Source organism: Pedobacter sp. ASV28, from assembly GCF_016428855.1.
GTDB lineage: Bacteria > Bacteroidota > Bacteroidia > Sphingobacteriales > Sphingobacteriaceae > Pedobacter.
The window spans coordinates 1-57671 of record NZ_JAELTN010000030.1 but is presented as its reverse complement, the minus strand read 5'-3'; the positions used below and the strand labels follow the sequence as shown (position 1 = coordinate 57671).

Genomic DNA, 57671 nt, shown 5'->3' with positions numbered 1-57671 from the left:
TTTCTGTTGCTGTTACCACTGGCCCACTTGGATACAGGCTTAATTGTTGCATCGCGGCCTCAACCCCTCTGTAATAATGATCTTGAGCAGTTCCGCCCAAATTAAGACCAAAGCGTTGTGTAGCATCTGCTAATAACAATTCTACCTCTGCATAAGTGATATGAAAAAATGGTGCATCATTTCTTAATAAATTATGGTTAAGCTGTGGTTTTAAATCTATACTCCTCGGTGTATAAGATGAGCCATCTGCCAGTATTATTGCAGTTGTGCTTAATGTGTTTTCATAATTGTAACGACCTGGTAATCCTCCTACCAATCCTATTTTAGCTTTTACTTGTGCAGTAATATCTTCTCTTTCTAAAAATCTTGTAGGTGCTACTGGATTAAATTCTTTATAGCATTTAATCAGATAATTTACTCGTGGATCGTTTGTAGAAGTTAATGCATTTAAAAAAGTAGTCACCACACGACCCATCTCATTTTTACTGTTCCAAGCTGCAGATATTCCGTTAGGCCTAACATCTCCATAGGCGTTAACCACATTTTCGTGCTTGGTCATACAGATATCTGCGTTATTAGCAAATAATCCCGCTGCGTAAGCCGCTTGAATTTCTGCTTTTGCTTTATCTGGATCTCTTTTTGCCAAGCGAAGCGCCAAACGTAAACGCAAAGAATTAGCAAATTTCTTCCAAGATGCAATATTGCCTTTATAAAAATATTCATTCGGCACTTTGTCTTTTGAAGCATCTAATTGTGCAGAGGCTTCGGCGAGTTCCTTAAAAAAATCATTATAAATGTCTTTTTGGGCATCATACTTTGGTTTGAAAACACCAGAATAATAACCTTTGGCCGCTTCAAAATATGGAATATCGCCATACAAATCGGTTAAGCGGGCAAAGACATATACTTTCATGATACGAGCCATTGCATTTACATTGGTTTTACCAGCAACGCCTTTGGTACGTTCAACAGCGTCAACAATGTTTAAAACATCAAACGGATAGCTATTATCGAACATTCTCCACATGTAACTAGGCGTTTTTATATACAGGGCTCCATAACTCATGTTAAAAGCGCCTGCAAATTGCTGCATCATAGGGATAAGCATGAAATAATTTGTACGTTCTTGTATCCCTAAATCTCCTGAAAAATACGCCTGAACATACATCAGCTGACTTGCAGGATCCATGTTAGCTGATTTGGTAGGATCTATATTCATATCCCCAAACTTCTTGCATGCAAGTGAACTTAAGCCTAACAAAAGCAATAAGAAATATTTTATCTTTTTCATCTTTTTATAATTATTAATGTGCAACACATTATTTATATGATATTTTTCACTTTTTGTTTATTCTCCTAATATTTAGAACTTCACATTAAGATTAAATCCAAAACCTCTACGAGTTGGTAATGAACCATACTCCAATCCCTGACCATTGCTATTGTTGTAATTAGAGTCTGGGTCTACGTTTGGCACATCTTTATAGATGATAAATGGATTTCTAGCAACAACGCTAAACGACGATCCTTTTAAGCCAATTTTTTTATTCAGCGCTTGTGGTAAGGTATAGGTAAGCGTAAGTTCTCTTACTTTTACATAAGTAGCTTTGTAAATAAATGGAGTAGCTATGTTAGAACCATCTGTAGCAAAAAGTGTCCAATATAATGTAGGATCAATTGCTGTTGTATTAGCAGTATAAACTGGATTAGCAGTTGTTCCTGTATTAACTACACCTTTTGGTACAAACCCTCTTCTATTACCGTCAGCTAACCATTCGGCAGGCGTCCTTTTTGCAGCCAAACGGTTTTCTTCAGATAAAATCCATTCTGCCCTACCTTCTAATGTTTCAATTGCTGATCCTCTTGCATACATAAAGAGGTTCGTCATAGAGAAAATATCTGCTCCATATTTTACATCAAATGCAGCATTAAAACTAAAATTACGGTAAGAAACACGGTTAGTAAAACCACCTGTCCAATCAAACACTCCTTTTCCTAACACCTTCATTTCAGGATTTATGGTAGGTAGAAAATTGGAATTTAATATCACGTTGCCATTTGGATCTCTTAAGAAATCGTATCCCATAATACTACCATATTGCTCCCCTGGCTTAGCTACCACAAATAGACCAGCCCAACGTGCTTGCGATAGTGTAAGGAATCCATTAACCCTATCAGATAATGATTCTACCTTGCTCACATTTCTGGCGAAATTGACACTCATATCCCATTTAACTTTGCTATTACTTGATAATGGGCTTCCAGAAAGCAACAACTCAACTCCTCGGTTCGAAATCTCTCCAGCATTAATTAACTGTTGGCTAAATCCTGATGTGTTTGCAGCTGGTACAATGTTAATCTGATCTCTTGATTTAGACTGATAGTAAGCTGCATCAAAATTGATTTTGTTCTTGAAGAATTTCAAATTTGTACCAAATTCGAAAGATCTGGTTCTTGTAGGCTTTAAATCGGTTGGAGGTATAATAGTAGAAGAAATTTTTCCATTCATTGAGCCGTTGAAAGGAAGTTGATTTAATGTATAATTAAGATTTAACAAATATGGATCTGTATCACTTCCAACTTCAGCTACAGAAGCTCTCAACTTACCGAATGTTAAAACATCACTATTAATTTTAAAAGCATCAGTAAATACAAAACTGCTCGATAAAGAAGGATAAGCATACGTATTGTTTTGCTCTGGCAATGTAGATGATTGATCACGCCTAACTGTAGCATCTAAAAACAAATACTTTTTAAAGCCAATAGTAACTAAACCATATAAAGAATACATCTTACGTTGTATATCAGTTTCTGTTACTACCTTATCAACATAACTAGCTGGCGTAATAGCATCTAATACAAGCATATTGGTAAATGCAGAATTAGTTCCCTTACGAAGACGGGTATTGATACTACCACCTAGTCTCGCCGACACGTTAAAGTCTTTATTTATTTGTTTAGTGTAAGTAGCTAAAGCTTCAACCTGATTAGTTGTATAACGCATATTTACTAGATCAAGCTGACCAGCTAATGCCGCAGGTGTAGTTCTAGGGCGGAAATTTTCATATTCTAAAAATGTAATGTCGGTAGCCGCCTTTGCATTGATACTAAAGTCTTTTGAAAATTGATACGTTGCACCAATTGTACCAGTAAGCCTATCCTTATCCGTTTGATTATACATTTCGTTAATTATCCAATATGGATTTATACGGTATTGACCACCACCCCAATCTATATAATCCCCAAGGGCACTCTTATAAGTAGTTTGAAATAATGATTGGTCAATGTTGTTAGCTAAACCAGCGAAATTCATCCCAATATTAGAAGGAGAATCTCCTAATCCAGCTCTGTTGTTCACATGCTCATCCATGTACGTTACCCTAACGTCAAGAGTCAGTTTATTGCCAAACTTAGAACGTCCAGAGAAAGAATAACTATTTCTTCTAATATCACTTTTAGGAACAATATCATTATACCTTAGATCTGAAGCAGAAAATCTGAAACTGGATTTGTCTGTTGAGCTAGATAAAGCAATTGTATTATTAAATGATGAACCTGTGCGAAAAAAGTCTTGGATATTATTTTCTGCGAGGGCATAAGGCCTAGACACACCATCAAAACCAATGTAACTCACGCCAGGATCTAATCTTGCCCCGAAATTGATAAATAAGCTGTTAAAGGCTGAAGCCTGATCGGTTGGCATTAGCTGATTTCTGCCCTGTCCGTACAAATACTGTACATTATCGTATTTAGTTAGCTGTGTTTCTATAGTATTTGTACTGTTGAAATCAATACCTAATTCTCTATTATTTGTCCCTTTTTTGGTTGTAATGAGGATTACACCATTACCAGCAAAGCTCCCATATAAAGCAGTTGCAGCTGGGCCTTTCAATACCGAAATCGATTCGATATCATCAGGATTGATTGCAGAAATGGCATCTCCCATATCTACCCCACCGCCATATTGATCACTACCTACTCTACCATAGTTAGCATTATCCATCGGAATACCATCAATTACATATAAAGGCTGGTTATCGCCTGTAATACTAGTTGATCCCCTTAATACTACCCTTGCCGAACCAGCTGGACCACCTGCACCACTATTAATTACCAATCCAGCTACCTTTCCAGCGAGAGAATTAATTACGTTAGTTTCTTTCGCTTTATTGATATCATCGCCATCAACTTGAGTTATTGCGTAACCTAATTCTTTCTCGTTCCTTTTGATACCTAATGCCGTTGTAATTTCTACAGCTTTCAATAATTGTACATCCAGTTTTAAAGCTATATTAACTAGCTTCCTTGAATCGTTAGCCACAAAAGTATGCGTCATGTAACCAGTCATTTTAACCTGTATGGTATCGCCATTGCTAGCCCTAATGGTATAACCTCCGTCTACATTAGTTATAGTACCTTGTTTAGTTTTCTTGTTCAGCACACTAACCCCTGGAGATTTGAAATTATTTTCATCGGTAATTATGCCTGCTACCGAAAATTGCTGTTGAAAACCACTAGGTATCTTTTTACCTGATGCTTTTCCAATAAAAAAAGCACTCAAAAAGACATTTAATAGCACCAACAGCATTAGGTTGAATAGTTTGTTTTCTTTCATTTTTTGCTTGGTTTAGGTTATTTGATTTTCGTGTACGTACACGAAAATTGTAGAAAAAATATAAGTTGATTAGTGTTGTTTTCAAAATTTATTTTAGTTGCAATTCCAATATCATTCATTAACTGGGAAGTTTCTAAGCAATTAGTTAATCTTTCATTAAACCGATTAAAATAGTAAATCCCCTGCTTTTTGCACAACATTAATTTACTTTTCACAAGATTTAAGAGTATGCCTTTGTTTTCGTTTAAAATTCTTGTACCTACTAAGCTATGTGTTTCATCAACTTTAGCAAAAGAAGAAAGTATGCCACTTAATGTAACATCATTACAATCAAGAAACCCATAATATTTCAACATCATACAATGATTAATATTCATATATTTTATATAATTAGGTTTACGCCTTTTGTACGTACAAAATAAAGAGAACAGTTACATTTGGTTAACGGTAACGTACACGAAATTAGTAATTATTATTTTACTTACAAATTTTCCGTATAAAATTTTTAAGTTTTAACATTTTAGAGGACAAAATCCTGCTAATTGCTATAATATTGATAATTCTCTTTGGTAATGATATCGATCGGCATGAATTGCTCTTTTTCGATATTTGCATGAAGCACTAAATGATAATAAAGACTCATTAAACCTCTGTAACCTTGCTCTTGGGGTTTTTGACAGATCAGAAAATCGATGGTCTTATTTTTAAGGTAATGGATATTATCTTCAAGAAAATCATAACCGATCAGTTTTATACCCTCAATTTTATGCTCTTCAAAATATTTAGCAACTGTAGCCACTCTTGAATTGGTTACGAAAACCACATTATACTGGTCTTTTGCCAACTGTTGAGAAAGTTTTTGCTCGATGTGCGGATAGTCGGTCTGCTGAATATCTATCTTCGTTAATTGGTTTTTGCTTCCATTTTGTTCAAAGTAATTCCTAAAACCTTCTTCTTTACGTAGGAGGTGATGGTGCAGATCAATTTCTTTAGAAATATTAACGATCAATATTTTTTTAGAGGCCGGTGTGAGGTAGTTGGCAATATGTGCAGATAAAAAACCACTTTGATAAAGATTGGGTCCAATATAGCATAAATTGTTATAGCCTGGAATATCTGAATTGATGAATACCAAAGGAATTTTCCTATCGTTACATTGCTGGATAAAAACAATGCTTTCCTCTTCGAACATGGGTGCCATGAGTATTCCATCAAAATCTTGCGGGATGATCTTGGCAGTGCTTTCCAGAAAAGAAGCTCTATTATTCTGGTCAAAAAAGAAAGGAATTACTTCTATTCCAAAATCCTTAATTTCGGAAGCAGCCTGTTGTATACCATTTAGTGGAGCCGCCCAGTATTTAGTTTCGTCCGATACCTGGGGAATTAGGGTGGCAAATCTCAATTTCTTTTTGGATGCCAGCCTTCTAGCAAAGATATTAGGCTGATAATCAAGCTCTTCAATTATCTTTAGAATTTTTGCTTTAGTTTTTTCAGAAACCCCTACCCTGTTATTTAATACCCTATCTACCGTACCAATAGAAACATTGGCCAATCGGGCAATTTCTTTAACGCCTACTGTTCCTGAGTTCTTCTTTTCCATTGTAACAAAACTAATAAAATTTTGTTGCTGTATGTTTTATAAAATACAAGGCAAAAATTAGTGGGCCATACAGGTAGATAGCCCTATTAGTTTATCTGTGCTTTGATTTTTTAAAACCATGCTTCTATGTGGTTATAAAGAAATTTCCATCAAATTTTATCGCTATATTATCCATAATGGCGGATATGCACATATCACTAGAAAAAGGTTCAAGACTTACGAAGTTTTAAAAACTTTGTAAGTCTCATAACAGAGTAGTTTCCTATAAAAAACCTTGTAGATTTTTAAATCTACAAGGTTGAATTTAGATGATTTAACCGATAACTTTATGAATGGCCAAAAGCGAGATAACGTTGATATAGTTTTTCATATACCAATACCTTATCTGCTTGTGGCAGGTATGCTACATCGTAACCAGAACTCATGGCTTGCTGTGCTGCACCTATATCATCATATACCCCACCTACTACAGCAGCAAACATTGCCGAGCCTAAAGCACAGGCCTGTTCGCTTGAAGCTACCTTGATGGGCACATTAAGTATGTTAGCCAAGGTTTGCATCACATAAGCAGATTTCTTAGAAATTCCTCCCAAGGCAATCACCTGCTTAATATTCACCCCCTGTTCTATGAACCTGTCCATAATCGCTTTTGAACCAAAAGCGGTAGCTTCTACCAAAGTCTTGAAAATATGAGGTGCACTTGTCCCCAAAGTTAAGCCCATAATTGCTCCTTTTTTGGTCAAGTCTACATCAGGGGTTCTTCTTCCATTGATCCAATCTAGGGCGATCAAATCATTTTCGGTCACGGGCAGTTGTGCAGCTTTTTCTGCCAGTTTTGGCAATAGGCCATCACTTGCCTTTTTTAGTTCTTCCTTACTCAGGGTTTCGGCCAAAAGTTCTTTCAGAGGAAATTCCAAAATCTGTTTGTACCAACTGTACACATCGCCAAAGGCAGATTGACCCGCTTCCATCCCCAACATTTTTGGTAAGATAGAACCATCTACCTGGCCACAAATGCCATTTACCAAGCCATTGAATTCTTCAGTAGGCACCACCACCATATCACAGGTGGAAGTACCCATTACTTTTACCAAACTATAGGCTTCAATACCTGTACCAACAGCTCCCAAATGGGCATCAATAGCTCCAATACCCACCTTTACATCTTCTGATAAGCCCAGCTTTTTTGCCCAAGCTGCTGATAGCTTGCCCATCACCACATCCGTGGTATAGGTTTCCTCATATAAATGCTCTCTCAGTTCACCTAGTGAAGGATGTAGCGCTGCTAAAAATGCTTTACTGGGCAAGCCTCCAAATTCTTTATGCCACATGGCTTTATGCCCGGCGGCACAACGACTTCGCTTCATGGTCATTATATCCGTATTACCTGTTAAAAAAGCAGGCATCCAATCACAATGCTCCATCCATGAATAAGCTTTTTTGGCCACTTCACCATTCTTTTTAGCAATGTGCAGAATTTTAGACCAAAACCATTCGGAAGAGTACAATCCACCAGAGTATTTGGTATAATCTACCACCCATTTCTTGGCCAAGGCATTAATGTCATCCGCTTCCTGTAAAGCAGTATGGTCCTTCCATAATACAAACATGGCATCCGGATCTTCCTCGAAACCTGGCAATAGTGCCAAAGGGGTTCCCGTGTGATCTACTGCACCAGGTGTGGAACCTGTAGTATCAATGGTAATGGCCACAATATTGGCCTTAATTTCATCATTTACCCTGCTTAAGATCTCTTTGATGGTTTCTTCCATTCCCTCGATATAATCTAAGGGATGTTGCCTAAATTGCGACAGCTCTGGCTGGCAATATTTACCTTCAGCCCACCTTTTGTATAAACTTACAGCACAAGCTACCTCAGCACCGTTACGGGTGTTTACCAATAAGGCTCTCACCGAATCGGTACCATAGTCTAGACCAATGACATATTTTTGCGTACCCATTAATTAAATTTTGAACCGTCTGTATCTACATTACCGCAGAAATGTGTCTTAATTCCTAATTCTTCTAAGGCCGCCGCTTTAATCCTACAAGCTTTATGTGCAGAAGTCTGATCATTGACATAGACTACCTGAATATGGTTAGCCTTATGGCGAGCCATCATCTGGTCTCTGCTTACGCCATCTAAAGTGGCATGCATCATTGGCCATTGATAGTTGGTTTCCTTCCATCTTCTATCTGTTTCTTCTTTAGGCAACTCAACAGCCTTACCCACACCTAAATCGCAATGAAGCTCATTATTAAGAATATAAATACGGCTCCATACGATATTTCCTGGCTTGGCCACTCCTCTTAGCGAGCCTCCACCAAATTTAAAGAACATGGCCGGTTGGCGAATGCTATCTGAACCTGCATAGCCACCCACATGGTGTGCCGGAGGGGCAGCCCCCGAAATTTCAAATACCCAAACAAAATCATCTATTCGATCGCTTTTGAAGTTTTCTCCCCAACGCAAATCGTGTAAGGTATTTTCTCCCGGCATGCCCAATTTCTGCCACAATCTATAAGTTAATAGCCCATCTATTCCCGCGCATTCATCTACTTCGTTAAAATGTGGTAGTGCTTCGCCAGCATAGAGCTCTTTTCCGCTTTCATTATATACTGGCGGACGGTCTTGGTTATTCAACAAGCCTTCTACCAAGTCGCTGGCAGGCACTAAATCTTTTAAACCTTGCTGATATTGAATACCAATGGTATCACAACCAAACTCATCTGCCAAATGTAAGGCAGCGATGTACATTTTACATTGGATTAAGGTTTGATTTTTGGTCAATTCTGTAGCATCATCAGTTCCCCAATCAAACTTCATTCCTTTGTCCAATAGCCAATTCAATACCTTTTCGGCATCGGCATCACTTACCGTAAGCATTTTGGCATATAGGGTAGATTGGCTCAATCTTTCTTTGAAGATCCCTGTGGCATGCAATAAATCATCGGGTACAATGGCGTTGAACATGCCCATACAGCCTTCGTCAAAAACGCCCATAATGGCCTTATCATTTTTAAGCTTGGCAGCAAACTCTCGTCCCAATTGCTCCTCTGCAGCTGGAATTTTAACCGAGGCAAAAGATTTTACATGAGTTTCAGAATGTTTAACTGTACCAGTTTCTAACCAATCTTTAATGCCGTTTAAAAAGAATTCGTCATTAAAATCAACACTCCACAAGCTACTATAATTTACATTCGCTTTGGTTAAAGAGCCGTTAAGGTTAAGCATGCCCACCAAACCTGGCCACTGCCCGCTAAAATTGGCCACGGTTAAAATTGGTCCACGGTGGGTAGTTAAACCAGCCAGAACGTGATGGCTATATTGCCAAACACTTTCAGCTACAATTAGGGGAGCATCTTTATCTATATTCTTAAACACCTCAATACCCATGCGCTGCGAATCGATAAAACCATGTTTTTTTTCTGGATCATAGGCATGGGCCCTTTTGATACTATAACCAAATTTTGCGAAAGAGATAGCTAATGTCTGCTCCATTTGATCCTGCGTTTCCCAGCAATTTTGATTCGCTGCAATTCTCAAATCGCCACTGGCTACAAGAAAGATTTCTTTTTTCATTATGATATATTTATACCTTGATCATTTAATGATACACAAACCGAATACTTATGCCAGTGAATTGCCAGAAGATAGAGATTGATCTCTAATAACCGTAAAACCCATACTCATTTATATTTGGTTGTGATAATGTTTACATACAAATATGCTTTTTGCCCATAGATTTTTCTTACGGCTTATTGTCTATTTATTATATGATATTATCATAATTTCATTACAAACAACCATTATTTGAAATTATTTAGTTATAATTAAGGAATCATTCTAACCAAATTGTAACTTAAACCATGAAACCACACTTTCACAAGGTGCCTGTGAGCATGCAAAATTCTTTTAGCATTAGGCACGACATCCAAGAAAATTTCGGTAAAGTATGGCATTATCATCCTGAACTAGAACTACACTATGTAATTAGAGGTGAGGGAGTTCGCTTTATTGGCAACAATATCAGCAATTTTAGTTCAGGAGAAATTATCCTTTTGGGCGAAAACCTTCCCCATACTTGGCGTTGCAGTGAAGAATATTTTCAAAATAATCCTACTCATGAGGTGGAAGCCATTGTCATTCATTTTCTACCCGATTGTTTAGGTAAAGACATTTTAAATTTGCCAGAGGCCTACCTTTTGCCCAAGCTTTTTGAAAAAGCAAAAAAAGGCATGCTATTAAAGGGGGAAAACAGGGAAAAGTTAGCAAAATTGATGCTACAGGCGAAAGATACAGAGAACTTGGATCGCTTAATCGTCTTGCTTTCCATCTTAAAAAATCTTGCCGAAGCAGATGATTATTTGGTATTAAATCCTGGCCATGTACAATATCAATCAGATGAATCGGATGTAATTAGGCTGAATAAGGTATACAACTATACATTAACCAATTTTAAGAAGGAAATCAATCTACAAGAAGTAGCCTCTATCAGCAATTTGAGTGTGACCTCTTTTTGTCGTTATTTTAAGCAAATGACCAAAAAAACCTATTATGATTTTTTAATCGAAATTAGGGTAAGCCATGCATGCCGTTTACTGATTGAGGACAAGCAACCTACCAACATCATTTGTTATCAATGTGGTTTTAACAATGTGTCTAATTTTTACCGTCATTTTAAAAAAGTGACCAGCATTACCCCTTTAGAATATAAACGCAAATATTTGGCAGAATAGACGTGATATTGATTTACTTGCTTAAATGCAACCAAAATCCACTTCAGACCAATTCATTAAAACAAAAAAGCGGAAATAGTCAATCCAACTATTCCCGCTCATCTAAATTAACGCTCTCATATACATAGACGTTTATTTTTAGCGATTATTATATTGATAATTATTTTTTTTTAAAAAATCTATATGCTGCACCTAATGGCGGTTAATGACTATTTTTCATATTTGGGTAATGTGCTTATTTTAAGCAATTAAACCAGCATTACAAAAGAAAGCGGAAATAGTCAATCCGACCATTCCCGCTTATTTAAATTAACGCTCTCATATACATAGACGTTTATTTTTAGCGATTATTGCGTAGTCTGTTATTTTTATACTTTTTATATTCCGCCTGAAATAATTTTCGCTTAAAAATTTATTATTTACCTTTTCTGAGCTGAGCAAAATTATTTATTGGGACCTTTTATTTCATCTCTTTTTTCTTTTCTAAAAATTATAAAAAGAACAAATAAACCTGCCAAACAAAAAACAATTCCCAGTATCAATGCTGTTCTATCATCCATATTTAAAAACATAAAAAAAGGTAGCCAAAGCTATTGACTACCTTTTCGTTTTTTTTGATCGTAATTAGAAACTGTTTAAAGTTTATCAATTTTACTTAACTCTTTTGATCCTAAAAATTGGAAGGACCTACTTTAACATCTGTTGATGTTCTTGGCCATTAAGTAGTTTGATCATTAAAACAGTTTATAAATTAGATAACATGATTAAGTTGATTTTGTTTGATCTAGATCAAATCATGGTCTTTTTAATAAAAAAATTTGCAAAAATGTACCTTTTGTAGTTTTTACATACCTATTATAGGCCAATTTTTTACCATCATTAGACCATACCACAGCTCCATTTAAATTTTCGGGAGCATCATATTGTGGCGTTAGTCGCTCGGACAAACCTGTTGCTATTTCAGTGATAAATACACTTTGGTTGCCAATGTACGATAGATATAAACCATCTGGACTCAGATTAATGGGACTTGTGATCGAAAACTCGTGATGTGTAACCTGCATGATATTTCCACCATTTGGCGAAACAGCATAAATCTGCACAATGTCCTGATCATCTTCTGAAAGAAAAAATATCTTGGTACCATCGCTGTTACTGCGTAGCCAATGACGCGGGCCTTTTATTCCTTTTTTAGTAAAAGTAATGCGACGTTGCTCAATGCCACTTGGCACCTCGGGCCTCGTATTTTCACTTCCTTCTATCCTTACATTAAAGTTGCTGCTTGGCAAATTAGCTGGAATATCGGCCACAAAAATTTCAGTAACGGTACGTCCTGCTTCAGCTCTTACATTACCCTGAAAAGCAATTGCCCTGTGCTGCCTTGTTCCATCTGCCTTGATATAGCCATTTTTCCCTACCCAACATTCGTCAAATGCCTTATCTATTTCATTACTTCCAGACTTAGGGTTTTCGGTAACCGTTGCGGCCAATACCGAAAACATTTCTCCCGAGTTGTTCTCTAAATCTTGAGTATGGGCTACTTTTACCTGGCCAGGGTACATTAAACCAATGGTACGCAGATCTTTGATTTTCTTATCTTTTAATGCCAACTGTTCCAACACATAATCATTATAGGTAAATGAAATCCATTGCCCATCTCCACTCCATGAATGGGCATGTGTCCCTCCCCTTAAAGCGCCAGGTGTAAAAGGTTGCTGAATATCTCGGGCATCCATGAAAATAGGCCGATGTGGTTTAGCAATTTCTATAGCTACACCTGTGCGGCGTGTAAAATCATAAGGCCTCTGTTCATCGGCATTTCTAATACCATGTATAAAAATTACCTTATCTTCCAGAGGCGAAAAACTTGCAGCGCCAACGCCCGGTCCATAAACCGTTTGGTTGGGTACATTATAGAGTTCTTTTTCCTCTCCAGTATTTACGTTGATCATTCCGATACTTGCCGTAATCTTAATATCTCCATCATTATTCCTGTTATCGAATACAATCCATTCATCATTAGGTGAGAACACCTGACCTATATTTAGCGTATGTCCGACCTCCCTTTTGGATAATTGAATTTCTTTTTTATCGAACATACAAACTACTTTTTTGGGGTTCTAGGGTTTTTCATATAATAAAAATGTCCATCTTCGGCACCAATAAGCAAATCGGGTATGCCATCCTTGTTCCAGTCTACGGTAGTAGGACTGGTATCATGTCCTGCCAGTGCCAGTTCATCTAAAATACCTTTGTCATTAATTTGCACTTGCCCTTTCTTTAACCCCGTATTTTTAAGGAAGCTGGCATTTTTACTATTCACTATAAAATCTAATTGTCCATCTCCATCCCAATCTACAATGGTAAACTTTCTTCTCCCACTTTGTCCAAATTTACCATCATTCAGTTTCAGTAGTCCAGGTACACTATCTTTTGCGCTATGCTTTTGATCATAAGCGGAATAATTTACCCCATCAAAAATACGTTTCCCCGGTTTAAGCCAAAGTTCATTCCCTTCCTTGTACCTTTCAAAAAGAGTAAGGTAGCCTCCCGTATCCAACATAACGATATCATTAAGTTTATCTTTATTCCAATCTACCACAAATGGAGTTGTACGCCATTGGGTTACCAAGGTCTGAGGTTTTGGTTCCCACCAGTTCCAACTGGGCTTATGCAATTTGGCCTGGTTTTCCCATTTTACTTTTACATTCTGGGCCTTCCCCAGCTTAGGAAGCTTAGCAGTTCCTACATTTTTATACCATAACACCTCCCCAAAAATGGAGTTAACTACAATATCTTTAAGGCCATCTCCATCCCAATCGGCAACGGCAACGGTAGTATAGCCCCATTTTGCTTCTGCAGGCCCCTGGATAGAACCATTGGCGCCTGCCTGTATACGGATTACCTTCCCTTCGCTCTCCAAGAATTTTGGAGCAGCCCATTTTGGGGTTTCGCCATTCATGCCCAAATTTTCTATAAATGCAATATATCCTGCCGAGTTGCCTGCAATAATATCATCATCGCCATCGTTATCCCAATCTACCCCTACCGGTGTGGCTAAGGCACCAAATTTCACATTATCTGCTTTTTGTTTAAAATAATAAGGCGATTTAAATACAGGCATACCATCTTTTACTTTACCCGTATTTTCAATCAGCGCCACCCTTCCGTCTTCATCACCAACTACCAAATCGATATGTCCATCCTTATTCCAATCTACCGCCGTTGGCAAGATCATTTCCAGGTCCATCTTAATCACTCCCATTTCGTTGGCTAAATATCTGCCCTTGGCATATTTGGGTTTATCCTTAGTGCCAACATTCTCGAAATAGGTCATCTTATCTAAAAACTCACCACAAATAATATCCAAATCGCCATCTCCATCAAAATCGGCAAAATTTGGAGAGGGTGCACCATAAACATCAATATCCTTGCCATCTGCCTTCAAACGACCTTTGTTTTCATACTTTCCGTTCTTGTTCTCAATCAAATATAAAAATCCCCTTAAAGGACCATTGGTCCACACGCCCTGTTTATTATAGGCATTATCCCATCCGTAGTCTCCCCAATCATCAATACCCACAATGATATCATCGTCTCCATCGCCATCATAATCTACAAATTTCCATTGATTAAAACGGTTTCTGCCCTTTAAGTCCTTCAATATAGAATCGGCAGGAAAAAGCTTTGTTTTCTTTTTCCCCAAATCGTTGGCAAAGTTAACCAGTTCTATACCTGGTGTAGTATAACGAGCCTTACCATTACTATACGAAATTTGTATATTCTTAACCGCCGGGCCTATTTTTATCGGTTTTTCAAATACGGGTATTTTATCGCCCGATTTATTTTCAAATAACCATAAACCATTAAATGGCTTATCAGGGCACGAAACCAAAAGATCCATATCGCCATCGCCATCCCAATCAACCGGAACGGGCCATGCCCATAAACCTACTCCCAAATCGACGATCAAATTTGGATTATTATATTTTAAAATCTTGAGCTGTGGTTCTTCTGCTCGTTTCGGCTTTATGTTCTCTTTAAGGGTAAAGGCCAACAAACTCGCCGAAGCTAGTAAAGCCACTCCTTTTATCCATTTTTGTTTCATTTGTATTGGTTGTTTAGTTTATGGGTTATTTGGTTAATTGCTGAATTGCCTACTACTGGTAACTGCCACCTAATAACCATCGGTAATTACCGATTATATGCCCAATGATTTTAAAAACTTAATAATTTCTGTATTGACTTCTGCATTTTTTTCAGTGGTAAATTTACCATGTTTACCCTCAGGTACCGTAATGAACTGATTTTTCACGCCGTTTTTATCCAATAAATCTTTTAACTGCACCGACTGTTGATAGTTTACAGAAGGATCTGCCGTTCCATGAACTATAAATGTCGGTGGGCTGGTCTTTTTTACATAACTCAGTGGAGAAAGCAATTTAGCAAAACCTTGATCTTTTGATTTATCACCCAACCAAATGGCATTATTTTTACCACTCGTATTGATGTATTCCCACACATCGGTAATGCCAAATTTATCTATCACTGCAACAATTTTTATAGGCTTTTTATAAACACAGTCTACATCAAATCTTTTGTCATTTTCTACATAAGCTGCAAGCAATGCCAGATGCCCACCAGCAGAACCGCCCATGAGCACCACTTTTTCGGGATCGATATGATATTTTGTTTGGTTTAATAGAAAGCATAGGGCACTTCTTACATCCTCTACCGCAGCAGGTGCTGGTGCTTCCTTGGCTAAGCGGTAATCAATAGTCGCCACGGCATAGCCCTGTTTAAAGAAAATTTTAAATTGGTTGGCTGTGCCTCTGGTACCTTGCGTCCACCCACCACCGTGTACAAATAGAATAAGTGCTGTGGGCTTAGTGGCATTTTGGGGGATGAACAAGTCCATTACTCCCTCCCAATTGCCCACCTTCTTGTAAGGAAGTGCTAAATAGTGGTCATATTCTTCCGGCAAATAACGTTTGGCAGTTGTGTCTTCTTGGGCAAAACCTATCATCGGTAAAAGAAGTAATACCAATAATAATCTCATATTTTTATTCATTTTATTCTTATTCAATTGGAATTTTCCCCTCATTGCAAACTACAAGACAAGCCTAAAACGAACGGTTGTCTTGCTAAACGTTGTAAGCTCACTTCATACCTCGAAATGACGGCCACGGCGATCACTTGGGTATTACCCAACTATCCGTTCGAAAAGAGGAGGCTGGCAATCCATTTCCGTTGACCAAATCACCAAGCACCCAAGCTTTAAATGCATACCGGACCGATACTGGTTCTCCTACTTCTTTCGCGGTTACCAGCACACCATCATTAGTAATGATTGCTTTAGCAGGATAGAATACCTGATTTTTTCCTGCTACTTCAAAATTTGCAGATTCATCACCACCAGTGAATTTCAGGTCCACTGCATGATCAAACTTCAAAAGAACTTTATTGCCTTCTATGACCAAGCGCTTATATACAGGCCCTTGGTAAGCTATATTTTTCATGCCATAGGTTTTGTTTAAAGCAAGGTAAGATAAACGATTACTTACTGTTTGTTTGTCTGGCGGATGGATGGTATTTTGTGCACCTACATCCATGATCACTGCCATTCCGCTATTTGGGATCAGGCTTTCCGCTTTTAATTGGGCTTCCCTTAGGAAAGGTACTTTGGGCTGCAATTCCAAAGATATTTTTGATAATTTTTCGGTTTTAGAGATATAAGGGGCAATCTGTACATAATAGAAGGCAAAATCTCCAATTCCCCAACGGCTTCTCCAATCTTTTACCATGGCCGGAAACATTTTAAGGTAATTTTCGGGTTCGTGCCTATTCTGTTCTCCCTGATACCATATTACCCCTTTTATTCCGTAACCTACAATAGGATTGATCATGCCGTTAAATAGTCCCGTTGGCACATTTTTGTCTTCGAAAGCCACATTATTATCTTCTGGAATTTTAACATTCGGATAAGTATTTAAGCTTTTGGCACTCATCCAGGCTTGCACCAGGGTCCCCCCCCAAGCTACTTCTATAATGCCTACAGGCACTTTTAGTTTTTCTTGTAAGATTTTTGCGAAACCATACGCCACTGCGCTAAATTCGATAACGCTTGTTGGCGAAACATACTGCCATCGACCTTTTACCTCCTCTAATGGCCGGGACCAGGTTACTTTCTCGCCTAGAAACAATCTAATCTTGTCATTTTTAGCATTTTTAATGATTTCTTCTGAGTTGGCAACAGGTTGATCTTTAAAACCTCTCAATGGCATTTCCATATTGGATTGTCCTGATGCCACCCATACTTCTCCAATAAGTACATCCTGTAGTTTGGTCTCATCTCCATCATTAATAACCAAAGTATAAGGACCGCCCGCAGCGGGTGTAGCTACCTTCACCCTCCAGTTACCCGATGAAGGTTTAACCTTATAGCTTTTACCGTTCCAAGAGGTAGTTATTATTACCTCTCCCTTAGTCTCTGATTTTCCCCAAACGGAAACCTCTGTACGTTGTTGCAAAACCATACCATCCGAGAATAAGGTGGGCAAAACTACCTTTGCCTGTGCAGTTATGGCCATAAAAAGCAATGGGACGGCACCTAAAAACAACTTTGATTTCATAATAGAATATATCTGGTTTCAAATGAGCAAATACAGAGGAGTGGTTAGCACACCTTTATTCTCCTCATCGTAGGCTGCTAATTTAGTGGTAAACAATAATATTGCTATTACTTTTATTTCCCAATTTCTATAGGATGTTATCATAGTTTTTTGGTTTGTTGGTTGTTTGGGTTTTTGGTTGATCGATCAGATTTTCATGCTTAATTTTTCCCAACTTTATTTGCTTGTTTATGGTCATAAACAGAAAAAGGGATGAACATGATCTTATGATCTCATCCATCCCCTTTAGGCAACATTAGTTAAATCTTAGCTTCCTGCTTTTGCTTCTTCTTTAAGCTTGGCATTAATCTCTTCTACTTTTTTACGTTGTTCTTCTGTCAAAACTGCATTCATTGCATCATTTCTATCTTTAACAACAACTTTAATGGCCGCTTTTTTTGCTTTTTCATCTAAAGCTGTGTCTTCTTCGATCTTCTGTCTTTTTTCGGTAGCTTCTTTTTTAATGGCCGATACCTTTTTGATCTGATCTGCATCACAGCCTATTTCTGTAAGGGCGGCTTTGTTCCATGCAAATGAAGTTGCTTTTTTAGGTGCATCTTGCGCATTGGCAAATAACACTGCTGAACACGCTATAAATAGCGTTAATAATAACTTTTTCATTGAGTTTATATTTGTTGTTTAATGGTTATGAAACTATCATGAGCAAGTCTTTATGATGATCTCAACCGCGACCCATGCTCGTTTCATTTCTGTTTATGTTTAGAATCTTAAATATATTGATTTTTTAAGATTTCCCATTTTTTTTAAGTTTTTTTTAACAATTACTTTTTCCCATACGGAGCGGTAAACCAATCATCAGTTCTAAACGAGGTGGCAGGAAGGCCTTCTGTATTATATAAATCGCCCATTACCCACATTTTAAAACCATAACGGGCAGCTACTGGATTTTTTACCTTTTCTGATTGTAGCACCACATTGTTTCCTCTTATTTGGGCAGTAGCCGGATAAAACACTTTATTGACACCTGCTAATTCAAAATTAACACTAGGTACTGTAAAAGGCTTTAATCCTTTGGCCACATTGTTGAAATGAATGATCAGCTGATCTCCGTTGACCATATAGCTTTTATAGCTAGGTCCCGCATATGCTATTTCTTTAAACCCGTAGGTTTTATTCAGCGCAATAGCAGCCAATCTTTTGGCGACTATAGGCTTATTGGCAGGATGTATTACCTTTTGTTCTCCGGCATCCAAAGTAACCGACATGCCTGCATTAGGTATAGAAAATTGAGAATTGTACTGCATTTCCCTAAACAATGCCGATACTGAAATTTGCTCGCCATCTTTTATCGATTCGATAGGTGCCAATTCTGCAAAATAAAATGGCCAATCTCCAATGTTCCAACGTGTTCTCCAATCCTTGACCATTATGGGCAACATTTGAGCATATAGCTCTGGTTCTCGATGATTACGTTCTCCCTGATACCATAATACACCCTTTATGCCATAACCTACCAAAGGATTAATCATCCCATTGAATAATGCCGATGGGGCATTTCTATCTGTTCTTTGTACCGAAGCTGCTTCTCTTACAGGATATTTATCAAATCCCTTTAAGGTTTCTGCACTCATCCATGATTCTATTCCAGTTCCTCCCCAAGCCGACTGAATGATACCTATTGGTACATTTAATTTTTGCTGCAACTCTACCGCAAATAGATAGCCTATTGCACTGAATAAACGAATTGCAGCAGAATCGGCCACTTGCCAAGTTCCCTTCATATGATCTGTTGGTGCTCCCTTGGCTTCTTTAATGGTCCTGAATAGTCTTATTTTTTTATTTCTTGCACTTTTAAAAACCTCCTCAGAATTCAATACTGGCTGATCTTTAAAGCCCTGAATAGGCATTTCCATATTCGATTGGCCAGAAACTAGCCAAACTTCACCAATCCAAACATCATTAAGCCTAATTTCATCTCCATCATTAATATTGATTGTAAATGGACCACCTGCTTTGGGTGTATTTATTTTGGTCTTCCAGTTTCCACTGGCATCAATTTCTACCGAATAAGTGCTGCTATCCCACGAAGTGGTTATGCTCAACTGTTTGACGGTTTTGGTGCTTTTACCCCAAATATTGATCCGGCTTTGCTGTTGCAACACCATGCCATTAGCAAAAAAATTAGGAAGTATCACTTTTGCATTGCCCAGCTGTGCGGTAAAAAGCAGGACAAATAATAATACTATTGTCTGTTTCATCTATTGATTTCTATTTTATGCTGAGTGGTTATTTTGATATTTCCCAGTTATCGGTTCTAAGCTGCCTTTCAGGTTACTAAATATAGATCGTCATCGGCAACTGCATTAGTCAATGGTAATACATATTTATTTCAAGAACTTCGTCCTTAGCAATTTACCCCCTTGGCGTTTAACTTGTAAAATATAAACGCCAAGGCTCAAACTAACAGGTAAAGACAACTCATTTACACCTTCATTTAATACTATTGGTGACTGGTAGAGGCTGGAACCCGACATGTTGTAAATACTGACCGTACCATTCTCTTTTTTAAGCGTATTTACGATCGCTCTAACCGTATTATATCCTGTATTTTGCAATACTTGTACCGAACCATTCGACAACGAAAATTGTACGTATTGAACTTCTCCTATTTCATTTGTTTTACCGTTGACATCGGTTTGGGTAAGTTTATAGTAATTGGCACCTGCCAGAGGTTTATAATCCGTTAATAAATAATTATTATCAAGGGTACTGGATCTATTACCATTGATCTTACCTATAGGCAAAAAGTTTTTATCCTCGCTGGCCCTCAATACCGTAAAGTAACCGTTGTCTTGTTCTGACGAAGTTGCCCAATTTAAGCGCACTGCGCTATTTTGTTTTACTGCTTTGAAGGAAGTTAGCACCACAGGCAATACAGGTATAGCCTCTACCACCCCATCTACCAGCAATGAATTGCCCGCTACCCCATTTGTTATTCTGCCTATTGCAAAACCTCCTCCACTTGATGCATCCCATCCCAACAACCTAAAGGTTATGGTAGTTGTAAAAGGTACGTTCTGCAAGGCAGCAATTCCAGAAAGATCAATAGGGGCTTGTACCTCACCATCTGATGTAGTTCCCAAGTCGACTTCTGTGCCCAGGTCTGTATAATTGGTCCCATCAACACTATATTGCCAAAGTATTTTTTTAGGGCCAGTCGTATTACGTCTTACCTTTGCATTCAATGCTGCCAAAGAAACTTTATAGTCATTTTTTGCCTTGACCGAAAAAGAATAAAAAGCACCATTACTTATCGCAGCTGCTTTATCTGCTATGGCTGCATTATAGGTAGAAAAATAAGAGTGGTTGAAACTTCCTGCAGTTAATCCAGCTCCCCTGTTCAAAGCAGCAGCTTCCAAATTGGCATGATTAATAATTGGACTTGCAGCCCCTGTTATGGTCGTTGTTTCACCACTAAAATCCCAAGCCATAAAATCATATAAATTGTCAATCTCAATATCGTCAAACTGTACTTTTACCGTATTAATGGTGGCTGTGGCAGAGAGCATACTAAACCTCAGGTTTTTAATATCAGCATTTCCATAGGCGTTTATATCATTATAAACTTTGGTGTTGCCAACCCATAAATCCCAAGTATCATTGGCTACACTTTCCGAACTTCCATCTGGTGCTAAATATACCTGTGAAATCCCGGTATTATTTACCAAGAAAGTAATGGTCTGCTGTCCCGAAAAAAGCTGAGATGACTGTGTTATCGAAGTATTTGCCACATTACTGATCACGTTTAGTTTAAAGTTGCCCCCATCCATGGTAATTCCAAATTTACTATGGGTATCAGCCAAGGTTGGTAAATTAGCATCATTGGTAAAATTAGAGCCAAATATAAATGCAGCATGGTTCAAGGTATTATCTCCTATAGCGTCTATACATTGGAACTTGAAGCTGGCCTTTACCAATTTTGGCACTGGCGCAAAATCAAGGTTTCTTACAAAATGACTGGTAGAAGCCCCCTTTTTTTCGAACTGTAACTTACCGTCTACAATGGTAGATGGCGAATTGCCATAATTACTAATGAAATTTAATTGTTTCTTTGAAGAGTTTGTAGAAGTTGCATAGTCCGTTACAACAACCGAACTGTTAAAATTTTGAGCATAAATTTGTGCATTTGCATGATAACTCATGGTTAGGCACAAAATAAAAGTAGAAAATAGAGTAGAGTTTTTTTTCATACGGTTTAAATTATTTGGTTATATAGATTATTGAACTTATGTTTAGTCGCCATATTTTCTATGCTGTCTCTAGAATACCATTTGTTAAGGCATTGGAAAAGAGTATAACCACCTTTGGTTTATTCTTATAATGTTCATACCAAACCAAACAATCTCTATCTGATAAGGCCAATAAACTTGACGAGAAAAAAATAACGGAACAGAATTTGGCATTTCGCCAACAATCTCATCTGTTATAATGGATCTAGAAAATGCGGCTAGTAGTGTAAATACCAATGAAATATTTGATAAATAAGAAATTCTTATTTTGCCAACAGAAAGTCTTTTCATACAATACGTGTTCTAATTTGGTATCTTAAAGGTAGCTAGTGATGGTATCGTAATTTTGCCCATTATTGGCCAATATTTATACGATATTATCATTTGATCATACCACCGCACTATTTTACTTGAAATTAAGGTTAAAATTTGTCAATTAATATGAGCCAGATAAGCTCAAATTAGCGTAATGTCATGCTCTCGGTATTCTGTGAAGATTTACTCAGCGGTTCTTAGTGTAGTCCTACAATTGTAATTATTTTAAACCCAATGGGGCAGATATTGTGATATTAGCCTTTGCTTCTACCAACTTTCCCGGTCTTGCATTTTTTATCCAATCAAAACCTATAACCTGTTGCGCAAAATCAGGTGAAACCATGATGGTAAAAAGCACTATCAATACAATGCTAATTCTTCTCATTTTATCTTCTGTTCTATCACAATAAATTCATTACAGTCGCAAAAACGATCATTTACCAAGTCAGGTCTTTTCTATCATAGAACATAAACACTCCTGTTTCTATGCCCACTATTAAATTCATAGGGTCTTTCCCGGGTCCGATGCCTGCCACACATCCGCCTATTTCATGTCCGCCCAAGGAAATATTTTTCCCTTTAAACTTCAATACTTTCGGAAATTCGTAATTGGGCTTAACATCGGTACCCACGTTTTTCAAGAAAAGTATTGTCGATCCTCTTTTGGGTTTCATGTGAATGGGAAGCCCTGTCAAAGTATCGGGAATAGATTGTTTGCCATAGGTACCCACCAAAAGATCCTTCACCCCATCACCATCCCAATCTACAATTTCAAACTTGGCCCGGCCAACCGTACCGCCGCCTAATTTATTCCCTCTGATATTTTTGTCGCCCATTTTTAACTTTCCTCCATCTTCGAGGTTATACTTATCTAATTGCCAATACAAATGAAACTCATCATCCCTATCCAAAGTGACATACGCTATCCGATCTCCCAATTTTGCTACCCCAGGCCTGGTTCTCCATGTTCCGTACATGTCCATTCCATCTACATACAGGGTATGTTCCCTGTCTAATTTCGGATTGGTTTTGGTTCCTATATTAAGATAGACCATAAACTTGCCCCTACTGTCTCCTGTTAAGATATCGAGTAAACCATCTCCATCCCAATCAACCACGTTTGGCGAAGTGTAGCCCCACCTGGCTTCTCCAGGCCCCTGAATATCTTCTTTATAGCCCGGCTGTACATGTATAGTCTTTCCATCGGCTTTCAATGGTTCTGGATCACCATAAATGGGTTGCTGATTAGTGCCCATATTTTTATAAAAAAACAAAAAACCCATCGAATTACCTGCAATGATATCTAATTTACCATCTCCATCCCAATCGGCCATAGATGGGATAACCAATGAACCACCATATAATTGTGGTTTCTGCTGGAGTACATGCTTTGGCTCTTCCATAATAAGATTTCCATTTTTGTCTATTTTGCTACTATTTTTATAATAATATAGGCCTCCTTCTCCTACAGTGATCAACCCCTGATTTTGCTCACTATCATAAAAATAGGCTGGTGAAGAATGGACACCAGGATTACGCAACATAATACCTTCCGCATTTACCGCATATTTACGTTTTGACAAAGTACCTTTACCCTCATCCAGCTTATAGCATAGGATATTACCCAACCGTGTTCCTGAAAGGATATAACTATTGTTACCTTCTGTAAATTTCACAAAGCCATCAATGGTAAATAAGGCCTGGTCTAGCTCGGTAAGCGCCTTAACATTTACAGTGGCTGTTTCCAAACCGTCTGCTATACCTCCATAAATGCCCATTTTTCTTAATTCATATGGCCAAAAACCTTCTGCCGTATAAGTTATCATCTTTGGAAAATCTTGACCATTGCTGAAAACCCCCTCCTGTCCTACCGAAAACAAAAACTGTAGTCTGCCATCTTTTAGCGGAACGATACCAAAATTTGAAAATCCCCTTGGTTGGCCTTTAATATTTAGGCGTTTTAGCTCAGAAAAATTAAAGGTGGTTTTGTTCAATTCGGCATAGCGTAAAGTTTGGCCAAAAGCCCATACGCCATAAATCTTACCATTTTGATCTTGTACAATTAAACCACGGTTATCACCCTTGTCTTCAAAAGGTAAGCTAATCTTGATGGGTTCTGCAAAAATTGGAATGCCCTCTGGCGATAATCCTTTATACAGGTACAGGTAAGTACCTCGACCATGCCCATCTGTGCCCTGCAGAAACAAATCTTTCTGTTCTTTACCCGCTATCGAAGCAAACCCCATATTATGGCCATTGTAAAATGGTACTGAAAGTCTACCGTAGCCAGAAGGATTTCCATTCTTAATGGGTTCCCCACTAATAAGCAGTGGGGGTTTAATTTGGGCTTGTGCAAATCCTAAGGTAAACAAACAAGCAATCAGCATGAGCTTCGTTTTCATAATTTGTCATTTGTTTTTTAAAAAACCCCGAAACGAGTTCGGGGTCAAACCAAAAATAATCATCCGTTACAGATCATTAAATCTTTAAGCTAGTACATTTTCAAGATTAATTCTCTCCCTGAGCTTAGCATATTCTTCAAAAAGTCGATCAATTTTAGCCTTCGTTTCCTTATTAAATTCACCAATATCAGTTCTTCTGGTAAAAGTTGAAATTTCCAGTCCCCTTTTTTGCAGGTAATATTTGGCAACAGTTGGATACACCTCGTGCATGATTTCCATTTGTTCAACAAAAAATTGTTGTACAATGGCAATTTCCTTACTTAAAGCAGCCTGATCATAGTGATTGCACAACCAAACGATAAGTTCGGGAAAGAAATTACCCTGAATACAAGATAGTCCGGCTGAACCTGCTTTTAATGATTCTACAGCGTGCACCATATACGCATCGTATAACCCGAAGTTTGCCGCATTACTTGTCAGGGCAAGTTTCTCCCTAATTTGTTCAATATCCAAACAAGTATCTTTATGATAAATTACCCTTCCTGTTTGAACCATATTTCCCAACTGTTTAGGACTAATAATTCTTTTATAGGGTACAGGACATTCATAAAATCCCATGGGTACATTTTCGGTGAGCGCTAAAAGTTGGGCTATATTGGCCTCGAATACCTCATCACTATCATTTTCTTTAGCCAGCAATCCGGTGATCCCAATTACAGCTTCTACATTCGTATCATAAATACGTTTTATGAAATCGGCCTGTTTGGCGATTTCGCCGCCAAAGGTACCTGTGGCCACTACCGGAACCCTTCCAGCCACCACCTTCACCACGTGTTTTACCAATTCCAATCTTTCCGTTTCTGAAAGTTCGAACATTTCGCTAGATAAACAATTGGCAAAAAGTCCTGCTGCACCAGTTTCTAAATACAATTCCGTCAACTTGGTCAATCCATCATAATCAATAGCTCCATTATCTTTAAATGGGGTAAGCATAACAGGTATAAACCCTTTTTTAGTATTACTCATAAATTCTCTTATATATCTTAATCTTGTAATTTTTAAAAGTTATGCTACCAGTTCTTTTTTCCCTTTTACTTTGGTAATGATCACACCGGCCAAGAAAATGGTAAGTGTACCTACTACGATGATCATATTTTTATGGAATGGGCTTCTTAAGAATTCATATTTTTCTGGTATCATTCCCGAGAAGGTCATCCACAGAATAACAGCAATGCCAATCAGGGTCGCGGTCAATGCCTCTGTATTTTTAGTTGTTCTGCTAATCATGCCCAACAAGAACAAACCCAACATGCCGCCCGCAAAAATTCCCGAAAGCTCCCACCAGATGTCCAATAAGCTTTTTACGCCTATCATGGCCAGGCCAGTAGTCATGCCCATTAAACCAAATATCACTGTAGCTATATGTAATGTTTTTAGGTTTTGCTTGTCCGTTAAACCAGGTTTAAAATATCTTTTAAAAATATCTACCGTAAATACGGTTGCCGAAGCATTCATACCCGAACTAATGGTGCTCATGGCAGCAGATAAAATTGCCGATACGATCAAACCGACAAGGCCTACAGGAATTTTATTGACCATAAAGTGTGGCATGACCTTATCACCATAATCAGCTGCCTTTAAGGTTCCTGCCAATTCTCCAATCTGTGCCTGCGTGGCGGTAGAAGGTAGGCGCTCGGCTGCTACCTGTGATTTTAACACCTCCGTAAACTCGGGGTGCACTTGATAATAGGCATATAAACAAACACCTATAATGAAGAACAACAACGAAGCGGGCACATAGAGCCAAACACATAACCATACCGATTTAGTAGCTTCTTTTTCATTGCTAGCGGTATGGTAACGTTGCACATAATTCTGGTCCATCCCAAAATTATTCAGGTTGATAAAGAAACCATAAAACAGCACGACCCAAAAAGTAGATTCGGTAAGGTTTGGAGAGAAGCTGCCCAAGCTAAACTTATGGTCGGCTTTGCCAATATCAATGATCTTACTTACTCCTCCGGGCATATCGGCTATGATCAAATAGATAATCAACAATGCGCCCAAGGTTTTGATCACTCCCTGCACTACTTCTGTCCATATTACCGCTTCCATGCCTCCCATCACTGTATAAACAATAATACAAATGCCCATTACCACCATTACGGTAGACATGCTATAACCAGTCAATGCCTGTAAACTAAGGGCTATACCGAAGAAAATAGAACCCATTCTGGCCAACTGCGTCAGCAAAAAGCAGATTACCGCATAAGTTCTTGCCCATGGGCCAAATCTGTGTTCTAAATGCGAATAGGCTGAAATCCCTCCCACACTACGATAAAAGGGCACAAAATATTTAGAAGCTACCCAAGCCGCCAATGGCATCGATATGCTAAATACAAAAGCATTCCAGTTACCTCCAAAGGCTTTTCCGGGAACCCCCAAGAAGGTATTACTGCTTAAAAATGTGGCATAAATGGATAAACCGATCGCCCATCCAGGAATTTTTCCAGAGGCTTTTGTAAACTGCTCAGCGCTTTTATTCTTTCGTGCAAAATATACACCTACCAATACCATTGCCAATAAATACAGTAATATGATAGATATATCCAAGATGGGAAGGTTTTTCATTAATATTATATTTGGTTTAGTTGATTAATGCTCAATATCAATCAAGCGAAAGCAAACTTAAATGATTTCATTGTTGCTTATTTATAAAATCTTCACAAGCTTATATACGATATTGTCATGACATTACTATAAATGCTTATTTTTTGTGGAAACTCATGTTATAATCATAAAATATAGTATTAATTTGAGGTAATAAATATGGGCATTAAATAAAAAAGCCCGAACAGCATTGCGTTCAGGCCAGTTTAGTTTAGTTAGTAATTAACGTGAGCAGGGATAAGAAATGTTCTATTTTTCGGTGAGCATTAACCCTAGCTCAAGTTAATTACTTATTTAGTCTTTGTGGTGTTTTTATTCAATAGTTCAGCTAATTTAGCAGACAAAGCCTCTCCCCTTAGCCCTTTGGCAATGATCTTGCCTGAAGGATCGATAAGATAATTAGCAGGTATGGACCTTATTCCATACAATTTGGCCACTTCATTGTCCCAGTATTTGAGATCAGATACCTGTGTCCAAGTAAGCTGGTCATCGGCTATTGCCTTTAACCAATCGTTTTGTTTTCCGGGCTGATCAAGCGAAACCCCAATGATGGTAAAGCCCTTATCTTTAAATTGCTGATAGGCTGCAACCACAGTTGGGTTTTCTTTTCTGCAGGGTCCACACCAAGAAGCCCAAAAATCTATCAGTACGTATTTACCACGAAAATCTGCTAAATTCACGGGCTTACCATTTACGTCGTTTTGGGTAAAGGGTATGGCCGGCAAACCTATTTTTGTTTTTTTGGCTGCTTCGAAAATTCCATCAACGGTTTTACCCAACCTGGTATTTCTAAGTTCTGGTGTTAAGCCTAAATAGGCCTGCTCCCCCGTTGTCAAGAATTTATCGTCAGATGCCAATGCACTTAATACCGTAAGGCTGATATAGGATTGGCGATGATTTTGTGCAAAAGCCAGGTATAATGGATTAAGCTTCTCTGTAGCTGCAGTATACTGCTTATAAAAATCAGCCACCAATGTCTTATCTTTCCGTTGTTCTTCAGTATATTTCGAATAGGCCTCACTCAACTTTGTAATTTCCTCTTGCTGTGGTTTTATCAATTCCTTTAAAATATCATCTTCTGCATTTACTTTAGATCCTGATATTTTTGCATATTTTAAAGAATCTCCTACCGAAACCTCAATCTTGGCCGGCTCTAAATAAAAGGTTAACAGATCTCTCTTCCCTCCTTTTATTAAAGGTTTAATATAAAGTATACTCTTAGTAGGCTCTGTTATTTGCCCGCTGAAATGAAAGATTCCATGCTCTACCTTACTCGAATCTACGATGCTTTTTTTGTCCACTGCATAAACCAAATAAACCACCTCACCAGATTTTATCCCTTTTGTTTCTCCTTTTAATGTGAATGTTTGTTGGGCAAAAGCCCATACAGGTCCTAAGCCAAGTGCAATTAATAGTGTTTTTTTCATGCCGAAAAGTTTAAATATAAATCATAAAAACAAATATAAAATAAATACTACTAATTTAGTAGTCTTTTTATATATTTGTCTCAATGTTCATACACATTTATATTTGGTTGATAAAAGTGGCTGCCTGGATGGGCAGCCCTTTTTCTTTTAAAATCATTTTCAATCCCTTATTTTAGCATTACTAAGGAAAATTTATTTACCAGCTTATTGATGAACGTGAAATGTGTGAAGGTTAGATTTAACTTCATTGATTTTCAATTCTATTCGTCAGCCTTCCCCATCGCATTGATCATGTTGCCTTTTAATGCAAAAGCCACCCCTAAAGATGGCTTAAGTTATTAACAAAACAAAAGATGAGCATAATTGACTGCTAATTGGTCAACTAATCAACCGCGGCCTAGTGATGGATTCGAACCAACCTAAAAAGTTTATGAAACTCCTACCTCCCATTCGGTCAACTGGCCAATTAAACTTAAACTGTTTTTAGAGTTAAATAATCCTGTAGTGTATTCCTATCTTCTACTGCTTCATAAAATTGATCCTCTTCTGGATAAAACAGTTGTCCATCATTTTTAAAGGGGTCTGTGTATAACGGATATTCCGAAATTGACGGAAACTCTAAATAGATAGACATCGATCAAAAATTTTATGTAGTCAATGTTTTAGCAAACACTACAGGTTAATAATAAGTAAGTTAATTGCCTCAAATTTAAACAAAAAAATAAAGACTACCAAATAAGTAGTCTTTATTTTTGTTATTTTTTTTTACCACCCTTTTATGGCCCCTCCCTTAAATTCTTTGATCGCGGCCTGTTCTACTTCTACAGATTGATAGGCTTTTACAAATTTTTTGATCTTTTCATCATCTTTATTATCCGCTCTGGCCACCACCACATTTACATAAGGCGATTGCTTATCTTCTATAAACAAACCATCGCGGGTAGAGATTAAACCTACAGGGGTGGCAAAAGTATTATTGATAATGGCAATGGTTACATTGGCATCGTCAAGCGCCCTTGGTAATTGTGGTGCTTCCAATTCCAATATTTTAATTTTCCTTGGATTCTCTACAATATCCTGCACGGTAGGCAACAATCCCACCTGGTCTTTCAACTTGAGCAATCCGGCCTTTTGAAGGAGCAATAAGGCTCTTCCACTGTTAGTAGGATCATTAGGTATGATAACCGTACTTTCCTCTTTTAGTTCCTTTAATGATTTGATCTTCTTAGAATAGCCTGCTATGGGATATACAAACGTGTTGCCCACAATAGCAAACTTATAACCTCTCTGTTTGGACTGAACATCCAAATAAGGCTTATTCTGAAAAGCATTGGCATCAATGTCTTTTTGAAAAAGTGCCTCATTTGGCATTACATAATCATTGAACTGTACCAATTCTACTTCCAAGCCATATTTTTCCTTGGCCACCTTTTGGGCAACTTCCGCTATCCTAAATTCGGGACCTGTTTGTACGCCCACCTTAATATGATTCGAATCATTAGATTTGTTAGATCCCCCACAACCCGTTAACAGTATAGCATATGTAGCTACCGCAACCATTCCGGCTAAAAAATTTTTCTTTATTTTCATTGATATTTATTATTGTATTTATAGAGATTAAATGTATTCTGAACCAAATGTTATGACTTCCGGTGATCCACTTTTCGTGACAAATGATCTCCAAAAAATTGAATCAGAAATACCAAGGCTACCAACAGCACCAACACGGTATTCATGACAAACACATCATAACCCACATAGCCATATTGATAGCCGATTTGCCCTAAACCACCAGCTCCAACAGCACCGCCCATAGCCGAATAGCCTACCAAGGTAATCAAGGTGATGGTAGCACTATTTATGATTCCCGGCAATGCCTCCGGCAACAAGACCTTTATTACAATTTGATAAGGCTTTGCCCCCAATGCCCTTGCCGCTTCTATAATCCCATAAGGAATTTCCAGCAGGCTATTTTCTATCATTCTAGCTATAAATGGTGCTGCACCTATGCTTAGTGGCACAATAGCAGCCTTAACACCTATAGAAGTCCCTACCAAGGCTCTGGTAAAAGGAATCATCCATACAATAAGAATAATAAACGGAATGGACCTGAATATATTCACCACTATGGCCAATATGCTATGAAACAGTTTGTGTTCCAAAATTTGCCCCTTTCTGGTTATAAACAAGAGTACACCTGTAGGCAAACCCATAACAAAACCAAAAAAACCAGCTGCAAAAGTCATCAAAATAGTTTCTAAGCTTCCGTAGACCAACATCCAAATCATTGAACTAGACATAACCCAATACCTCCGTCTTTATGTTTTTAGCTTGAAGATACAAGATAGCTTCCTCCAGTTGGGAAGAAGAACCAAGTAGTACGACCAACATTGTTCCAAACTTAGCACCACCTACATCTTCTATCTGCGCAGTTACAAGATCTGCTTCTACTTTAAAAGCATGGCTTATATCAGAAAATATAGCATGGGTCGAAGATTCTCCGTTCAACACTAATTTCAACAATGGCCTTTTTCCTTCATAAGGGAATAAGACTAGCTTATCCTTTAATGCTTTCGGAATTTCTATCTTTAATGTAGAAGATAAAAATTCTCTAGCCAGATCAGATTTAGGATTAGAGAACACTTCTTTCACTGTTCCCTGTTCCACCACAGTACCTCCCGACATGATGGCCACTTCATCACATATATGCTTTACCACCTCCATCTCATGCGTAATCAATAAGATCGTAATATTTAAACGTTCGTTTATATCCTTAAGTAATTTCAGGATAGAGCTGGTTGTTGCCGGATCCAAGGCGCTTGTCGCCTCATCACAGAGTAGCACATGGGGATGGTTGGCCAAAGTTCTGGCAATGGCCACCCTTTGTTTCTGTCCACCGGATAAACTGGAAGGATAATCATGCTGTTTTTCCTCTAATCCAACAAGTTTAAGCAAATCCAATACCCGTTCCTTTATTTCAGACTTGGGCAAATGGTCCAACTCTAAAGGGAAAGCTATATTTTCAAACACTGTACGTGAAGAGAGTAGATTAAAATGTTGGAAAATCATTCCTATGCTCTTCCTTTTGGCCGCAAGCTCTTTCCTGGGCAAAAGACTGAGATTCTCTCCATCTACAATAACATGCCCCGAAGAGGGCTGTTCCAATAAATTCACACACCTGATCAAGGTACTTTTTCCTGCACCCGATGCACCAACTACACCAAATATCTTTCCTTTTTCTACATGGATAGAGACCTCAGACAAGGCTTGTATGCTTCTACCCTTTTGATGAAAGGTTTTGGTAATATTCTTTAATTCAATCAAAATATAATCTAATAATTATGCAAAGAACTTTTTATTCTTTTAGACGCCACGGACGGACTCGAACCGTCGTAAAGGGTTTTGCAGACCCGTACCTCACCACTCGGCCACATGGCTATTTTTTTTCGATAAACAAATCGATACAAATATATACTAATTCTATAGATTTAATATAAATTATTTGAACATCGATGGAATACCAACATAAGAGGCTATCATTTTTCTAAAAAATTTGGATGCTGATCATACTAAACTGGCCATGGCACGCCATAGAAATTCTGCCTGTTTTTCATTGATCATTTGTTGGGCAGTAGCTAGATCGAACCAAGCGGCCTTATCTATTTCTGGAAAGGACATCATTTTTCCAGATTTTGGAGGCCATTGCAACTCAAAGGTATTGCTTACAATTGTTACGGGGTCCAGGTCAAACTCCACAGCCCAACCATGTATTATTTTTCCTCCTTTTTGTTTAATGGTACCAAGCGGAAGAAATGTTCCGGTAATTGTAGCACCAGTCTCTTCTTCAAACTCGCGAACAGCTGCCTTTAAAGGTTCTTCGTTATCCAAGAGCTCTCCTTTTGGTATGCTCCACCAACCCCTATCCTTATGTACGAAAAAAGGTCCTCCTGGATGCACCAAAAAGAATTCAAATACCCCACCTCTATTTCTAAAAGCTAAAATACCAGCACTTTCCTTCATTTCTGCAAAATATTCTTAGCCCTTATCATATTCTGTTTTAAGTTCATTTTCGATTAGCCCAACTTTCTCTAAGCTACCATTTTTAGTTCAGAAGTGAACCCTCAACTTCTTTTGGCATTGGTAAGAACAGACTCATTGTTTTACGGCACAAATCAATTATTTTTATGCCAGATGAACTTTTCATATTTTTCTTATCCCCTAAAATACCAAACACTTGATATCCAAAATTTGTTATGAATTTGTAATCAAAGAATCTTTACCCCTAAAACTTCCACAACATGGAACCATTTGAAATTAATTTGGCAGGCCAATCGTTATTAATACAACCCAGATTAGATAGTGCATATGAGGTATTCGAAGGTGAAAACAGATTAGCTACCCTTACCCCTATTCTTATTGGAGAAGTCACAAAATGGACCTCTAAAGAAATTCCAGACGATTATGCCAGACAAATTGGCGAAATTATAGATGAGTATCTTTTATAATGCTTCCACATAATGTATTGACCCTTTAAAAACTTACCTTCCTATGAAATAGGCCATCATATCTGTTCTGATGGCAAAGCCTAATTTTTGGTATAGTTTAATAGCGCCTTCATTATCATTACGTACATGTAAAAAAGGAATTTCTGATCGATTTACTATTCTGGAAATCTGTTCCTGGAGCAATTGAAAGGCATAGCCTTTGCCCAAATAGGCAGGATGGGTACAAACCGCACTAACTTCTGTGTAGGGTGTAGGGTGAAAACGATGACCAGCCATAGCAACCAATTTTCCATCCTTAAATAGCCCAGTATAATTACCCAATTCTATGGTCTTTGAACGAAATGGGCCTGGTTTGGTCAGCTCTACCAGTGCTTTCATTTCGGGTACATGAGCATTTGTTAAATCTATAATATCAACCCTATTTTCCATCACTACATCCAGTGGTTTATCATTGCAAACCATTTGGAACATCTCAATATGGTTAAGCACTTTCCATGGTGCAGGTATAGGTATGGCCTTTGGCGAAAAGATAACAAACGTATTTTGTGGATCACTGAGTTTATCCAATTGCGCAAAAGCTGTTGTGGTATAACTTTCAAATCCAGCAAATGGCGATACGTCTTCAGTATAATATTTTACATCATCGCTTCCCTTGGCAAAAATGTTATGGGCTGAATTTAAAGCATGGTAAATTGGGTTATCTAATAAGTGCGCCATGGTTCAACTTTTATTTGTTACGGTAAAGATAAGGAAATACAGAACTGGCATAGGAAATTTTTGCCATAAAACATGGCTTTATGTCTCCATTTGAAAAATTTTATTGCTATTGAATGATACAGTTATTGTATGATTAATAGTATTTGATCAATTATTTATTCCCCAACTTTTGGTTCAATTGCTTCTGCAGCTTTTCAATCCTCTGGTCATATCCATTTCTGTCCATAAAAGCAGTGGGGTTATAGGCATCTTCTATCCTGTGTTTAGCATGAAGATCGAATTGGCTGGCATGTGAAGAAAGCCAAATATCAAACGACAAGCTTTTCGTGGATGCTAAGATGTATAGAAATCTCTAGCTATTATTAATGGCTCAGACCATCTTACAAATTGCCCATAGGGTTAACGCAGACATGGTTAACCAAAGGATCATACCTTGTAGCAATGGTCCAATACCTACTTTTTTTAAGCTATGGTAAGAGAGGCCCGAGCCTATTATAAAAAGGCAAAGGGTTAAACTGGCCTTGGCCAGCCAAACTAGATAAGCACTTATGGGCGTTATAAATGGCACATAGGTATTGATCATAATGGCCAATACAAACAAGCCAATAAACCAAGGTAGTTTAACCTGACCGATGTTTTTTCTCGATAGCATGGCCGTAGCTAATGAAATGGGAATAATCCATAATGCCCTGGTAAGCTTTACAGTAGTGGTCACTTCTAGGGCTTCAGCACCATATTTACTTGCCGCACCTATTACTGAGCTGGTATCATGAATGGCAATAGCTGCCCATAGCCCAAATTGATGTTGCGAAAGCGCTAGGGAATGCCCCACCACAGGAAATAAGAATAGCGCCAACGCATTAAGCATAAATACCACACCCAAAGCAACAGAGATCTGTTTTTCATTGGCATTTACCACTGGCGCTATGGCTGCAATAGCACTTCCGCCACAAATGGCCGTTCCACAAGAAATGAGGTACGAAATCTTAAACTCAATTTTCAACAATTTGGCAAGTAGGCCGCCCAATACCAGTGTACAAAAAATGGCAACAAGCCCAAACATTATACCTTGCCGCCCTGTTTGCAAAGCCTGATGGACGTTCATACCAAATCCAAGTCCAACCACAGCCACTTGTAATAGAAACTGGCTCATCCTACCACTCAAGTGTGCGATCGGGTTGCCCAAAGTATTGGCAAAGATCACCCCTAAGAGCAATGCCAAAGGTGCTGATATGATAGGCATTAGACAGAATAAACCGATCAGGATAAATATAAATTTATGCGTAGAGGGGCTAATAATTTTACTTTCTCTAACCTTAGAATGATGATTTGTAGTCTGCATTTTGCCTTGATTTGCATGACAAAGTTCCACTAATCATCATAACCCAACAAATCACAAATTGTTCTTATAGATTACTTTTGGTTATAACGAGACACAAACTTAAGAAATAGACTAGCCAACGGGGAGGCTTCTCCTTGTAAATGTATCGCATTTAATGGCCTATTGATCTGCAGATCTTTTACTTTAATAATTTTAAACAGACCATCTGCACCTATAGTTTGTACTGCTTGAGAAGAGATAAAAGCTAAACAATTGGAATGTAATAAATAAGACTTAATGGCTTCTGTACTATCCAAATGCTGTTCTATAGCTAATTGCTTCCATTTCAGACCTGCTTTTTTCAATGCCAAACGAATGATTTCTAAGGTTCCCGAACCTTGTTCACGCATTACGAAAGAAGCTTTATACAGATCTGCCAACTCCAATTCTCGGTACTTCGCCAGTTCATGTGCAGCATGGGCTACCAGTACAATTTCATCATTAAGAAAGGGCAGATACTTAATTTGCCTATTTTTGGTGTGACCTTCTATAAAACCAAGATCTATAGCAGATGAAAGCATGAACTGCTCAATCTGTTCCGTATTACCCGTTATCAATTCCAACGTAATGTCAGGATATGCCTTTCTAAATGCGGCCAATATACCCGGGAGTACATATTGTGCAATGGTAGTACTGGCCCCAATGTGAAGCTGGCCTTTATTCATGCCTGCCAATGCGGCTATATCTTGTGCTGCAAGATCATATAACACCTTAATCTTTTTGCTGTATTGCCATAATATTTGACCACTTTCGGTCAATGCAATACTATTTCCCCTTCGTTCAAACAGTCTTGTATTTAACTGCTGTTCGAGCAAACGGATGTGTTTGGTAATGGCTGGTTGCGTAATAAACAGTTCTTCCGCTGCTTTGGTAAAACTCAAACGACAGGCAACGGTATAAAAAACATGTAATCTAAAATCAAATACCATGAACTGCAAATGCCTAAAATTCGTTAAAGATGAAAAAAACCTTTTAAACAAAAGACCTTATGAAAGACTTTCTTTGAAACGTTTCTTTCAGTTAAGCCAAAAAATAGTCCAAAATACAATGCAACATTAGCCAGGTGAACCACATTTTGGAAGATCCACCTTAACTAAAGTTAAAGATGTTTAGCTGCAAACGCTTTGGCAAATGTCTTGATCATATCCCTCACTAAAATAAACTGTTGCTCAATTTCTGCTTCAGTACCTTTTGCCTTGGCAGGATCGGGAAAATTCTGATGGATCTTCAGGGCTTTGGTAGGAAAATAAGGACAATTTTCCTTAGCATGGTCACATACCGTGATCAGGTAATCAAAATCAATATGCCTATACTCGTCTATGTGGTTCGAAGTATTAGAAGAGATGACTATTGCGTCTTTCTTCATCACTTCGATTGCCTTTGGATTAAGACCATGAGTTTCTATTCCTGCGCTATAAACTTTAGCCCCGCCTTTTGCAAAATGGTTCAAATAACCTTCGGCCATTTGGCTACGGCAACTATTTCCGGTACATAATACCAATATGTTTTTCATTTTCATTCGTTGCCTTGGGTTAACAACAACTGCCACCAGGCGTACAAACCACATTTGAGACAGCTAGGTTCTTCAATTGTAGCTTTTCCTGAGGTACCCCACATTTATCCATAGCTAAACAAGCCGTTTTTTTCGATAGCAACATAAAGTTTTTTCCATCATGGCCCAAATCATATCTTCCTATAGTACCTGCCTGATACTCCACTTCAATTTCCAAATCTTCCATGCCCAATACTTTTTCAGAAAGCCCAATAATATTCATCAATTTCCCTGGTTTTAACCGATGTTCTGTATCATCGGCATTCCACAATTGAAAATTTACTGCCTTTTCATGACGTACGGTTCCGCCACAATCAATAAAATCTTTAGTGACCACACCTACTTCTGTCACATGAAAATGATCGGGTACCATCTCTCCATTTTCGAGTTGAAAATTTACCTCCTCTGCTTTGTCCAAGATTTTTTTTATTTCTGATAGTTTCATATTTATTTTAATATTGCAATTTAACGATTAATAAATTCAAAAAAAGGTCAGCAACAATCTGCTGCCCCTTTATATGATCCGAGAAAAGTACCAATTTGATTTTCCAATAATTCCCATGTATTCGGATTAATACAATAACACACACTCACGCCTTCTATGGTACCCTGAATAATGCCAGCATTTTTTAATTCCTTTAAATGCTGCGAAATAGTAGCCTGTGCTAAGCCTAGCTCTTCTACCAAATCTCCACAGATACAGGTATTCGAAATCAATATTCTTTGAAGAATAGCTATTCTGGCTGGATGGGCCATTGCTTTAAGCAAGGTTGCCAATTGATTTTGCTCGGCCGTAAATATTTCTGTCTTGGTAAGTCCCATAATTAATTAATCGCAATATTACGATAAAATCTAATCATATGCATTTTTTTTTAAAAAATTAATTGCAGCGCATAAAAATTCAACAAAAAAGGCCATCTATTCAGATCGCCTTAAAAGTTTTGAGGGTGAAGCCAGCCTATCAACTGTTCACTCTCAAGAATTTTATAGTGCTTAATTAAGCCACCATAGGTTTGTACTTGTTCCAATTATCTGCAATGATCCAGAGGTTGATAAGGAACATTACACCTGCAATACCCAATCCAGAAGGCATAAATGTAGCGTTATGCAAGATAATTCCTACCATTACCGGTAAGATGACTAATGCACCCAGTGCCCTGGTTTTAGGAAAAATGAAAAGCAGTCCGCCAGAAATTTCGATAAATGCGACCAAGGGCATCAACCATTTGATGGTTCCAAAAGCCTCAACTACCTTCATCATGTTGGCTGGCAGCTCGGGCATAGGCATGTAGTGAAAATATTTGTCTAATCCTGCATTGAGGAACATGAGCCCAAAAAGGGCACAAAGAATGTTTTTTACTATTTTCATGATCTAGAGTTTGTTAACAATAAATTTACTAAAAAAAATCATCAAGTTCACTCTTGCTCTCCACCATAGCGTTTAGGCTAATAAGAATGGGCACCAAGCCTATAAGTTTGCCTCGATCAACAACTTCATTTGTAATAATCTATCCATTATTGGTTCGCTGACTCTGGCATTAGCGTTCATCTTCAAGGGATAGATATGCGATTGAACAAAGAGTTCATAGTCTATTACTTTAGTTGCCCCGTTTAAATAAACTGGCATTTCCGGTTTTGCGGCAGTTTGAAACCAATCTTCTAACTCTTCTATAGTCATAAGTACAAAACTATGCTTTCGTCAGCATATTCCTGATCAATCTTTAAAAATTATCTCGTATTAATTCTATGCTATGACTATTAGCAGAAAGTAACTGATAAATTACCAGCACAATTGTTTATTTTAGAAATTATAGGATATACCACAGTTAAAATAGGAATTGCCATTTGGTTTAATAATGTCCAGGCCTGTTGCAAAATCAAATTGCAATTTTTTATTGAATTGATAAGTCATTCCGATATCTGAAACATAATTAAGACGAATTTCTGGAACTTTATATAAATAAAATTCGGCGAAGATATGCAATACCTCATTAACTTGGTAAGAGAACCCCATCAAGGTGTTTAATGTAGGTTTACTTTCAATGTCCAACCAATTGGCTCCAATATTATAATACAGACTATTTCCATTTTTAAAGTTATGACTAAAGCAGAATTCGGTACCCAAGCCCGAAGATTGTTGGGCAGCCGAAAATGGCGGAGGATAGTATTCAATAATAAATGCGGTTTTAGGAATAAATTGATGTTGTGGGGTCAGCAGGGTTTTTAGCCCCAAAGAAGGGCCAGAACTTCCATATATTTTTTTTTCGGGATCATATTGCAGACCGAAATCCAAGCGGGCCTCAAACCGTTTACTTATACCATACTTCAAGGTATTCTGTGATAACTGGTAAACCCCATAATGGTTATATTTAGAAATATCAAATCCAGAAGCGATTTGCCAAGTTTTTTTATCAATCAGGTCTGGGGCATCGGATAGCCCTGGTCTGTCTGATGCAAAATTCTCATTCTGTGCGTACAGATCTGTCTTAAAAATAAGACTGAAGAGAAAGAGCGAAATCATAAACCTCATCATTGTTTCACCTATAAGCTAATTTGAATTAATCGTTAAATACATATTTCCAAAGTGCTGCCCTATCATTAAATTTCCTTTAGAACGCTTTCCACAATGGCTCCATAATCCTCATTGTAATGATGTCCTCCAGGAATAGATAGTATTTTGGCTCCGGTGCCCTTAAAACGCTGAACAATATTTTGGTCTTCTTCACTGCCGAATAGACAGAGTCGGGTAACTTTATCCAATTTTCCCATCTCGGCAATGACATTATAAGGATCGGTACCTCCACCAAAATTTAACATATCGGCCACGTGAATTTCAAAATCTGCTGTCTGATCTGGTGAAAACGATACCAGCGCACGAAAGCCCTGACGAAGATTTTCGGGCAGACGACTGGCAATGAAAGGTACCACACAGGCACCAAAAGAGTAACCTGCCAGTATAAATTTGTCTATAGTCAATTTCTGCATATAAGCCGCAATAACCAAGGAAAGTTCCTTTGTTGTTCCATCTGGTGTCTTGGCATTCCAAAAATACTTTTGCGCATCCAGCCCTAACACTACATAACCCTTAGTGGCAAAAGCATCTGCCAACCCTTGGTCAAAGCTGGTCCAGCCACCATCACCAGAAATCATGAATACCAATTGATGATTTGTTTTTCCTTTCGGAAAAGTTTCACTGATGGGCAAATCATGCGGTATAGCAAGCTTTACTTCTTCCTTACCCACAACGGTGCCCGCAGACTGGATCTTCAAAAAAGCGGCCTTGAACTGTGGCAACCAGTTATCGCCAATAGAAAAGCCATGTCCCACTTTCGTCAATGTCACCAATTCTGCATTATCTATTCCTTTCAAAAAAGTCGCTGTTGCATCAAAAGGGCATGTCTGATCCTTTAATCCATTCAACACGATAAAAGGAGCGTTTAGTTTTTCTATCCGATCCAGATAATAAGATTTGCCTGGTTTAAGCACATGAGATTTCAGTCCACTACCTGTACAAAGTGGCCTATTAAGATCAATATCTGGACAAAAGCCCAATGCTATGGCCCCTTTAAAGGTTCCCGCAGGCGATTGGGCCAACAGCCCATAGGCCAAAGTAGCCCCATAAGAATAACCAACTATAATGGGCTTCAGGTAACTTTGAAACTTAAATTTTTTCTGCAACATCATGCTCAGTTGTTCAAAATCTGCTGCAGGATACAAACAACCAGTAGTTTGTTTCATGGCCTTGGCAAAGTGCTTGGCATCAATACCCGCTACCAATGCGCCCTGCTGTGCCAAAAAACGGCCCATATTAATTACACCATGTTGCCAGCCTCCGTCTCCAGAAATAAAGAGCACCAAGGCTGTTGGTTTTTGAACCGACTGGTACAATATTACCTTGCCAAAACGACCAAAACTTACACTATCTTGCCGCTGTGCAATTGCATATGAGTTGTTCAACAGCCATAAACAGGCAAAAACATAAATAAAAACATGACTTTTTTTAAGGTCTAATAACATGGTTCAACGTATTTGGGATTTGCAAAAGATCATAGTCTTGTTCATAAATTAGGTATTGATTGGTCCAAATCGGATCAAACTTTTCCTTAAAGTCCCTTAATCCACGATAATGGGAAAAAGCTTTTATTTTATCGTAGGCAAACCTAATTGATTTTTCGGCCAAGTTTGTGGGGGCTTCCAATCCAGACATGGGTGCCAAGCCTAAATTAACCGATGTACAACCTTGTTTCCCTAGGTAATTGAACAGTTCGACCATTAGAAAATCAATAACACCCGAAGGCGCATCGGCTGTTTTGCGGATAAGGTCATAGGTCCCTTCTCCTGTTGCATAACTAGGAATGACATTTAAAAAGGCAACGATTTTTTCCTCTGCATCTTCAACAGAGATAATCACTTGGTTTTTCAGTTCTTCGACCATAAACATGCCTTGTGAAAATACCATTTCCTTACGGCCAGTATCCAGCAACCAATCATCAGACACCTGCTTAAGTTGTTGCATAAAACCATTTTTCTGCGGAGAAACATGAACCTTAGCTACATACCCCTTCTCCTGAATTTTCTTGATGCTATTGCGCAAAGATTTACGCTTGCCCCCTTCCAATGAAAAAGAAGCCAACTCTACCACGCCTTCCTGCCCCAAAAAAAGTTTTTGTTTTCCGCAAGAAAGATAGGTAGCTAATGAAGTTTCTGGCACCCTATAATAAATACTTTTTAGGCCATTGGCATAACAGAACTCATCAAACTCCTTAATGCAGTATGGCATATCTTCTGGTTTGGCCACTACTGGGTTTTCAAGTACAACGGCAAAAGATCCTGAAATACGATAAGCTATAAAATTTTTCGATTCGGATACCCAATAGATAAATTTATCGGGATAATATTTAAAATAATCCAGTGCACTGTGTCCATGCTGTGCCACCACCAATTTTGCTTCCTGTAGTTCGCTTTCCACTCCTTGCCATTTAAACACATAGGGTCTGAGCAGGCAGTAGATAAAGAAACCTATAGAGATGATGCCGCACAAGCTTATAGAATATAAAAAATGTAGCGAAAAATCATCCCTAGGCTGTAGTTCACTTCCCAGAAGAAAGTAATGTTGTAAGGTATAGACCACCGACTTAGCAAGGGTAAAATCAATACCGAAATGTTTTTTATCAAGAAAGTAAAAACCCAGAACACCATAGGCCATAGTAACAGCTATAGTAAAAAATGCCACTTTTAGTCCAGTTTTTATCCATCCAGGATGTGTTTTAACATAGTACTGTTTACGTGTAGACCACAAGATCAAGCCTACCAAAAAAGCTAATGATGCCTCTTCGTAATCAAAGGCCTTACCTATATTTCCGAACAAGGAAACCAAAGTAAGGATCATGGCAAAGTTCCAAGCATTCCTAAGGCCTTTCAGCATAAATATTGAGGTAACCAATAGCAGCAGACCAGAAGCAAATACCAGATAATTGGATGCGTTGATCAATCCTATTGGCAAAAAATCTTGCAATAGTTCTAATCGTTTAGAAATAGCAGGTGTTAATACCGATATGATATTGACCAGTCCTAATAAAATGAGGACGATGGCAGGCAACACCCGAAAAAGCAATTTTCGTATATCTGATAAAAAAGCGAATATCCCTGCGATCAGGGGAAACCAAAATTCAAAAAATCGATATAAAAAAGTAACAGATAGTGCTTCTACATTGCTTAGACCAAACCTGGTGAGTAAAAAAGTAATAGATAGCTCTACAGCCCCCAGCCCACGAAGAAATGGAGAAATGACCATAAAAACTACGGCAATTACATACCCTATAAAAGCAATAAACACACTGGCTTGTACGCCCAATGCACTCATTGCAATATAGAGATGCAAAACGCCAAAAAACTCAATTAGCATGCTATAGCTTATGGCCTTAAATACGGCTTTTTTATTGATCTTGTTATTGGCCATTTCTTCAAATATTACCTCTAGGGCAGGAATATTCTTAGCCAATATCCTGTAAATAAAACCCTTATTCACAAAAGAGGTAAAACCTATATACAGTCCAATAACAAGGAAGAGAAGTGCGCAAAGCCCAAGCCAGTCGGTAGTACCTAATGGGTTAACGAACAAGGCCCAAATGAATACCGGAATGGCCAATAGAATTACAGTCAAAATACCTATAAAACCGTACAATATGGAAGCATAGGTTATCTGTGAGCGACTAATACCTCCTTTTTCAATAGGTGCACTGAAGAAGGCCAGTGACGATACGCCTCCAGCTGGCAGAAAAACACTGATCAGGTTTCTTTTTAGAAAAAGCACGAATGTTTTCTTAACTCTAACTTTAGCTCCAACAGCCTGAAAGGAAGCCTGATACATTAGGGCATTACAAAAAATATAAAGGAGCGTAACCAGGGTACCCAACCACAACAAAACCGGTTTAGCTAGACTAATGACATTCCCCACCTGCTTCAGTTCTGTAGATTCGTGCAATACAAACCAAGCCCCCATACCGATAAAGAAAACGGCCAACAAAAATTGCAGCATAATCTTACCATGTTCTTTCAAATATGTAAACAGGTGGAATGTCTTGAACCGGTTGGCAAGTATCATCATATGAGCAGATTAATTCGATAGGTCCTCAATCTTACTATTGAAATCTATTAAATGAAAATAGCTGTTTTTTTATATCAAAACAAATTTCTTCTTAAGTATATCAATAAACAGCATAACATTGTGTATTACTGAAAAACAGTGCCTTTCAACTTATTCAATAACACGGCAGCTGTATTTAGGCTAAAGATACATTTTATACTAGCAAGCTATACTCATTTTTTAATTTCGGTATATTTACCAATAAAAATGGGCACGCCTCAATATCGGTACATACGCTACAAGAAGCAACCAAGATCAGCTAAAGTGTTAGCTAAGCAAAATCAATTTCGATTTGGGAGATTGCCACCATATATTAAGAATAGAGGGCCATTCCTGTTGTGCTACAAAAATTATTGATGCCATGGAAAGATTAGGTTATAGCTGTATTAATTATGGATTAAACTGCTAAATGCAATTTCCATTTATGCATGATGACCTTCTCCATAGCGTCATGATTTGTTCATTATAAAAAACAAGCAAAAAGCCATAAGAAATGGATCAAATGGGGAATTTTACTGTGCTCTATCCGTCTTTTATCCGAGTTTCATCTCATTTTTATAAAAACCCCCTATCCATATACTTACAAAAAAACAATGCCAACTTTAATTGATATTTTATAATTGGAAGAATCTACTTTCTTGACCATTAATTATATCATCTTAAGTCGCTCTTCTTCCAAGTCAATCTGGTATAATTGCTGGCGGATAATCTCCTCATCAACTTTGGGATCTTTATTGAGTTCGGTAAGGTATCGCCGTTGGCTATCGAGCAATTCTACAAAAATCCCTTTCATCTTTTCGCTCATCCAGCTATCATCTGTTGCCTTTGCCCTTTCTTCCCATTGTTTCAGAAGCCTTTCCATACCTGCATGACCGATCAATTCGTTATCGTATTTATCTTTAAGAAACTGGTATACATGTTGCTTTAATCCTTGTTTCATTTTCTTTTTGGCCGATTCTTCTGCTTCTTCACTAAACACGCCTTCAAAAAGATTGGTATGGCTTATAAAGTATGGCAAGGTAAGTCCCTGTACCAACAAGGTAAGCAAGATTACTACAAAAGTGATAAATAAGATTAGACTTCTATGCGGAAAGGCTATACCACTGCTCAAAGTTAACGGAATAGCTAAAGCGGCAGCCAACGACACCACGCCACGCATGCCGGTCCAACCCAGCAGCAATGGCATCATCCAACGCCTCTTGGAAGAAGACGCATGGGGCCTTAGGCTTGGGCGAAAAATAAGTGTAGCAATCAGTGCAGCGTAAGCGCTTAATATTCTTGCCGCAATTAATACGCCAGTTACCAATAATCCATAGCCAATAGCGGTACCTAAAGGAATACCGTTCGAGCGAAGACCATCTACAATTTCGGGAAGCTCCAAACCAATAATCAGGAAAACAATACCATTCAAAATGAATACAAAACTCTCCCATACACTATAGCCCTTAATACGGCTGGAACTGTTCAGAAAAATCAATCTCCTGGTCGACATAAACAAACCTCCACTGACTACGGCCATTACCCCCGAGCTATGCACCTGTTCGGCAATCCAATACATAAAATAAGGTTCAATAAGGGTAAGAGCTATATCAGAAGGCGCATCTGTAGGCAAGCGTCTATGCGCCTGCACAAACAACCAACCCAACAATAGACCTATACCTACACCTCCAACCACCATCCACAGAAAGCTAAGCGTTGCCTCTTGCCAAATAAACTGACCAGTACCTACTGCCACCAATGCAAAACGAAAAATGATCAAAGAAGAAGCATCATTCAATAGGCTTTCTCCTTCTAAAATAACCGAGGTAGATTTAGGAATTTTTACAAATTTGGTAATAGCCCCTGTGCTTACGGCATCAGGTGGTGATACGATCCCCCCCAATAAAAACCCCAAGGCAATGGTAAAGCCAGGAATAAGATAATTAGTAACTATGGCAACCGAAAGCGCCGTAAAAAACACCACCAGAAAAGCAAAGCTACCAATAATACGCCACCATTTTTTCATCTCTTTGAAAGAGATGGACCAAGCCGCCTCAAAAAGTAGTGGAGGGAGAAAGATGAAAAAGATAAGGTCTGGATCAATTTTCACGGTGGGCAGTCCGGGTATAAAGCTTATCAATAGTCCTGCTATGACCAATAGAATAGGATAGGCGATCTTAAGTTTGTTGGCCCACATGTTCAACAGCACAATGGCCGCGATCATAGCCAGAAAAAAAGGTAGGATGGTATGCATTGTTATTCCGTTCTTAATGCATCAAGTTATCAATTCTCCTTCAATATTGGAATATACTTTAAGCGAAAACCCATTTTTTTATCCCAATTGTACAAGATATTGGCCACACGATGCAACCAACCCGCCATTTTATTCGTCATCTGATTATGAGACCCTTTCAATTCTTATACATGCTAGGCTTATTTCTGATGCCATTTACGTTATTTGGTCAGATAGAAAAGCGTATATCCAAAAAAGTCACGATTTCGGTCAATACAAATATTGAAACTTATTTTATTGCAGAAAAACTGGCAGTCGAACACATCGGTAATTATGTTTTCAGCAATAAGGACATAGATTTCTCCCATCAACCCATCGTATATTTTGCCCAAAAACATTTCGGTATATGGAAAGATAGTCCCACCATTTTAAGGATTTCAAGTATTTTAAAAGAATTACGAGAAACTTTGCACGATAATTCACAGATCTTAGAATATCTGCTCTATAGGAACGAATTTCCAAAGGCTGGTTTTCGGCGGCCAGTACCCAATGACCTGATCTTGTTCGATGAAAAAAAATATCCAGGGGCGAAAAAACTAGGCTTGGAACTTACCGATAGTCTGATTTCCTTTTACCTTAAAGCAAAAGTAGGCGACTTTCTTAAAAACAATACTGCTTTTTACCGGGGTGCTATTTCTGAAGCCGAGAAACATATCAATGCCAAAGCCATACCATTCATGGAAAAATGGTATGGGAGTTCCTTTGCAGCTTATGAACTTTACCTTATGCCAGGTATGCCCATTACCCCTGGAGATGATAATTATCGGGCCTTCGGACCAATGTTGGATAGCCCAGAAGGAAAGATTTCTGCAATGGTTTTTAGCTCGAGTATTCAGCTCCCCCTGCTCAGCTCCCTTAGTGAGTATACGCAATATGGTTTCGACAATGCCGAGGTAACCCGCTTTCTCACGGTACATGAGATTGGTCACTCTTTCGTTAATCCTCTACTTTTATCCCATCGTTCAGACATTGACCATGATCATTTACTCTTTACACCAAACTTGGCAAAATCCCTTGAACAATCCTATATATCCAACTGGGAGGTTTGTCTAATAGAGCATCTGGTCAGGCTTGGTGAAATCCGTACGGCCAGGGCGATGGGTAATAAAGAGGAAGAAACCAGACTTCGGACACTTCATACCAAAACGTTTGGGTTTATATTATTGCCAATTTTGGAGCAGAAGATTACCGAATACGAAAACAACAGAAAACGGTATCCAAATTTCAAAAGTTTTCTTCCCGAGCTCTTTAAGTTACTACATGGACTTAAGCCAAAGAACATAGACGCATTGGTAAAAGCCCATAAAAAACATGATTAAATTATAAAAGGATATAATTTAAGCGCCTTAGGCACTGAAGTATCCCCAATCTCACAAACAAGAAGTTTCAACGTAACCCCACAAAGTCATACCGTACGCATGATCCGCTTCGGGCGATTGCATAAATTACAGTTTGGCAAGGACATACCCTAGCGTAACTTAAAGCCATGAAAGACCACCTTGAGCAGTTTAAACAACCTGGTATAGAAGCCATTGAAGAGTAAGAAAAGTAAGGATCAGCAATAATTATTTATCGATACGATAGCGGAGCGATACCAGACCAGATTCATACGTTTTGCTTTCCAACAACGTAAGTTTCGTTCGACTATCGCTTCCCCTAAAAAGAGGTTTGCCACTACCCAGCAGCATAGGGTGTACCGACAACCACAATTCGTCTACCAAACCTGCTTTCATGAAAGCATCAGTAAGCGACGCCCCGCCATATAACCAGATGTCTTTACCAGGCTGTGCTTTGATCCTCTGTGCGGCATTGATGCTATCTTCTGCAATCAATATGGCACCCTTCTTTACCGAGCTTAGTTTAGTAGAAAACACATATTCTGTCATTAATGGCATACCTGGCACAAATTCTCCATTGTTATTATCAGCGTATTGCTGTGCCATCTCGTAGCTTTTACGACCAATGAAGATTGAATCCACTCGGGTAAAAAATTCTTTTAAACCATAGTCCTGATCTGTAAAACACCAGTCGTATTCGCCATTTGGCCCTTCAATGTATCCATCTAAAGTTACGGCCAGTCCTAAAATTAATTTTCGCATATCGTTCTTTGTTGTTGTACCTCAAAATTGTGCAATCCAAATCATTCCAAATTGTACAAAACGGACATCAATACAAAATATCTGGCGCATGGGCCACTTGACCAGGTGTGTGTCCGGTAAAAGTCTTGTAATCACGATTAAAGTGTGCCTGATCATAATAGCCACTTTTGTAGGCTACTTCTGTAAGCGACAGTAAAGGGTATTTTTTGAGGTGGTCAAGCGACCTGACAAACCTGCACATGCGTAGGTATACTTTGGGCGATAGGCCTACCAATTGCTGAAACTTTCGAGAGAGATGGCGTTGGCTGATGCCCATATTATTGGTCAACTCACTTACAGGCAGGTAAGCCGCTGATTGTTGTATCTGTTTTAAGCAAAAGTCCAACTGCTGGTCGCATTCATTTTGTGCCAATTGTTGCAGCAGATATTGCTGTACAATAATCGTACGTTCGTAATGATTGCAGGCATCAGCTAGCTTGTTTTCTATTTCTGCTGCCATATCCTGCCATAAATCGGCCAGTGCCAAAGTTCTGTCGGCCAATACATGCATGGGTAACTGAAAAAACCGATAGGCCATCCCGGGATAAAAACAAATGGCCACACAACCAGCACCTTTGCGCATTTGTACATCAGCATGGCGACTCATCCGAAAAGTAACAATGCTGCGTTTGTGCAGCTCATTGCCAATAATGGCCACAGGTGTACTGGTATAGTTTACAAATAACTCAACGCAGGTATCAGGTAGTACACGTATATGATTGGTATCTACATCGTCTTCGCAGTCCATCGTACAGATCAGTTTTACGTAGGGCTGCAGTTCCGGAATGACTTCAAACTGCTGGATAAACATATGGATAAATATAGGTGATATCATCAAATTACAAACAAGATTTAACCGACCACATCTTTCATCCTACGGAAAACCGTAAAATTTATTTGTTACTGCTATCTATTTTGGCACCATGAAAAAACTATTATCCACTTTGGCATTAAGCCTATTCTTATTGTCATGCGGCAAAGATGACACCACCTCAGAATCTGAAACTTTTGTTCCATGTGGTAAAACTACTTCTGGGCAACAATTATATAAAGGCTCCAAAGGCGGCTGCTATTACATCAATAGCAATGGTAATAAAAGCTATGTAGAGAGAAGTGAGTGTAATTGTTAATATATATCCTTCTGGTTAATGCAGGCCATGTACATTAATAGTGAAGGTCAATTAACGATGATAAACGATCTCCGTAGCAATCAAAAATTTAAACACTCCCGGCTTTTTGCTTGGCAAGCCTTTCATTCCGTTTATCGTTTAAATATTTCCTTACGGGGATATCATAAATGATCATGACCAGATATGCTGCGCCAAGCAATAGGATCAGCCCAGCTATGATGATAAAAGTGAGTTGGGTGGCGCCTGGCTTATGGCTGGTGTAATAATTACCGAACATCCATAACACGGCATAATGGGTCATGTACAGGGGGTAAGAGATCTTTCCCGAAAAGATACAGATCTTTTTTAAGCCTGATGTTAATGTCGCCCCTGCGCCCAAAGCGATCAACAGCGGAAAGTAAAACAGCACGACAAAAGGTTCGGATAACCAATTCCATTTAGAGAATGGTATGACAAAGGCCAGGAACAATAATATCGCTATGCCGATAAAGCCCAACTTGTTTTTGATGATCCAGTTGGAGCGGTAGACCAACAGTCCGGCCAAGAAAGAATAGGAAATCCTTGCTGCTCCATCCAAAAATGTCGGACCGCTCCACCCCCCCAATAAATTACCCGAACGGTAGGCTACCCAACAAATCGCCACTGCAGAAAGTATGGTCAACAGCAACAGGTAGTTTCTGCGAAGTTTATACAGCACAAGTGCATACACAATATTAGCTATATATTCCCAAAACAATGACCATGACGGCGCATTAAAGCTAAAGAGGTTAAATCCACGGTCTTCTATTATCGGCAAGGGAATAAGCAGCAGCGAGCACAAAAACGTTAGCATGATCTTACCCATGCTGTACAATTCGGGATGGCCACCAAATGGATCGAACAAAAAAGCCAGTAGCCCTAACATCGATCCTGCGATAACCAGTGGATGTAACCTGATGATCCTTGATTTAAAAAACTCGAGCATACCCATTTTTGCAATACGATCATCATAGGCATAACCGATCACAAAGCCCGAAAGACAGAAAAAGAAATCGACAGCTAAAAAACCATGCGCAATAAAGTTCTTGCTGAAATCAGTATAGGCCCATTCCATAAAATGAAAGATGACAACGGCTAGGGCGGCAATGCCCCTTAAGCCATCTAGGATTTCGAAATGCTTTTTGGTTTGCAGATTTATAGTGGTGATGTTGTTCGTGTCCATTTAATATATACCCTATCCAATCAAATTTGAGGTGATAATAGCTCCTGATTTGTGACCCGACCAAGGTATCTAAAATTAATAAACCGAGCAAGATGAAACCTAAAAAACAAAAATAATAGATGGCTTCTTCGTTTTGCTTTATATCATTTGCCATGTGATGCAACCTTTCTGCAAAAAGTGTCGTCCTTACCATTATAACTAGAGCAACATGAAAACACTAACGCTTATTACTACTTTTTTTATGACAGCTTTTTGTTACGGGCAATCCAAATATTCTGGACAAAAGTTTTCGCCTGCCCAGCTTAGGGCTGATGTATCTTTTTTAAAGCAGCAGCTTTTTGTAGTTCATGCCAATCCATTTACCGAGCAGAACAAAAAGAAATACGAAAAATTTTTCACTCATATTAACGAACAGCTGACCGATTCGATGGATGCTACAAGTTTCTTCAAATTAGTTAGGCCTGCAGTGGCTCCACTCTCTGACGAGCATGCCCAAATTAGAATAGGCCCCGATCTGCAAACAGCCGAGTTCAAAACCGGTGATATTTTTTTACCCTTTACCTTATCTAAAACGCATAATTTATATTTTATTGACGATTTATTGGCAGTAGTTACGGGACTGAACAAAGGTGATAAAATCTTAGAAATAAACGGACAGCCTATTCACGCGTTGGTTAGACATTGTACCGATTATGCGACAGGCTTTCCTGAACAGAGAGCAAATAATGCATTAAGTCAGTTTGGTTACCTTTATGCCATTTCCCAGGCAACCAATTCCAATAGTTTTAAAGTCAAATTGGAGAATGGGAATATCGTTCAAATAAAAGGGATTACTTATAACAAATGGATAGATTACCTGACTTTAAAAGCAGATATGGCCGGGCGTAGCGAAAAATCTATCGGTTATAATAGGTACGGTGATGCCGGTTACCTCACAATTACCACTTTTAATGCTCGTAGCCAGAGGCAATTGGATTCACTTAGAAACGTCATTGAAGGAATATTTAGACAAATAAAATTAGACGGAGTAAAAAGCCTATTCATTGATGTGAGCCGCAATGGTGGAGGTAATTCAGCCGTTGGTGATATGATAATTGATTTTTTTTATGATAAACCATACCGTGGGTACCAATGCAATTGGAAACGTAGCGATGAATATCTCTCACTGCTCCAGTCTTGGGGAATACATGACGATTTTTACCTTAAACAACCAGTGGGCCAAATTATCCATCTAGGTTCACAGGAAAAAAAGGTAACGATTAATCATCCTGTACGTTTTAATGGTCCCACTTATGTAGTTATTGGGAACGGGACTTTCTCCAGTGCCATTATGTTTGCTACCACCGTAAAGGATAATCATATGGCAACATTGATTGGCCAGGTGCCAAAGGAAGGACACCCAAATCATTTTGGGGAGATGTACAACACCAAGCTACCCAATACGCGGCTTGATCTTCAGTTTGGTGTGAAAGAATGGATACGTCCCGCAGGCAAAAAGGGTGAGAACACATTAAGGCCTGATAGAATTGTGGAGCTCAGCAAAGGTCCCGAGGAGGTAATAAGACAGGCCATACCATAATTTTAAAACCAATACGATTATAAATCTGGCCATCTCATATATCAAAAATGATTTCGAAGATTACAATTAGGACATAAATTTTTACTAACCAATGGTAAATTGAGAATAGCGGTGTATATTAGGGTTATATAGTGCAACATGGTAAATATTTTATGGTATTACTAAACAAAAATTCATGAAAAAACTATTTCTATTTTTAATTTCCTTGGCCTATATATCTCTCTGCACGGCACAAACCAATCAAACAAAAGTACCTACTGACAATAGGTTAAAAACTGGATTGGATTCATTGGTAGATCAAGCTGCTGCCGCATTTATGACAAATGGTTCAAGGGTTGGTCTTTCAATAGGGATTATCAAAAATGGAAAACAGTACCTTTATAATTACGGTTCAACACAAAGGGATAAACCAGCATTACCAACAGGTAATACCGTTTACGAACTTGCGTCTATTACAAAAACCTTTGCGTCAACCTTGCTTGCAAAGGCTGTTCTGGATAAAAAGGTTGACCTGAAAGACGATATATGTAAATACCTGAAAGAAGCCTATCCTAATTTGAATTATAATGGCACGCCCATTACCTTGCTTAATTTGGCCAACCTCACTTCCGGATTGCCTAACTGGATGCCAGATAAAGATATTTTTGGAAAGGCCGATCCAGATTCTATTCCCTATATTTTAGATGCGGTTCATAAAAAATACAGCAGGCAAGATTTTTATCAAGACCTACATCATGTAGACCTCAAAGTTCAACCTGGAACCATTGCCCGCCATTGTAATACAGCAGCACAACTGCTCGGCCATATTATGGAAAATGTTTATAACAACACTTACGAAAACCTTCTGAAAATATATTTTGCAGATCCGCTCAAAATGAAAAATACATTTCTCCTAAAGCCCGGAAAATTGCCTGCACAAATGGCAAAAGGTTACGATGGCAAGGGGCGCATCATGCCGATTATTGATTGGGAAGATTTACAAGTGGCAGCAAGCATAGCTTCTTCAAGCTCAGATATGTTAAAGTATATGGCATTTCAGTTAAACGAAACAAATCCCATTGTCAAGTTAAGCCACCAACCAACTTTTGGAAAGCTTGAAGATGGTGCAATTGCCCTTAACTGGAAAGTACGAAAAACAGCAGACGGTAAAAGGAGCATTTCACATACAGGTGGCAGTTTAGGATTTAGCAGTTATATGGTGTTTTACCCTGATTTGAATTCGGGTATTGTTTTGCTTTCAAATGAAGCAGATATGGGCACTCAAAATGAGCTGATAGCCTTATCAGACAAAATTTTGAAACCCTAAGAAAACACTACATAGAAAAAACAAAAAAGTCGTTCTTTTCAGCACTGCTAAAACTCGGGGCAATAGTGCTTCGGCATTCGAACCATTTTCTTAGATGAATAGTTTATAGCTATTTATTTAAATATCTCTTTTGGGGCAATACCTGTCCATGACTTTGGAATAGCTTTCAGTCCAAATATCTTAGATAAAACGAGCGAAGTATTTTTATTGCTGCTAAAAAAAGCATCGGTTAGCCCCAAGTTTTTTATTTTTTTCCCTGTGATTGCCCAAGGAATTTGCATTTCATTTACACTTACCCCTCCATGCCCTTTTGCTATACCGCCATGATCGGTGATTAACAGAAAATACGTATCCTCATACAGGTTTTGTGCTTTAAGTTTGGCAACAAAGGCACCAATTGCCCTATCTCCCTCTTCAATGGCTTCAATATATTGGGGCGACATCCAATTATGGGTATGCCCAGCATGATCGGTATGAACACTGTAAAGAAATACTAAGGTTGGGTCTTTTTTATTTTTTGTCATAAACTCTATCGCCTTGGCATAATTGCCTTGGTATTTATCATTTTCTTCAAAAGAAATTTCGTCCAAATATTTTTTATTGATGGGATTGATCAACTCTGCCCAATTATAATAATAAGCAGTTTTTACTCGAGGTTTCTGGTCTTTCAACAGCTTAAAAATGGATGGGCTATACCCATCTTGGTCGGTTTCTATTGCTGGTAATGGATGATCATTTAAAATCCACTTATTAGTAGTAACACCATGTTCTTCAGGCCCTTGACCAGTCAAATGACTTGTCCAGTTAGGCAGAGTTACCGACGGCATTACCGGTCTATTGGTTAAGGTAATCAGTCCTTTTGCAAATAGCTGGTCGATGTTTGGGTGCTTGGATGCCCTAAAACCTTCTGAGCTAAAGCCATCGAGGCCAAGTACAACTACTCTTTGTGCATTCACAGCGACCCCTGTAAGTAACAATAATAACCCGAATACATATTTAATCTTCATCTGTTTAAGTTTTTATGATACATTAATAATTTTTATTTTGCTTAGCAGCTATGGAAATGACCATTGCCGAAAATAAACATGCCACGGCAACAATCAGAAAGATGGTATGTGTACTGCCCGAAACATCGATAATCTTTCCGATTATGGGCTCGCCCAAGGCCGCAAAAAGATAACCGAACATATTCATTAGCCCAATTCCGGTTCCGGTGAGTTTTGAGCCTAATAAATCAGGACTTAAAGGCCAAAAGCATCCTTGTGGGCCATACACAAAAAAGCCTGCGCTCAACATCAGCAATGCCGATAGCACAAAATGTTCTTTAGCCACAAAATACATTGCAATGGCTAAAAAAAAACTCGTCAACATTCCAATCCTAATGGCCAAAATTCTATCCCCTTTAAAGAGTGAATCAGATAGCCAGCCGAAAGTTAATGCCCCTATTGCCATACCTAAGGGAAGAAAAAATGTAATCCACACACTTTGTGGTTGCTGTTTCCAATTTGCTCCTAAGTAGTGGATAGGAACCCAGAATATCAGTCCATACCTCGCCATGCTTTCGAAACCAAGAGAAATACAGATGAGTAAGAATTTTTTATGTCCAAGCACCTTTTTGTAGCGTTGAAACCACGAAAGCGCTGGTAATTTATCGTTATCTATTTCTACATTTTTATCTGGTTTATCTTTAATAAAAAGAAAAAACAGGGTCGATGCCACCAAGAGGAATAACACAGGCAGTCGGAATAACATTCGCCATTCATAACCTTGCTGAAGTAAAACTATAGAAAGCGTATAAGTAATTACAGAAGATAGTCCTGCCGACATGGTGTAAAAGCCAAATGCTTTTCCACGCTCTTCTTGATTCCACCAATTACTGATAATTTTTCCACCTGGCGCCCAAGCCATAGATTGGAAATACCCATTAATGCCCCATAAGCAAAGAATAACGTAGGCATTATTCGAAAAACTGATGGCAATATTGGTAGCGATAGATAGATATGCACCAATAATCACCATAAAACGCGGACTAAATTTATCGGCTAAATTACCATTAATGAGCTGTCCTAATGCATAACCAATTAGCATTGCAAAACTAATCCAACCTACAAAACTGTAAGAAAGCTTGAGTTCTGCACTTAGGCCAGGAGCTGCCCAGCCAAAATTATGCCTACCGGTATAAAAGAAAAGATAGCATACCATGGTGAGCAGCAACATGGTCCATTTGTTTTTTAAAGAGGCTTTCATTTCAATTCGTCGATATATATGCCAACTCTTAAGGGCTTATGTTGCAAGGCATATTCAAAAGCTTTGGTGGCTTCGGCCAATGGAAATTCTTTTTCTATCATTTCATCAAATGGAAAATCTTGATGATGGTCAGTCATAAACTTAAGCGCATACCGTAAGTCCTCAAAATTATAGTTATGTAATCCCTTGATCGTGATTATGTTTCGGATGACTTGTTCGGCATCAATTTCTATTTTTCGGGTTTTAAATACGGCACCAACCCACACGGCAATACCACCAATGCACAACATTTCGAGCCCCAGTTCTGCCGCTTCTGGTGCACCACTCATTTCTAAGGCAACATCAACTTTATGGTCAGCTTTGATATGGTCAATCAGATAGGTATGCATTGCACCAAATCTTTTCGCTTGTTCAAGTTTAGCTTCGGTTATATCAACTGCAATAATTTCTTTGGCACCCTGCACCTTCGCCATTGCGACCGCCAAATTACCCAATAGGCCCATTCCAGTGACCAGCACGGTTTTACCTTTTACACTTCCCGCTAAACGCATTGCACCTGCTACCGTTGCTACGGCACAATTTATGGTCGCAGCTATAGCGGTAGGCAAGTTTTCTGGCAATTTAAAAATTGCCGTATGCTCCTTTAGTACAGTGAAGTCGCCTAGTCCGCCATGAAAAACATCATCTCCTTTAATTTGGGCATGTCCGTATTTAAAAAGGTGATCAGACTTTTGTGGCATTCCTTTATTGATCCAAATTTCTTGTGGGGGAGCAACAAAAACTGCCCAGGTTACCCGATCACCTACCTTTAGGGCTTCGCCATTGAAATCCAAATGGCTATGGCTTTCTCCAATTTCGGAGATAATTCCCACAATTTCATGTCCCAATACGGTAGGAGTTTTTTCATTCCTCTTTCCACAAAAGGTATGCAAATCGCTCCCACATAAGGTGGTATACGTATTCTTTACCAGAATTTCGGCGGGGTTTAATTTCGGCACTTCCATTCGAACCAATCGCAATGGTTTAGCCGCACCATCAAAAATTAATAATTGACCATCTTTCATAGGTTAAAATTTACCCGTTATTGTATTTATCTAAAATAGGGACGAGCTCTAATAGATCGTCTATTATGTAATTAGGATCTACAGACTTTAGCTGTACCAGGGTATGTGCTCCAGTAGTAATACCTATGCTTAACGCGCAACCTGCATTTTGTCCTTCCCGTATATCAATTGTCGAATCGCCAATTTTTGCTACAGCTGAAGGATTTTTAATATTAAATTTTTCCATTGCCAAATTAATCATGTCTGGATATGGCCTATTTCGAGGTACGTCAGATGCTGTAATCAGCGCATCTATATCTTTCCCCACATGCCAATTCAGTTTTTCGAGCAATGATTCTGCCGTTTTTCTATCGTACCCCGTGTTAAGTACCCTTATTATACTTTTAGTTTTCAATATGGCAAACAATGCATCAGCATTTGCATTCGGATAAATAGGTTCAACATCGTATGCCGTACTTAATTCCGTCAAAAACAAATGAAACATCTGCTCGACAAGCTGAGGGTTCTCCAGATGCAAACTATTCTTCAATATTGACTTGATGGCTTGTCGTTTTTCTTTTCCCGCGCCATGCTCCAGTACTTCTTCTAAGCTTAGTTGATATCCACCAATCGTATTAATGGCTTTTCTTACTGTTTTATAGACAATGTTATTTTCATTGACAGTTGTTCCTGCCATGTCAAACACTATCATCTTAATTGGTTCTTTCATTATACCGACAATATTTAGCTAAATTAAATAATTGTTTACTAATATTAAACATTTATACTATTAAATAATTACTACTATTGTGTTAAGTTTGTTGAAATAGGTTTTTAAATTCTTTGATCAAGCTTTAAATCTTATTTTTAAAAAATTAACCAATTTCCTTAATGAGAGATTCTGCATTATTACAAATTAGTCACAAAATAAAAGAAATAAGAAAATCTCTAGGCATGACGGTGCAGGAATTGGCCGAGCGGGCAGATGTCACCAAAGGATTGATTTCTCAAATTGAAAATAGCAGAACCGTACCCTCATTATTGGTATTGATCCAAATTATTAAGGCTTTAGATGCTGTCTCTTATACACATCTCCGAGCCCACGAGACCTGCGTTACCATCTCGTATGCCGTCTTATGCTTGAAAAGGGGGGGGGGGGGGGGGGGGGGGGGGGGGGGGGGGGGGGGGGGGGGGGGGGGGGGGGGGGGGGGGGGGGGGGGGGGGGGGGGGGGGGGGGGGGGGGGGGGGGGGGGGGGGGGGGGGG

51 protein-coding genes, 2 tRNA genes and 1 pseudogene (1 of these 54 running past the window's edge) are annotated in these 57671 nt (G+C 38.5%); 8 read left to right on the top strand and 46 right to left on the bottom strand.

Annotation, left to right across the window (positions count from 1 at the left end; translation table 11 throughout):
- The 5 genes from JHD79_RS12605 to JHD79_RS12585 all read right to left on the bottom strand — a co-directional run.
- Window positions 1-1291 carry the 5' portion of a SusD/RagB family nutrient-binding outer membrane lipoprotein gene (locus JHD79_RS12605; protein ID WP_199119593.1) on the bottom strand. It extends 296 nt beyond the left edge of the window, so the window shows 1291 of its 1587 coding nt (coding positions 1-1291); the start codon lies at window positions 1289-1291; its stop codon lies beyond the left edge, outside the window.
- A 72-nt stretch (window positions 1292-1363) separates the two neighbouring features.
- Entirely contained in the window at window positions 1364-4615 is a 3252-nt protein-coding gene (locus tag JHD79_RS12600; protein ID WP_199119592.1) for a SusC/RagA family TonB-linked outer membrane protein, read from the bottom strand.
- Window positions 4616-5153: 538 nt separating this feature from the next.
- Complete coding sequence (locus JHD79_RS12595; protein WP_199119591.1) at window positions 5154-6215, bottom strand: LacI family DNA-binding transcriptional regulator; 1062 nt, start codon at window positions 6213-6215, stop codon at window positions 5154-5156.
- A gap of 326 nt (window positions 6216-6541) precedes the next feature.
- Window positions 6542-8176: a ribulokinase gene (locus tag JHD79_RS12590; RefSeq protein WP_199119590.1), complete on the bottom strand. Its 1635-nt coding sequence runs from the start codon at window positions 8174-8176 to the stop codon at window positions 6542-6544.
- The gene (locus tag JHD79_RS12585; protein WP_199119589.1) at window positions 8176-9798 is read right to left on the bottom strand and encodes a fucose isomerase; all 1623 of its coding nucleotides are present in this window, start codon (window positions 9796-9798) and stop codon (window positions 8176-8178) included. The genes JHD79_RS12590 and JHD79_RS12585 overlap by 1 nt, the downstream gene beginning before the upstream one ends.
- Before the next feature lie 287 nt (window positions 9799-10085).
- Between JHD79_RS12585 and JHD79_RS12580 the strand changes: the two genes are divergently transcribed.
- Entirely contained in the window at window positions 10086-10955 is an 870-nt protein-coding gene (locus JHD79_RS12580) for an AraC family transcriptional regulator (protein WP_199119588.1), read from the top strand.
- Window positions 10956-11749: 794 nt separating this feature from the next.
- Here JHD79_RS12580 and JHD79_RS12575 read toward each other — a convergent pair.
- From JHD79_RS12575 to JHD79_RS12480, 20 genes are all read right to left on the bottom strand, one after another.
- Window positions 11750-13054 (bottom strand): DUF3748 domain-containing protein, encoded by a 1305-nt coding sequence (locus JHD79_RS12575; protein ID WP_199119587.1) that lies wholly within the window; start codon window positions 13052-13054, stop codon window positions 11750-11752.
- A gap of 5 nt (window positions 13055-13059) precedes the next feature.
- Window positions 13060-15063, bottom strand: a complete 2004-nt coding sequence (locus JHD79_RS12570) for a VCBS repeat-containing protein (RefSeq protein WP_199119586.1) — start codon at window positions 15061-15063, stop codon at window positions 13060-13062.
- A gap of 93 nt (window positions 15064-15156) precedes the next feature.
- Window positions 15157-16014, bottom strand: a complete 858-nt coding sequence (locus JHD79_RS12565) for an alpha/beta hydrolase (RefSeq protein WP_199119585.1) — start codon at window positions 16012-16014, stop codon at window positions 15157-15159.
- Window positions 16015-16147: 133 nt separating this feature from the next.
- Window positions 16148-17587, bottom strand: a complete 1440-nt coding sequence (locus JHD79_RS12560) for a sialate O-acetylesterase (protein WP_199119584.1) — start codon at window positions 17585-17587, stop codon at window positions 16148-16150.
- Window positions 17588-17893: 306 nt separating this feature from the next.
- On the bottom strand, window positions 17894-18247 hold the full coding sequence (locus tag JHD79_RS12555) for a hypothetical protein (RefSeq protein ID WP_199119583.1): 354 nt from the start codon (window positions 18245-18247) through the stop codon (window positions 17894-17896).
- A 161-nt stretch (window positions 18248-18408) separates the two neighbouring features.
- The gene (locus tag JHD79_RS12550) at window positions 18409-19845 is read right to left on the bottom strand and encodes a sialate O-acetylesterase (protein WP_199119582.1); all 1437 of its coding nucleotides are present in this window, start codon (window positions 19843-19845) and stop codon (window positions 18409-18411) included.
- Between the two features lie 126 nt (window positions 19846-19971).
- Complete coding sequence (locus JHD79_RS12545; protein WP_199119581.1) at window positions 19972-21837, bottom strand: T9SS type A sorting domain-containing protein; 1866 nt, start codon at window positions 21835-21837, stop codon at window positions 19972-19974.
- An 84-nt stretch (window positions 21838-21921) separates the two neighbouring features.
- On the bottom strand, window positions 21922-22167 hold the full coding sequence (locus JHD79_RS12540) for a hypothetical protein (protein ID WP_199119580.1): 246 nt from the start codon (window positions 22165-22167) through the stop codon (window positions 21922-21924).
- 244 nt (window positions 22168-22411) lie between these two features.
- The gene (locus JHD79_RS12535; RefSeq protein ID WP_199119579.1) at window positions 22412-22576 is read right to left on the bottom strand and encodes a hypothetical protein; all 165 of its coding nucleotides are present in this window, start codon (window positions 22574-22576) and stop codon (window positions 22412-22414) included.
- A gap of 52 nt (window positions 22577-22628) precedes the next feature.
- Entirely contained in the window at window positions 22629-24593 is a 1965-nt protein-coding gene (locus JHD79_RS12530) for a VCBS repeat-containing protein (protein ID WP_199119578.1), read from the bottom strand.
- An 84-nt stretch (window positions 24594-24677) separates the two neighbouring features.
- Entirely contained in the window at window positions 24678-25619 is a 942-nt protein-coding gene (locus JHD79_RS12525) for a dihydrodipicolinate synthase family protein (RefSeq protein ID WP_199119577.1), read from the bottom strand.
- 39 nt (window positions 25620-25658) lie between these two features.
- Window positions 25659-27224 carry a sodium:solute symporter gene (locus JHD79_RS12520; protein ID WP_199119576.1) on the bottom strand — a complete coding sequence of 522 codons (1566 nt, stop codon included), beginning with the start codon at window positions 27222-27224 and terminating at the stop codon, window positions 25659-25661.
- 329 nt (window positions 27225-27553) lie between these two features.
- Window positions 27554-28690: a redoxin domain-containing protein gene (locus JHD79_RS12515; protein WP_233164679.1), complete on the bottom strand. Its 1137-nt coding sequence runs from the start codon at window positions 28688-28690 to the stop codon at window positions 27554-27556.
- Window positions 28691-29083: 393 nt separating this feature from the next.
- Window positions 29084-29154: transfer RNA gene (locus JHD79_RS12510), tRNA-Met, on the bottom strand.
- 8 nt (window positions 29155-29162) lie between these two features.
- Window positions 29163-29324, bottom strand: coding sequence for a hypothetical protein (locus tag JHD79_RS12505; protein ID WP_199119575.1), 162 nt, complete (start codon window positions 29322-29324; stop codon window positions 29163-29165).
- Between the two features lie 131 nt (window positions 29325-29455).
- A complete protein-coding gene (gene metQ, locus JHD79_RS12500; RefSeq protein WP_199119574.1) occupies window positions 29456-30280 on the bottom strand; it encodes a methionine ABC transporter substrate-binding lipoprotein MetQ in 825 nt (274 codons plus the stop codon).
- A gap of 50 nt (window positions 30281-30330) precedes the next feature.
- A complete protein-coding gene (metI, locus tag JHD79_RS12495) occupies window positions 30331-30990 on the bottom strand; it encodes a methionine ABC transporter permease MetI (protein WP_199119573.1) in 660 nt (219 codons plus the stop codon).
- Window positions 30983-32014, bottom strand: coding sequence for a methionine ABC transporter ATP-binding protein (locus tag JHD79_RS12490; protein WP_199119572.1), 1032 nt, complete (start codon window positions 32012-32014; stop codon window positions 30983-30985). The genes metI and JHD79_RS12490 overlap by 8 nt, the downstream gene beginning before the upstream one ends.
- A gap of 43 nt (window positions 32015-32057) precedes the next feature.
- Window positions 32058-32128, bottom strand: a tRNA-Cys gene (locus JHD79_RS12485).
- A gap of 126 nt (window positions 32129-32254) precedes the next feature.
- On the bottom strand, window positions 32255-32710 hold the full coding sequence (locus tag JHD79_RS12480; RefSeq protein WP_199119571.1) for an NUDIX domain-containing protein: 456 nt from the start codon (window positions 32708-32710) through the stop codon (window positions 32255-32257).
- Window positions 32711-32988: 278 nt separating this feature from the next.
- On the opposite strand from JHD79_RS12480, the gene JHD79_RS12475 reads away from it, so the two are divergent.
- The gene (locus tag JHD79_RS12475) at window positions 32989-33195 is read left to right on the top strand and encodes a hypothetical protein (RefSeq protein WP_199119570.1); all 207 of its coding nucleotides are present in this window, start codon (window positions 32989-32991) and stop codon (window positions 33193-33195) included.
- 33 nt (window positions 33196-33228) lie between these two features.
- Here the strand turns inward: JHD79_RS12475 and JHD79_RS12470 are convergent, their stop codons facing one another.
- The 13 genes from JHD79_RS12470 to JHD79_RS12410 all read right to left on the bottom strand — a co-directional run bounded on the left by JHD79_RS12470 (window position 33229) and on the right by JHD79_RS12410 (window position 45724).
- Window positions 33229-33912, bottom strand: coding sequence for a GNAT family N-acetyltransferase (locus tag JHD79_RS12470; RefSeq protein ID WP_199119569.1), 684 nt, complete (start codon window positions 33910-33912; stop codon window positions 33229-33231).
- 151 nt (window positions 33913-34063) lie between these two features.
- Window positions 34064-34231 carry a hypothetical protein gene (locus JHD79_RS12465; protein WP_199119568.1) on the bottom strand — a complete coding sequence of 56 codons (168 nt, stop codon included), beginning with the start codon at window positions 34229-34231 and terminating at the stop codon, window positions 34064-34066.
- 51 nt (window positions 34232-34282) lie between these two features.
- Window positions 34283-35254 carry a YeiH family protein gene (locus tag JHD79_RS12460; RefSeq protein WP_199119567.1) on the bottom strand — a complete coding sequence of 324 codons (972 nt, stop codon included), beginning with the start codon at window positions 35252-35254 and terminating at the stop codon, window positions 34283-34285.
- A gap of 71 nt (window positions 35255-35325) precedes the next feature.
- Window positions 35326-36222 (bottom strand): LysR substrate-binding domain-containing protein, encoded by an 897-nt coding sequence (locus tag JHD79_RS12455; RefSeq protein ID WP_199119566.1) that lies wholly within the window; start codon window positions 36220-36222, stop codon window positions 35326-35328.
- A 170-nt stretch (window positions 36223-36392) separates the two neighbouring features.
- Window positions 36393-36806 carry an arsenate reductase ArsC gene (locus tag JHD79_RS12450; RefSeq protein WP_199119601.1) on the bottom strand — a complete coding sequence of 138 codons (414 nt, stop codon included), beginning with the start codon at window positions 36804-36806 and terminating at the stop codon, window positions 36393-36395.
- 19 nt (window positions 36807-36825) lie between these two features.
- Window positions 36826-37290, bottom strand: coding sequence for a DUF6428 family protein (locus JHD79_RS12445; RefSeq protein WP_199119565.1), 465 nt, complete (start codon window positions 37288-37290; stop codon window positions 36826-36828).
- A 47-nt stretch (window positions 37291-37337) separates the two neighbouring features.
- Window positions 37338-37667 (bottom strand): helix-turn-helix transcriptional regulator, encoded by a 330-nt coding sequence (locus tag JHD79_RS12440; protein WP_199119564.1) that lies wholly within the window; start codon window positions 37665-37667, stop codon window positions 37338-37340.
- A 175-nt stretch (window positions 37668-37842) separates the two neighbouring features.
- A complete protein-coding gene (locus JHD79_RS12435; protein ID WP_199119563.1) occupies window positions 37843-38214 on the bottom strand; it encodes a DoxX family membrane protein in 372 nt (123 codons plus the stop codon).
- A gap of 99 nt (window positions 38215-38313) precedes the next feature.
- Complete coding sequence (locus JHD79_RS12430; protein ID WP_199119562.1) at window positions 38314-38523, bottom strand: hypothetical protein; 210 nt, start codon at window positions 38521-38523, stop codon at window positions 38314-38316.
- Between the two features lie 123 nt (window positions 38524-38646).
- Complete coding sequence (locus JHD79_RS12425) at window positions 38647-39378, bottom strand: transporter (RefSeq protein WP_199119561.1); 732 nt, start codon at window positions 39376-39378, stop codon at window positions 38647-38649.
- A gap of 65 nt (window positions 39379-39443) precedes the next feature.
- On the bottom strand, window positions 39444-40862 hold the full coding sequence (locus JHD79_RS12420) for an AcvB/VirJ family lysyl-phosphatidylglycerol hydrolase (protein ID WP_199119560.1): 1419 nt from the start codon (window positions 40860-40862) through the stop codon (window positions 39444-39446).
- On the bottom strand, window positions 40846-43452 hold the full coding sequence (locus JHD79_RS12415; protein ID WP_233164678.1) for a phosphatidylglycerol lysyltransferase domain-containing protein: 2607 nt from the start codon (window positions 43450-43452) through the stop codon (window positions 40846-40848). Before JHD79_RS12415 ends, JHD79_RS12420 begins: the two co-directional genes overlap by 17 nt.
- Window positions 43453-44140: 688 nt before the next feature.
- Window positions 44141-45724 (bottom strand): Na+/H+ antiporter, encoded by a 1584-nt coding sequence (locus JHD79_RS12410; RefSeq protein ID WP_199119559.1) that lies wholly within the window; start codon window positions 45722-45724, stop codon window positions 44141-44143.
- A gap of 188 nt (window positions 45725-45912) precedes the next feature.
- On the opposite strand from JHD79_RS12410, the gene JHD79_RS12405 reads away from it, so the two are divergent.
- On the top strand, window positions 45913-47082 hold the full coding sequence (locus JHD79_RS12405) for a DUF4932 domain-containing protein (protein WP_199119558.1): 1170 nt from the start codon (window positions 45913-45915) through the stop codon (window positions 47080-47082).
- Between the two features lie 41 nt (window positions 47083-47123).
- Entirely contained in the window at window positions 47124-47207 is an 84-nt protein-coding gene (locus JHD79_RS23170) for an NAD(+)--rifampin ADP-ribosyltransferase (RefSeq protein ID WP_199119599.1), read from the top strand.
- 121 nt (window positions 47208-47328) lie between these two features.
- On the opposite strand, the gene JHD79_RS12395 is transcribed toward JHD79_RS23170, so the two are convergent.
- Together JHD79_RS12395 and JHD79_RS12390 are read right to left on the bottom strand one after the other, a co-directional pair.
- Complete coding sequence (locus JHD79_RS12395) at window positions 47329-47862, bottom strand: dihydrofolate reductase family protein (RefSeq protein WP_199119557.1); 534 nt, start codon at window positions 47860-47862, stop codon at window positions 47329-47331.
- A 67-nt stretch (window positions 47863-47929) separates the two neighbouring features.
- Complete coding sequence (locus JHD79_RS12390) at window positions 47930-48736, bottom strand: helix-turn-helix domain-containing protein (RefSeq protein ID WP_233164677.1); 807 nt, start codon at window positions 48734-48736, stop codon at window positions 47930-47932.
- An 88-nt stretch (window positions 48737-48824) separates the two neighbouring features.
- Here JHD79_RS12390 and JHD79_RS12385 point away from each other — a divergent pair, with 88 nt between their 5' ends.
- Complete coding sequence (locus JHD79_RS12385; protein ID WP_199119556.1) at window positions 48825-49031, top strand: hypothetical protein; 207 nt, start codon at window positions 48825-48827, stop codon at window positions 49029-49031.
- 88 nt (window positions 49032-49119) lie between these two features.
- Here JHD79_RS12385 and JHD79_RS12380 read toward each other — a convergent pair whose 3' ends face one another.
- Entirely contained in the window at window positions 49120-50232 is a 1113-nt protein-coding gene (locus JHD79_RS12380; RefSeq protein ID WP_199119555.1) for an acyltransferase, read from the bottom strand.
- 208 nt (window positions 50233-50440) lie between these two features.
- On the opposite strand from JHD79_RS12380, the gene JHD79_RS12375 reads away from it, so the two are divergent.
- The gene (locus tag JHD79_RS12375; RefSeq protein ID WP_199119554.1) at window positions 50441-51811 is read left to right on the top strand and encodes a S41 family peptidase; all 1371 of its coding nucleotides are present in this window, start codon (window positions 50441-50443) and stop codon (window positions 51809-51811) included.
- Between the two features lie 175 nt (window positions 51812-51986).
- Window positions 51987-53117 carry a serine hydrolase gene (locus JHD79_RS12370; protein ID WP_199119553.1) on the top strand — a complete coding sequence of 377 codons (1131 nt, stop codon included), beginning with the start codon at window positions 51987-51989 and terminating at the stop codon, window positions 53115-53117.
- Window positions 53118-53230: 113 nt separating this feature from the next.
- On the opposite strand, the gene JHD79_RS12365 is transcribed toward JHD79_RS12370, so the two are convergent.
- Genes JHD79_RS12365 through JHD79_RS12350 form a run of 4 tightly spaced genes read right to left on the bottom strand, consistent with a single transcriptional unit; the run spans window position 53231 to window position 57137 of the window.
- On the bottom strand, window positions 53231-54124 hold the full coding sequence (locus JHD79_RS12365; protein ID WP_199119552.1) for an alkaline phosphatase family protein: 894 nt from the start codon (window positions 54122-54124) through the stop codon (window positions 53231-53233).
- A 22-nt stretch (window positions 54125-54146) separates the two neighbouring features.
- A complete protein-coding gene (locus JHD79_RS12360) occupies window positions 54147-55364 on the bottom strand; it encodes an MFS transporter (RefSeq protein WP_233164676.1) in 1218 nt (405 codons plus the stop codon).
- On the bottom strand, window positions 55361-56428 hold the full coding sequence (locus JHD79_RS12355; RefSeq protein ID WP_199119551.1) for a zinc-binding dehydrogenase: 1068 nt from the start codon (window positions 56426-56428) through the stop codon (window positions 55361-55363). Before JHD79_RS12355 ends, JHD79_RS12360 begins: the two co-directional genes overlap by 4 nt.
- 10 nt (window positions 56429-56438) lie before the next feature.
- Window positions 56439-57137 carry an HAD family hydrolase gene (locus tag JHD79_RS12350; RefSeq protein ID WP_199119550.1) on the bottom strand — a complete coding sequence of 233 codons (699 nt, stop codon included), beginning with the start codon at window positions 57135-57137 and terminating at the stop codon, window positions 56439-56441.
- A 161-nt stretch (window positions 57138-57298) separates the two neighbouring features.
- Between JHD79_RS12350 and JHD79_RS22975 the strand changes: the two are divergent.
- A pseudogene (locus JHD79_RS22975) lies at window positions 57299-57472 on the top strand (helix-turn-helix domain-containing protein); the annotation flags it as partial.
- 17 nt (window positions 57473-57489) lie between these two features.
- On the opposite strand, the gene JHD79_RS22785 reads toward JHD79_RS22975, so the two are convergent.
- The coding region (locus tag JHD79_RS22785) for a hypothetical protein (RefSeq protein WP_233164682.1) at window positions 57490-57671 on the bottom strand (182 nt) is incomplete at its 5' end.

Coding starts and splice junctions, on each gene's coding strand:
- JHD79_RS12600 (WP_199119592.1), bottom strand. CDS start 4,615: ATGAAAGAAAACAAACTATTCAACCTAATGCTGTTGGTGCTATTAAAT.
- JHD79_RS12595 (WP_199119591.1), bottom strand. CDS start 6,215: ATGGAAAAGAAGAACTCAGGAACAGTAGGCGTTAAAGAAATTGCCCGA.
- JHD79_RS12590 (WP_199119590.1), bottom strand. CDS start 8,176: ATGGGTACGCAAAAATATGTCATTGGTCTAGACTATGGTACCGATTCG.
- JHD79_RS12585 (WP_199119589.1), bottom strand. CDS start 9,798: ATGAAAAAAGAAATCTTTCTTGTAGCCAGTGGCGATTTGAGAATTGCA.
- JHD79_RS12580 (WP_199119588.1), top strand. CDS start 10,086: ATGAAACCACACTTTCACAAGGTGCCTGTGAGCATGCAAAATTCTTTT.
- JHD79_RS12575 (WP_199119587.1), bottom strand. CDS start 13,054: ATGTTCGATAAAAAAGAAATTCAATTATCCAAAAGGGAGGTCGGACAT.
- JHD79_RS12570 (WP_199119586.1), bottom strand. CDS start 15,063: ATGAAACAAAAATGGATAAAAGGAGTGGCTTTACTAGCTTCGGCGAGT.
- JHD79_RS12565 (WP_199119585.1), bottom strand. CDS start 16,014: ATGAGATTATTATTGGTATTACTTCTTTTACCGATGATAGGTTTTGCC.
- JHD79_RS12560 (WP_199119584.1), bottom strand. CDS start 17,587: ATGAAATCAAAGTTGTTTTTAGGTGCCGTCCCATTGCTTTTTATGGCC.
- JHD79_RS12555 (WP_199119583.1), bottom strand. CDS start 18,247: ATGAAAAAGTTATTATTAACGCTATTTATAGCGTGTTCAGCAGTGTTA.
- JHD79_RS12550 (WP_199119582.1), bottom strand. CDS start 19,845: ATGAAACAGACAATAGTATTATTATTTGTCCTGCTTTTTACCGCACAG.
- JHD79_RS12545 (WP_199119581.1), bottom strand. CDS start 21,837: ATGAAAAAAAACTCTACTCTATTTTCTACTTTTATTTTGTGCCTAACC.
- JHD79_RS12540 (WP_199119580.1), bottom strand. CDS start 22,167: ATGAAAAGACTTTCTGTTGGCAAAATAAGAATTTCTTATTTATCAAAT.
- JHD79_RS12535 (WP_199119579.1), bottom strand. CDS start 22,576: ATGAGAAGAATTAGCATTGTATTGATAGTGCTTTTTACCATCATGGTT.
- JHD79_RS12530 (WP_199119578.1), bottom strand. CDS start 24,593: ATGAAAACGAAGCTCATGCTGATTGCTTGTTTGTTTACCTTAGGATTT.
- JHD79_RS12525 (WP_199119577.1), bottom strand. CDS start 25,619: ATGAGTAATACTAAAAAAGGGTTTATACCTGTTATGCTTACCCCATTT.
- JHD79_RS12520 (WP_199119576.1), bottom strand. CDS start 27,224: ATGAAAAACCTTCCCATCTTGGATATATCTATCATATTACTGTATTTA.
- JHD79_RS12515 (WP_233164679.1), bottom strand. CDS start 28,690: ATGAAAAAAACACTATTAATTGCACTTGGCTTAGGACCTGTATGGGCT.
- JHD79_RS12505 (WP_199119575.1), bottom strand. CDS start 29,324: ATGTCTATCTATTTAGAGTTTCCGTCAATTTCGGAATATCCGTTATAC.
- metQ (WP_199119574.1), bottom strand. CDS start 30,280: ATGAAAATAAAGAAAAATTTTTTAGCCGGAATGGTTGCGGTAGCTACA.
- metI (WP_199119573.1), bottom strand. CDS start 30,990: ATGTCTAGTTCAATGATTTGGATGTTGGTCTACGGAAGCTTAGAAACT.
- JHD79_RS12480 (WP_199119571.1), bottom strand. CDS start 32,710: ATGAAGGAAAGTGCTGGTATTTTAGCTTTTAGAAATAGAGGTGGGGTA.
- JHD79_RS12475 (WP_199119570.1), top strand. CDS start 32,989: ATGGAACCATTTGAAATTAATTTGGCAGGCCAATCGTTATTAATACAA.
- JHD79_RS12470 (WP_199119569.1), bottom strand. CDS start 33,912: ATGGCGCACTTATTAGATAACCCAATTTACCATGCTTTAAATTCAGCC.
- JHD79_RS12460 (WP_199119567.1), bottom strand. CDS start 35,254: ATGCAGACTACAAATCATCATTCTAAGGTTAGAGAAAGTAAAATTATT.
- JHD79_RS12455 (WP_199119566.1), bottom strand. CDS start 36,222: ATGGTATTTGATTTTAGATTACATGTTTTTTATACCGTTGCCTGTCGT.
- JHD79_RS12450 (WP_199119601.1), bottom strand. CDS start 36,806: ATGAAAAACATATTGGTATTATGTACCGGAAATAGTTGCCGTAGCCAA.
- JHD79_RS12445 (WP_199119565.1), bottom strand. CDS start 37,290: ATGAAACTATCAGAAATAAAAAAAATCTTGGACAAAGCAGAGGAGGTA.
- JHD79_RS12440 (WP_199119564.1), bottom strand. CDS start 37,667: ATGGGACTTACCAAGACAGAAATATTTACGGCCGAGCAAAATCAATTG.
- JHD79_RS12435 (WP_199119563.1), bottom strand. CDS start 38,214: ATGAAAATAGTAAAAAACATTCTTTGTGCCCTTTTTGGGCTCATGTTC.
- JHD79_RS12430 (WP_199119562.1), bottom strand. CDS start 38,523: ATGACTATAGAAGAGTTAGAAGATTGGTTTCAAACTGCCGCAAAACCG.
- JHD79_RS12425 (WP_199119561.1), bottom strand. CDS start 39,378: ATGATGAGGTTTATGATTTCGCTCTTTCTCTTCAGTCTTATTTTTAAG.
- JHD79_RS12420 (WP_199119560.1), bottom strand. CDS start 40,862: ATGTTATTAGACCTTAAAAAAAGTCATGTTTTTATTTATGTTTTTGCC.
- JHD79_RS12415 (WP_233164678.1), bottom strand. CDS start 43,452: ATGATGATACTTGCCAACCGGTTCAAGACATTCCACCTGTTTACATAT.
- JHD79_RS12410 (WP_199119559.1), bottom strand. CDS start 45,724: ATGCATACCATCCTACCTTTTTTTCTGGCTATGATCGCGGCCATTGTG.
- JHD79_RS12405 (WP_199119558.1), top strand. CDS start 45,913: ATGCCATTTACGTTATTTGGTCAGATAGAAAAGCGTATATCCAAAAAA.
- JHD79_RS12395 (WP_199119557.1), bottom strand. CDS start 47,862: ATGCGAAAATTAATTTTAGGACTGGCCGTAACTTTAGATGGATACATT.
- JHD79_RS12390 (WP_233164677.1), bottom strand. CDS start 48,736: ATGATATCACCTATATTTATCCATATGTTTATCCAGCAGTTTGAAGTC.
- JHD79_RS12385 (WP_199119556.1), top strand. CDS start 48,825: ATGAAAAAACTATTATCCACTTTGGCATTAAGCCTATTCTTATTGTCA.
- JHD79_RS12380 (WP_199119555.1), bottom strand. CDS start 50,232: ATGGACACGAACAACATCACCACTATAAATCTGCAAACCAAAAAGCAT.
- JHD79_RS12375 (WP_199119554.1), top strand. CDS start 50,441: ATGAAAACACTAACGCTTATTACTACTTTTTTTATGACAGCTTTTTGT.
- JHD79_RS12370 (WP_199119553.1), top strand. CDS start 51,987: ATGAAAAAACTATTTCTATTTTTAATTTCCTTGGCCTATATATCTCTC.
- JHD79_RS12365 (WP_199119552.1), bottom strand. CDS start 54,124: ATGAAGATTAAATATGTATTCGGGTTATTATTGTTACTTACAGGGGTC.
- JHD79_RS12360 (WP_233164676.1), bottom strand. CDS start 55,364: ATGAAAGCCTCTTTAAAAAACAAATGGACCATGTTGCTGCTCACCATG.
- JHD79_RS12355 (WP_199119551.1), bottom strand. CDS start 56,428: ATGAAAGATGGTCAATTATTAATTTTTGATGGTGCGGCTAAACCATTG.
- JHD79_RS12350 (WP_199119550.1), bottom strand. CDS start 57,137: ATGAAAGAACCAATTAAGATGATAGTGTTTGACATGGCAGGAACAACT.